The organism is Nocardiopsis gilva YIM 90087 (assembly GCF_002263495.1).
GTDB classification, from domain to species: Bacteria; Actinomycetota; Actinomycetes; order Streptosporangiales; family Streptosporangiaceae; genus Nocardiopsis_C; species Nocardiopsis_C gilva.
In genome coordinates, this window is sequence record NZ_CP022753.1 from 6,004,517 (window position 1) to 6,060,552 (window position 56,036).

General features: G+C 69.7%; 55 protein-coding genes (1 of these 55 cut by a window edge). 28 read left to right on the forward strand and 27 right to left on the reverse strand.

The window, feature by feature from the left end; all coding sequences use genetic code 11:
- Together CDO52_RS26240 and CDO52_RS26245 are read left to right on the forward strand one after the other, a co-directional pair.
- Positions 1-516, forward strand: partial view of an AMP-binding protein gene (locus tag CDO52_RS26240; RefSeq protein ID WP_086003428.1) — the 3' portion only. It extends 585 nt beyond the left edge of the window; 516 of the gene's 1,101 nt are visible here — the last part of the coding sequence; its start codon lies off the left edge, out of view; its stop codon occupies positions 514-516.
- A complete protein-coding gene (locus CDO52_RS26245; protein ID WP_017618446.1) occupies positions 517-1,887 on the forward strand; it encodes an aldehyde dehydrogenase family protein in 1,371 nt (456 codons plus the stop codon).
- On the opposite strand, the gene CDO52_RS26250 is transcribed toward CDO52_RS26245, so the two are convergent.
- The gene (locus CDO52_RS26250) at positions 1,813-3,087 is read right to left on the reverse strand and encodes an MFS transporter (protein WP_017618445.1); all 1,275 of its coding nucleotides are present in this window, start codon (positions 3,085-3,087) and stop codon (positions 1,813-1,815) included. The two genes, CDO52_RS26245 and CDO52_RS26250, sit on opposite strands and share 75 nt — an antisense overlap.
- 165 nt (positions 3,088-3,252) lie before the next feature.
- Between CDO52_RS26250 and CDO52_RS26255 the strand changes: the two genes are divergently transcribed.
- Positions 3,253-3,717 carry a MarR family winged helix-turn-helix transcriptional regulator gene (locus CDO52_RS26255; protein ID WP_017618444.1) on the forward strand — a complete coding sequence of 155 codons (465 nt, stop codon included), beginning with the start codon at positions 3,253-3,255 and terminating at the stop codon, positions 3,715-3,717.
- A gap of 25 nt (positions 3,718-3,742) precedes the next feature.
- Here CDO52_RS26255 and CDO52_RS26260 read toward each other — a convergent pair whose 3' ends face one another.
- Together CDO52_RS26260 and CDO52_RS26265 are read right to left on the reverse strand one after the other, a co-directional pair.
- Complete coding sequence (locus CDO52_RS26260; protein WP_083919835.1) at positions 3,743-4,309, reverse strand: hypothetical protein; 567 nt, start codon at positions 4,307-4,309, stop codon at positions 3,743-3,745.
- A 168-nt stretch (positions 4,310-4,477) separates the two neighbouring features.
- The gene (locus tag CDO52_RS26265) at positions 4,478-5,173 is read right to left on the reverse strand and encodes a TetR/AcrR family transcriptional regulator (RefSeq protein ID WP_083919834.1); all 696 of its coding nucleotides are present in this window, start codon (positions 5,171-5,173) and stop codon (positions 4,478-4,480) included.
- A 98-nt stretch (positions 5,174-5,271) separates the two neighbouring features.
- Between CDO52_RS26265 and CDO52_RS26270 the strand changes: the two genes are divergently transcribed.
- Positions 5,272-6,612, forward strand: coding sequence for a cytochrome P450 (locus CDO52_RS26270; protein WP_017618442.1), 1,341 nt, complete (start codon positions 5,272-5,274; stop codon positions 6,610-6,612).
- Here the strand turns inward: CDO52_RS26270 and CDO52_RS26275 are convergent.
- Complete coding sequence (locus CDO52_RS26275) at positions 6,554-7,717, reverse strand: epoxide hydrolase family protein (RefSeq protein ID WP_017618441.1); 1,164 nt, start codon at positions 7,715-7,717, stop codon at positions 6,554-6,556. The genes CDO52_RS26270 and CDO52_RS26275 overlap by 59 nt on opposite strands.
- Positions 7,718-8,523: 806 nt before the next feature.
- Between CDO52_RS26275 and CDO52_RS26285 the strand changes: the two genes are divergently transcribed.
- The 4 genes from CDO52_RS26285 (at position 8,524) to CDO52_RS26300 (ending at position 13,051) form a co-directional block, all read left to right on the forward strand.
- Entirely contained in the window at positions 8,524-9,504 is a 981-nt protein-coding gene (locus tag CDO52_RS26285) for an OmpA family protein (RefSeq protein WP_157745717.1), read from the forward strand.
- A 284-nt stretch (positions 9,505-9,788) separates the two neighbouring features.
- Positions 9,789-10,256: a hypothetical protein gene (locus CDO52_RS26290; protein WP_152471594.1), complete on the forward strand. Its 468-nt coding sequence runs from the start codon at positions 9,789-9,791 to the stop codon at positions 10,254-10,256.
- A 273-nt stretch (positions 10,257-10,529) separates the two neighbouring features.
- Entirely contained in the window at positions 10,530-11,702 is a 1,173-nt protein-coding gene (locus tag CDO52_RS26295) for a PLP-dependent cysteine synthase family protein (RefSeq protein ID WP_033299965.1), read from the forward strand.
- Positions 11,699-13,051: an MFS transporter gene (locus CDO52_RS26300; protein ID WP_017618437.1), complete on the forward strand. Its 1,353-nt coding sequence runs from the start codon at positions 11,699-11,701 to the stop codon at positions 13,049-13,051. Before CDO52_RS26295 ends, CDO52_RS26300 begins: the two co-directional genes overlap by 4 nt.
- 57 nt (positions 13,052-13,108) lie before the next feature.
- On the opposite strand, the gene CDO52_RS26305 is transcribed toward CDO52_RS26300, so the two are convergent.
- From CDO52_RS26305 to CDO52_RS26320, 4 genes are all read right to left on the reverse strand, one after another.
- A complete protein-coding gene (locus CDO52_RS26305) occupies positions 13,109-13,834 on the reverse strand; it encodes a polyamine aminopropyltransferase (protein ID WP_017618436.1) in 726 nt (241 codons plus the stop codon).
- Between the two features lie 26 nt (positions 13,835-13,860).
- A complete protein-coding gene (locus CDO52_RS26310; RefSeq protein WP_017618435.1) occupies positions 13,861-14,529 on the reverse strand; it encodes a TetR/AcrR family transcriptional regulator in 669 nt (222 codons plus the stop codon).
- A gap of 139 nt (positions 14,530-14,668) precedes the next feature.
- Entirely contained in the window at positions 14,669-14,860 is a 192-nt protein-coding gene (locus CDO52_RS26315) for a ferredoxin (protein ID WP_017618434.1), read from the reverse strand.
- An 84-nt stretch (positions 14,861-14,944) separates the two neighbouring features.
- Complete coding sequence (locus CDO52_RS26320) at positions 14,945-16,201, reverse strand: cytochrome P450 (RefSeq protein WP_017618433.1); 1,257 nt, start codon at positions 16,199-16,201, stop codon at positions 14,945-14,947.
- A 264-nt stretch (positions 16,202-16,465) separates the two neighbouring features.
- On the opposite strand from CDO52_RS26320, the gene CDO52_RS26325 reads away from it, so the two are divergent.
- Entirely contained in the window at positions 16,466-17,536 is a 1,071-nt protein-coding gene (locus CDO52_RS26325) for an alkene reductase (RefSeq protein ID WP_017618432.1), read from the forward strand.
- 175 nt (positions 17,537-17,711) lie between these two features.
- Here the strand turns inward: CDO52_RS26325 and CDO52_RS26330 are convergent, their stop codons facing one another.
- Complete coding sequence (locus tag CDO52_RS26330; protein ID WP_017618431.1) at positions 17,712-18,527, reverse strand: helix-turn-helix domain-containing protein; 816 nt, start codon at positions 18,525-18,527, stop codon at positions 17,712-17,714.
- A gap of 253 nt (positions 18,528-18,780) precedes the next feature.
- Here CDO52_RS26330 and CDO52_RS26335 point away from each other — a divergent pair, with 253 nt between their 5' ends.
- The gene (locus CDO52_RS26335; protein ID WP_017618430.1) at positions 18,781-19,716 is read left to right on the forward strand and encodes a DUF4429 domain-containing protein; all 936 of its coding nucleotides are present in this window, start codon (positions 18,781-18,783) and stop codon (positions 19,714-19,716) included.
- Between the two features lie 66 nt (positions 19,717-19,782).
- On the opposite strand, the gene CDO52_RS26340 is transcribed toward CDO52_RS26335, so the two are convergent.
- From CDO52_RS26340 to CDO52_RS26350, 3 genes are all read right to left on the reverse strand, one after another.
- Positions 19,783-20,265 carry a nitroreductase family deazaflavin-dependent oxidoreductase gene (locus tag CDO52_RS26340; RefSeq protein ID WP_017618429.1) on the reverse strand — a complete coding sequence of 161 codons (483 nt, stop codon included), beginning with the start codon at positions 20,263-20,265 and terminating at the stop codon, positions 19,783-19,785.
- A complete protein-coding gene (locus CDO52_RS26345; RefSeq protein WP_017618428.1) occupies positions 20,262-21,170 on the reverse strand; it encodes a pyridoxamine 5'-phosphate oxidase family protein in 909 nt (302 codons plus the stop codon). The genes CDO52_RS26340 and CDO52_RS26345 overlap by 4 nt, the downstream gene beginning before the upstream one ends.
- Before the next feature lie 62 nt (positions 21,171-21,232).
- Positions 21,233-21,679 (reverse strand): VOC family protein, encoded by a 447-nt coding sequence (locus CDO52_RS26350; protein ID WP_017618427.1) that lies wholly within the window; start codon positions 21,677-21,679, stop codon positions 21,233-21,235.
- Between the two features lie 182 nt (positions 21,680-21,861).
- Here CDO52_RS26350 and CDO52_RS28985 point away from each other — a divergent pair, with 182 nt between their 5' ends.
- The 5 genes from CDO52_RS28985 to CDO52_RS26370 all read left to right on the forward strand — a co-directional run bounded on the left by CDO52_RS28985 (position 21,862) and on the right by CDO52_RS26370 (position 24,773).
- Positions 21,862-22,080: an ABATE domain-containing protein gene (locus CDO52_RS28985; RefSeq protein ID WP_232524335.1), complete on the forward strand. Its 219-nt coding sequence runs from the start codon at positions 21,862-21,864 to the stop codon at positions 22,078-22,080.
- Between the two features lie 162 nt (positions 22,081-22,242).
- Entirely contained in the window at positions 22,243-22,410 is a 168-nt protein-coding gene (locus tag CDO52_RS28990) for a CGNR zinc finger domain-containing protein (RefSeq protein ID WP_232524336.1), read from the forward strand.
- A 179-nt stretch (positions 22,411-22,589) separates the two neighbouring features.
- Entirely contained in the window at positions 22,590-23,186 is a 597-nt protein-coding gene (locus CDO52_RS26360) for a snapalysin family zinc-dependent metalloprotease (protein ID WP_017618425.1), read from the forward strand.
- A 190-nt stretch (positions 23,187-23,376) separates the two neighbouring features.
- Entirely contained in the window at positions 23,377-24,477 is a 1,101-nt protein-coding gene (locus CDO52_RS26365) for a WD40/YVTN/BNR-like repeat-containing protein (RefSeq protein ID WP_017618424.1), read from the forward strand.
- A gap of 5 nt (positions 24,478-24,482) precedes the next feature.
- Positions 24,483-24,773 carry a MoaD/ThiS family protein gene (locus tag CDO52_RS26370; protein WP_017618423.1) on the forward strand — a complete coding sequence of 97 codons (291 nt, stop codon included), beginning with the start codon at positions 24,483-24,485 and terminating at the stop codon, positions 24,771-24,773.
- A gap of 101 nt (positions 24,774-24,874) precedes the next feature.
- Here CDO52_RS26370 and CDO52_RS26375 read toward each other — a convergent pair whose 3' ends face one another.
- Positions 24,875-25,498 carry a TetR family transcriptional regulator gene (locus tag CDO52_RS26375; protein WP_017618422.1) on the reverse strand — a complete coding sequence of 208 codons (624 nt, stop codon included), beginning with the start codon at positions 25,496-25,498 and terminating at the stop codon, positions 24,875-24,877.
- A 170-nt stretch (positions 25,499-25,668) separates the two neighbouring features.
- Between CDO52_RS26375 and CDO52_RS26380 the strand changes: the two genes are divergently transcribed.
- The gene (locus CDO52_RS26380) at positions 25,669-26,541 is read left to right on the forward strand and encodes an aldo/keto reductase (protein ID WP_017618421.1); all 873 of its coding nucleotides are present in this window, start codon (positions 25,669-25,671) and stop codon (positions 26,539-26,541) included.
- A gap of 162 nt (positions 26,542-26,703) precedes the next feature.
- Here the strand turns inward: CDO52_RS26380 and CDO52_RS26385 are convergent, their stop codons facing one another.
- Positions 26,704-27,138: a hypothetical protein gene (locus CDO52_RS26385; protein ID WP_017618420.1), complete on the reverse strand. Its 435-nt coding sequence runs from the start codon at positions 27,136-27,138 to the stop codon at positions 26,704-26,706.
- Positions 27,139-27,386: 248 nt separating this feature from the next.
- Here CDO52_RS26385 and CDO52_RS26390 point away from each other — a divergent pair, with 248 nt between their 5' ends.
- Positions 27,387-28,064 carry a haloacid dehalogenase type II gene (locus CDO52_RS26390; RefSeq protein WP_017618419.1) on the forward strand — a complete coding sequence of 226 codons (678 nt, stop codon included), beginning with the start codon at positions 27,387-27,389 and terminating at the stop codon, positions 28,062-28,064.
- Between the two features lie 31 nt (positions 28,065-28,095).
- On the opposite strand, the gene CDO52_RS26395 is transcribed toward CDO52_RS26390, so the two are convergent.
- From CDO52_RS26395 to CDO52_RS26435, 9 genes are all read right to left on the reverse strand, one after another.
- Positions 28,096-28,398 carry a DUF6221 family protein gene (locus CDO52_RS26395; RefSeq protein WP_017618418.1) on the reverse strand — a complete coding sequence of 101 codons (303 nt, stop codon included), beginning with the start codon at positions 28,396-28,398 and terminating at the stop codon, positions 28,096-28,098.
- Between the two features lie 239 nt (positions 28,399-28,637).
- Positions 28,638-29,528 (reverse strand): glutamate ABC transporter substrate-binding protein, encoded by an 891-nt coding sequence (locus tag CDO52_RS26400; protein ID WP_017618417.1) that lies wholly within the window; start codon positions 29,526-29,528, stop codon positions 28,638-28,640.
- 39 nt (positions 29,529-29,567) lie between these two features.
- Positions 29,568-31,049, reverse strand: coding sequence for a hypothetical protein (locus tag CDO52_RS26405; protein WP_017618416.1), 1,482 nt, complete (start codon positions 31,047-31,049; stop codon positions 29,568-29,570).
- Between the two features lie 6 nt (positions 31,050-31,055).
- Positions 31,056-31,763, reverse strand: a complete 708-nt coding sequence (locus CDO52_RS26410; RefSeq protein WP_026125752.1) for an FHA domain-containing protein — start codon at positions 31,761-31,763, stop codon at positions 31,056-31,058.
- 16 nt (positions 31,764-31,779) lie between these two features.
- Positions 31,780-33,144, reverse strand: coding sequence for a vWA domain-containing protein (locus CDO52_RS26415; protein ID WP_394340798.1), 1,365 nt, complete (start codon positions 33,142-33,144; stop codon positions 31,780-31,782).
- Positions 33,145-33,197: 53 nt separating this feature from the next.
- Complete coding sequence (locus CDO52_RS26420) at positions 33,198-34,385, reverse strand: PP2C family protein-serine/threonine phosphatase (protein ID WP_086003427.1); 1,188 nt, start codon at positions 34,383-34,385, stop codon at positions 33,198-33,200.
- The gene (locus CDO52_RS26425; protein WP_094932772.1) at positions 34,382-37,015 is read right to left on the reverse strand and encodes a serine/threonine-protein kinase; all 2,634 of its coding nucleotides are present in this window, start codon (positions 37,013-37,015) and stop codon (positions 34,382-34,384) included. The genes CDO52_RS26420 and CDO52_RS26425 overlap by 4 nt, the downstream gene beginning before the upstream one ends.
- Positions 37,016-37,614: 599 nt before the next feature.
- Positions 37,615-38,187 (reverse strand): dihydrofolate reductase family protein, encoded by a 573-nt coding sequence (locus CDO52_RS26430; protein ID WP_017618412.1) that lies wholly within the window; start codon positions 38,185-38,187, stop codon positions 37,615-37,617.
- Positions 38,188-38,396: 209 nt separating this feature from the next.
- Positions 38,397-38,795, reverse strand: a complete 399-nt coding sequence (locus CDO52_RS26435; protein ID WP_017618411.1) for a RidA family protein — start codon at positions 38,793-38,795, stop codon at positions 38,397-38,399.
- A gap of 717 nt (positions 38,796-39,512) precedes the next feature.
- Here CDO52_RS26435 and CDO52_RS26440 point away from each other — a divergent pair.
- Positions 39,513-40,427, forward strand: coding sequence for a nitroreductase/quinone reductase family protein (locus CDO52_RS26440; RefSeq protein ID WP_017618410.1), 915 nt, complete (start codon positions 39,513-39,515; stop codon positions 40,425-40,427).
- A gap of 75 nt (positions 40,428-40,502) precedes the next feature.
- Here the strand turns inward: CDO52_RS26440 and CDO52_RS26445 are convergent, their stop codons facing one another.
- Complete coding sequence (locus tag CDO52_RS26445; protein ID WP_017618409.1) at positions 40,503-41,249, reverse strand: pentapeptide repeat-containing protein; 747 nt, start codon at positions 41,247-41,249, stop codon at positions 40,503-40,505.
- Positions 41,250-41,555: 306 nt separating this feature from the next.
- A complete protein-coding gene (merA, locus tag CDO52_RS26450) occupies positions 41,556-42,968 on the reverse strand; it encodes a mercury(II) reductase (RefSeq protein ID WP_017618408.1) in 1,413 nt (470 codons plus the stop codon).
- Between the two features lie 127 nt (positions 42,969-43,095).
- Here merA and CDO52_RS26455 point away from each other — a divergent pair, with 127 nt between their 5' ends.
- The 8 genes from CDO52_RS26455 (at position 43,096) to CDO52_RS26490 (ending at position 51,248) form a co-directional block, all read left to right on the forward strand.
- Positions 43,096-43,482, forward strand: coding sequence for an ArsR/SmtB family transcription factor (locus CDO52_RS26455; RefSeq protein WP_017618407.1), 387 nt, complete (start codon positions 43,096-43,098; stop codon positions 43,480-43,482).
- Positions 43,483-43,499: 17 nt separating this feature from the next.
- Positions 43,500-43,751, forward strand: coding sequence for a hypothetical protein (locus CDO52_RS26460; RefSeq protein WP_017618406.1), 252 nt, complete (start codon positions 43,500-43,502; stop codon positions 43,749-43,751).
- Positions 43,748-44,323: a TlpA family protein disulfide reductase gene (locus tag CDO52_RS26465; RefSeq protein WP_017618405.1), complete on the forward strand. Its 576-nt coding sequence runs from the start codon at positions 43,748-43,750 to the stop codon at positions 44,321-44,323. Before CDO52_RS26460 ends, CDO52_RS26465 begins: the two co-directional genes overlap by 4 nt.
- On the forward strand, positions 44,323-45,168 hold the full coding sequence (locus CDO52_RS26470) for a cytochrome c biogenesis CcdA family protein (protein WP_017618404.1): 846 nt from the start codon (positions 44,323-44,325) through the stop codon (positions 45,166-45,168). Before CDO52_RS26465 ends, CDO52_RS26470 begins: the two co-directional genes overlap by 1 nt.
- A 494-nt stretch (positions 45,169-45,662) precedes the next feature.
- Positions 45,663-46,358, forward strand: coding sequence for a two-component system response regulator CseB (gene cseB / locus CDO52_RS26475; protein ID WP_083919831.1), 696 nt, complete (start codon positions 45,663-45,665; stop codon positions 46,356-46,358).
- Positions 46,359-46,396: 38 nt separating this feature from the next.
- Entirely contained in the window at positions 46,397-47,635 is a 1,239-nt protein-coding gene (locus CDO52_RS26480) for a sensor histidine kinase (RefSeq protein ID WP_017618402.1), read from the forward strand.
- Between the two features lie 153 nt (positions 47,636-47,788).
- Positions 47,789-48,574, forward strand: a complete 786-nt coding sequence (locus CDO52_RS26485) for an ABC transporter ATP-binding protein (protein WP_017618401.1) — start codon at positions 47,789-47,791, stop codon at positions 48,572-48,574.
- A 109-nt stretch (positions 48,575-48,683) separates the two neighbouring features.
- Positions 48,684-51,248 (forward strand): ABC transporter permease, encoded by a 2,565-nt coding sequence (locus CDO52_RS26490; protein WP_017618400.1) that lies wholly within the window; start codon positions 48,684-48,686, stop codon positions 51,246-51,248.
- Positions 51,249-52,003: 755 nt separating this feature from the next.
- Here CDO52_RS26490 and CDO52_RS29625 read toward each other — a convergent pair.
- Positions 52,004-52,243: an AsnC family protein gene (locus CDO52_RS29625; protein WP_394296746.1), complete on the reverse strand. Its 240-nt coding sequence runs from the start codon at positions 52,241-52,243 to the stop codon at positions 52,004-52,006.
- Here CDO52_RS29625 and CDO52_RS29630 point away from each other — a divergent pair.
- Positions 52,242-52,451, forward strand: a complete 210-nt coding sequence (locus CDO52_RS29630) for a hypothetical protein (protein WP_394340771.1) — start codon at positions 52,242-52,244, stop codon at positions 52,449-52,451. The two genes, CDO52_RS29625 and CDO52_RS29630, sit on opposite strands and share 2 nt — an antisense overlap.
- A gap of 218 nt (positions 52,452-52,669) precedes the next feature.
- Positions 52,670-53,689, forward strand: a complete 1,020-nt coding sequence (locus CDO52_RS26510) for an Lrp/AsnC family transcriptional regulator (protein ID WP_051060955.1) — start codon at positions 52,670-52,672, stop codon at positions 53,687-53,689.
- A gap of 74 nt (positions 53,690-53,763) precedes the next feature.
- Here the strand turns inward: CDO52_RS26510 and CDO52_RS26515 are convergent, their stop codons facing one another.
- Complete coding sequence (locus CDO52_RS26515) at positions 53,764-55,218, reverse strand: MFS transporter (protein ID WP_017621913.1); 1,455 nt, start codon at positions 55,216-55,218, stop codon at positions 53,764-53,766.
- Between the last annotated feature and the right edge of the window lie 818 nt (positions 55,219-56,036).

A 56,036-nucleotide genomic window follows, 5' to 3' on the forward strand; every position in this document is an offset into this window, starting at 1 on the left:
GACGTGCTCGAGACCCAGACCATCGGGTACCTCGTCACCACTCCCCCGCTGCTGGAGCGCCTCGTCCGGGACGAGGACACCGCCAAGCGGATCAACGACATGGTCGAGGTGGTCATGTGGGGCGGCGCGCACATGGACGCCGACACCCGGCACCTGCTGCGCACCGAAGTCCTCCCCGACGTCGACCTGTGGGGCAACTACGGGAGCACCATGATCCTCTCCGGCACCGTCGAGCGCGCGGGGCTGGCCGAGGACGCCCTCTGCACCTTCGACACCTTCTCTCCGCACGTCACTTTTTCGGTCATCGACCCCGACACCGGCGAGAGGGTCCCCTACGGCGATCGCGGACAGGTCGTCATGAACCACATCAGCAAAGCCATGCTGCTACCGAACAACCTGGAGCGCGACACCGCCATCCGCGTCGAACCGCCATCCGGACACGCGGGCGACTCGGTCGCCGACGTCGCACCGGTCTCCACGTTCGGCGACAAGCCCGTGATCGAGGGGGTGTACTAAATGAGCGAGCCGATCCAGCTCGACGCCCTCGGGCCCACCGGCCCCTACCGGGCCCGCAGCCGACTCACCGTCACCGACGTCGCCGGACAGCCGATAGCAGAGCTGAGCCAAGTCCCGCGGCTCTACGTGAACCGCACGATCGGTGCCCTGCGCAAGGGCCCCACGCTCTCCGCCGACCAGCGGGCCGCGGCGCTCGCCGAGGCGGGCCGTGCCTTCGCCTCCTCGACCATCGCCGGGATGTCCGTGGAGGAGTACGAGCACTACGTCAGCCGGGTAGCCGGTATGCCGCTCGCAGGCGTCCGGACCGCGACCCAGCGCACAGCGCAGGCGGCGGTCGAGGCCTACCGCTCGACGCGCTTCGCCCGCCCGGAGGGGGCGGTCGAGGACTGGCGCGACCCCATGACCCGCACGGGCCGCGCCGTGTGGACCCGCCGCGGGGACGTCTTCGCGGTGCTCGCGCCCGCCAACCACCCGGGCGTCCACTCCCTGTGGCTGGAGGCTCTGGCCCTGGGATACCGCGTCGTGGTGCGCCCCTCCCGACGCGAGCCGTTCACCCCGTACCGCCTGGTCGCCGCCCTGCGTGAGACGGCGTTCGGCGACGACGCGGTGGCCCTGCTGCCGACCGACTACGCGGGCGCCGACGACATCGTCTCCGCGTCCGACCTGACCATGGTCTACGGCGGTGACGAGGTCGTGGAGAAGTACGCCGCCGACCCGACCGTGCTTCCGCAGGGTCCCGGCCGCTCGAAGATCCTGCTCAGCGGCGACGACTGGCGCTCCCACCTCGACACTGTCGTCGACTCCGTCGCCCTCCACGGGGGAACCGGCTGCATCAACACCACGGCCGTGTTCGTCGACGGCGACCCGGCCCCGGTCGCCGAGGCACTGGCCGAACGGCTGTCCGCCATCCCGTCGCGCCGCCCGGAGGCCGAGGACGCCGCTCTGCCCGTCCAGCCCGCCGACACGGCCGCGACCATCGAGAAGTACCTGTTCGACCGCGCTGAGGGCGCCCGGACGGTGCTCGGCGGCGACGGCGTCGCCGACGACCTCGGCGACGGCAGCGCCGCGCTGCGCCCGGCCGTCTTCCAGGTGGACAGCCCCGACGCCCCGCAGCTGAACGTCGAACTCGGGTTCCCGTGCGTGTGGGTTGCTCCCTGGTCGCCGTCCGACGGTGTCGCGCCGCTGCGCAACACGCTGGTGCTCACGGCCATCGGCGCCGCTGAGGAGCTGGTCGACCGGCTGGTCGAGGAACCGACCATCAGCAACGTCTACCTGGGCGACCACCCGACTCACTGGCTAGAGCCCGGAATCCCGCACGACCGGTATCTCGCTGAGTTCCTGATGCGGACCAAGGCCGTGATCCGGGGCTGAACCAGCGCGGGCCCGCGCCTTGAGGGGGTCGGTGCGGGCCCGCGCTTGGCGGGCGGCGTCGCGGCGGTCGAGCGCGGCGGACAGGACCGCCAAGAGCAGCGCCCCGGCGGGCAGTACGGCACCGGCCCAGTTGGGCGCGGTCAGGCCGAAGCCCTGGGCGATGACGAAGCCACCGAGCCAGGCGCCGATCGCGTTGCCCAGGTTGAAGAACCCGATGTTCATCGCTGAGGCGAGGGTCGGCGCCCCGGCCGCCTTGTCCATGACGCGCTTCTGCAGCGGGGGCACCGTCGCGAAGCCGAACGCGCCGACGAGGAAGACCAGCACCGCGGACGCGATCGCGCTGTGGGCGCCCCACGTGAAGGCGAGGAGCACGACAGACAGGGCCGCCAACGCGGTGTAGAGCATCGGCATGAGGGCCCGGTCGGCGAAGCGCCCGCCCAGGGAGTTCCCCACGACCATGCCGACGCCGAACAGCATGAGCAGCCAGGTGACGCTGGATTCGGCGAACCCGGCGACCTCGACCATCATCGGCGCGATGTAGGTGATGGAGACGAAGACCCCGCCGAACCCCAGGACGGTCATCGCCATCGCGAGCAGCACCTGCGGGTTGGTGAAGGCCGCCAGCTCGGGGCGGATGCGCGCCCCCTTCGGCGTGCTACCGCCCGGAACGAGGGTGAGGATCCCGATCAGCCCGATCACCCCCAGCACCGTGATGACCCCGTACGTGGCGCGCCAGCTGACGGACTGACCCAGCAAGGTCGCGGCGGGCACGCCGACGACGTTGGCAATGGTCAGCCCGGTGAACATAAACGCGATCGCGCTGGCGCGCTTGTTCGGGGCCACCAGGTCGGCGGCGACCACGGCGCCGATGCCGAAGAAGGCGCCGTGCGTGAGCGAGGTGACCACGCGGCCGACCAGGAGCACGCCGAACGTGGGGGCGACGGCGGTGATCAGGTTGCCGACGACGAACAGCACCATCAGCGCGGCCAGCATGCGCTTGCGCTCGATCCGCGTACCGATGGCGGTCGTCAGCGGCGCGCCCACGAACACGCCCATGGCGTAGACCGTGGCGATGTAGCCAGCGGCAGAGATCGAGACGCCGAACTCGTCGGCGATTCCGGGAAGGACGCCGGTCACCACGAACTCCGTGGTGCCGATCCCGAAGGCGCCGATGGCCAGCGCCCAGAGTGCTAACGGCATGGGGATGCCCCTTCAAACTTGTCAACGCTGATAGCCCGCGTCGACAATACATGCGCACGCGGGTTATTTGCGAACGCGCTCTATTTCGCAAGCGACTACCCTGGTGGCGGCGGAAACGCCCGGCACAGGGCGCATCCCACCCCGATCGCGTGCAGGAGGCTCGGCATGGACGACCCGACGGCCAGCGAGCACGCCACTCCCCGGCCTGGCCTCGCCCAGCGGTGGTGCGCGCTGTCGCTGCTCCACGGCACCATCGAGTCCCACATCGAACGGGCCCTGCAGGCGCGCCACGACCTCAGCACGCGCGAGTACTCGGTGCTGCTGGTGCTGAGCACGCACAATGGCGCGCGGATGCGCATGAGCGAGCTGTCCGAGGCCGTGGTCCTGAGCCAGAGCGCCACAACGCGGCTGGTCAACCGCATGGAAGAGCGCGGCCTGCTGATGCGCGTGCTGTGCGCCGATGACCGGCGCGGCATCTACACGGCCATCACCGACGACGGCCAGCGCCTCCTGGCCGCGGCCCGGCCCACCAATGACACGGCCCTCGCCGAAGCCCTCGACCTGGCACGGCACAATCCGGAACTGGCTCCCCTGGTCGATGTGCTGGAGCGCCATCCCGAGAGCGCGTAACCGGCGCACGGGGCGGGAAGCAGCGCTATGCAGCCTGGCGAGCCTTCAGCTTCAGCCACTCAACAACCTCAGGGGTCAGCGGTGCGCTGATGTGGGAGACATCGCCGATACGCAGCCGGTCAGGCGTGCGGATTACGTACTCCTCATGGGCACTGACGACTTTCACCTGGACCAGAGAATCCGGCTGCCAGTAGGTGCGGGAATAAGGGGCTCCGAGATAGTCCGGGATCTCAACAAGAGGAATTCCGCGATTTTCCAGAAGTCGCCGAAGTTTTTCGAATCGCAGCTTGCGATTGAACCTGCCATACTTTTCTCGGAGCACCCTATCGAGGCTCGTGTTCCCACCTCCCGATAGACGGTGAACCTGCAGGGTGAAATGTGTACCGACCCACGGATGTTCGGGCGACTCACGGGCCCAGAAGAACTCTGTGATCCCATAATCACGCCACAGGCTGTGCTTGTCCAAGGAGTTCTCAACGAAATCGGCACCCAGAATCGCTGCGACCTCGCCGGGGGTGTCGGAAGGCTTCGCTCCAAGCACTGACCCAGAGGCCACAACGTCGATGTAGAACGCAAGGGAATACGGGGTCAACTAGGAGCTCCTCAAACACATCACACGGGATTAATGGCACGAATCTGAAAATTTATTCACATTCCGCGCCATGGGTCAATCATGTGGCCCCCTCAACGTTGAGCTCGTCCTTTTCCTGACCGGCAATCCGCGGGGCCATCGGGCCGGCGGGGTGCGCCGCCTGCCCCGTCAGGAGTCGGCGGGGGCGGTCGCCTCGGGGCGCCGGGTACGGAGGTAGGCGTCCAGGCCCTGGATCATCAGGTCGAGGCCGATCGCGAATTCGGCGTCCATGTCGCAGTCGGAGCAGAGCAGCATTGCCGTGCGCACGAGGTTGTCGGGCGCGTCCCGTGGCAGGAGTGCCGCTGTGCGGCGGAAGCGGCTGACGTCGTCGTCCGCGGCGCCCGACTCGGGGAAGGACAGCTCTGCCAAGGCGTGGCCGATGCCGTAGGTGACGGCGCTGCGGAGGAGGGCGACGGCGCACTGCTCGGGTACTCCGTCATCGCGCATGACGCGAAGATGGGCGTCGCATACGCGCAGGGCAGGCTCAGGGAGGGTCTTTCGGCTGGTCAGCAGCGATCCCGCGTGCGGATGGCGACGGACCAGGGCGCGCAGTTCCTCCGCGAGGGCGCGGACGGTCTCACGCCAGTCGCGGGTCCGCGGTTCGACCGGGATTTCGGACCACAGCACGTCGACGACTCCGTCCAGGACGTCGTCCTTGCCGCAGACGTACTTGTAGAGGGACATCGCCCGCACATCGAGCTCGGCTCCCAGGCGGTGCATGCTCAGCGCGTCCAGGCCATGCAGATCAATGAAATCCACCGCGGCACGCAGCACTCGTTCCCGAGTCAGTCGGGGCCGGCTGCGCTGTGTGCTGCCCGTCGTCATGCGATCAGCGTACATCGTCACCCCTTGACGGCTTATAACATAAGGTTACTCTGGGCTTATGGCGTAAGTCACGCTAGCAGCCCGCCTTGGAGGTCGTGATGGCTACCGCCGCCGACATCGAGTCCCGCGCCCCGCACACGCTCACCCAGGAGACCGACCCGGACCTGTACGCGTCCCTCACCGAACAGATCAGCTCACTCGCCGACCCGTATCCCATCTACCGGCGCCTCCAGCGCGACTACCCGGTCGCGGAGTTCGAGGGCCTCGTCTCGGTGTTCCGCTACGACGACGTGGCCGCCCTGCTCCGCCATCCGCGCGTCAGCTCCGACGACCGCACCTCGGCGCTGCACCGCTCCCTGCTGAAGCAGGACCGGCTGAGCACCGCCTACCTCTCGCAGCTGGACGACCAGTCGTTCCTCCACCGCGACCCGCCCGAACACACCCGGCTGCGCCGACTCGTCGCCCAGGCGTTCACCCCGCATCGTGTGAACGCCCTGCGCCCGTTCATCCGCGAACAGGTCGACAGCGCTCTCAACGCCGCCGCGGAGCAGGGCCGCCTGGAACTCGTGGAGGACCTGGCCTACCCCCTGCCCATCGAGGTCATCTCCCACCTGATCGGCATCCCTGAGGACGACCGCCCGTTCGTCGCGAGCTGGCCACGCATGCAGCTGTGCTGCTCCTTCGAACCGGCCGAGCTGGGTGCGGCCGCCAAGTTGGAGCAGGAGGGAGCACCCGCCCAAGCCGAGGCCGACCGACTCCAGGAGCAGCTCACCGACTACTTCGCGCACCTGGTCCGGCGTCGCCGCTCCGAGCCCGGCGACGACCTGGTCTCCGCGCTCATCGCCGCCGAGGAGGACGGCGAGCGGCTGTCGGGCGACGAGATCAACGCGACCCTGCGCCTGCTCTTCGTCGCGGGTTACGAGAACGCGGTCAATCTCGTCGGCCACGGCGCGCTCGCCCTCCTTCGGCACCCGGACCAGTGGGCCGAGCTGCGCGACGATCCGGCTTCCGTGTCCGCTGCGGTCGAGGAAGTCCTCCGCTACGACTCCCCGTTCCAGTTCACCCGACGTGTTGCCTTGGATGACGTGGATGTCGGTGGTTACCGCATCCCGGGCGGGAGCACGATCATCGCCTGGCTCGCCGCCGCCAACCGCGACCCGGCGCGCTTCACCGACCCCGACCGGTTCGACATCCACCGCCGTGACAACCACCACCTCGCCTTCGGCTCCGGCATCCACGCCTGCCTCGGCGGCGCGCTCGCCCGCGCGGAGGCCGAAGCCGTGTTCGCGGAACTGACGCGACGCCTGGTCAACCCCCGCCTGGAGGACGACGAGCCGCGCTACCGCACCGACGTCTTCCGTTCCCTGGAGGCCCTGCCGATCACGTTCGACTCCGCCAAACGCGATAGTCACGGAATGACGCGCGCAGGTCGGCGATGAACAGGTCCGGTTCCTCCATCGCGCCGAAATGGCCGCCCCGGTCGAATTCGGTCCAGCGGACGATGTTGTTGTTCCGTTCGGCGAGGCGGCGGATCGGGAGGTGGATGTCGTGGGGGAACACCGCGACCGCTGTCGGGACCGGTGATTCCGGTTCGAGTTCGCCCCAGGTCTCGACGCCCTCCTTGTAGTAGCGGGCCGATGAGCCCGCGGTGCCGGTGAGCCAGTAGAGCATCACGTTGGTCAGCATCGCGTCCCGGTCCACGGCGTCTTCGGGGACGTCGGTCGCGTCGGTCCAGGCCTTGAATCCGTCCGCGATCCACGCCAGCTGGGCGATGGGGGAATCGGTCAGTCCGTAAGCGATCAGCTGGGGTTTGGTGCCCTGAATCACCGCGTAGCCGCTGAGTTCGTAGTCGTACCGGTAGCCCTTCTCGACGCTGCGCTTTTCCGTCTCGACCGAGAAGTCGGCGTTCTCCGGTGTGGCGCTGGCGGAGACGAGCAGGGTGAGGTGCAGCGCGGCGACGTGCTCGGAGTCGATCAGTCCCAGCTCGCGTGAGACGAGCGCGCCGAAGTCGCCGCCGTGCGCGACGTAGCGTGAGTAGCCCAGGCGGCGCATCAGCTCCGCCCAGGCCCGCGCGACCCGGGCCACCGACCACCCCGTCTCGCGAGTCGGGCCGGACAGAGTGAAGCCCGGGGGTGACGGCGCCACCACGTGGAACGCGTCCGCCGGGTCGCCGCCGTGGGCACGGGGGTCGGCCAACGGGCCGATGACCTCCAGGAACTCCACGATCGATCCGGGCCAGCCGTGCGTGAGGACGAGCGGCAACGCGTCCGGCTCCGGTGAGCGGACGTGCACGAAGTGCACGTCGTGCCCGTCGATCTCCGTGGTGAACTGCGGCAGCGCGTTCAGCTTCTGCTCTTGGGTCCGCCAGTCGTACTGAGTGCGCCAGTACTCCGCCAGTTCCCGCAGGTAGCCGACCGGGATCCCGTGGTCCCAGCCGACACCCGGCGGCTCCTCGGGCCACCGGGTGTTCTCCAGGCGGCGGGCCAGGTCATCGAGGTCGGCCTGCGGAATGTCGATACGGAAAGGCGCGATTGATTTCTCCATGGCGCTGACGCTATGGAGAATCCCGGACACTTTATGTCCGCGATCGGCCACGGTTTCCACTGGACGAAGAAAATCGTTGGCCGGTAGCGTCGCGAGGCTGCGTGGGGGGCGTTCGCCCCCATCGCTGCTTCTTGGATCCCCATTCCCCCGACTTCTGGAGTACGACGACACATGACCCGACACCTCATGCACGGGACACCTCGCGGTCTGGGCAGCGTAATCACAGCCGCCGTTCTGGTGGCGAGCGGCTGCAGTCCGGTGGCGGCGCGGAGCCGGAGTCCGATGAGGAGAGGAAGGACAGCGCGAGATCCGGGCCGGAGTACCCCGAGGGCCGTTCGCGCGGGAGGGACCTTCGGGCAGCACAAGGAGCGCGAGCTCGGGTTCGAGGTCGAGGCCGTCGAGCGGTACGACGACCGCACTGTCCTCCGGTTCATCACGACGGCCGCCGGGAGGAGGACGAGGACACACCCGACGCCTTCTCCGGCGGAATTCTGAGTAGGACCCCGTCAACGTCTGGCTGGTGGACCCGGTGGGGCAACGGCTGTATTACCCGCGCGTGACGACGACGGCGACTTCATCGGCTCTGCGGAACTTCCCTATACCGTCATCGCCGGCGCCGAGTACAAGATGGAGGCGCACTACCCGCGCCTGCCCGACGAGGTCGAGCGCATCACCGTCATCACCCCGGCACCACCGGCCCCTTTACCGGCATCCCGGTCACCGACGCCGACGGTCCTCGCGAGATCCCCACCGAGGAGCCGCCTCACTACAGGCATGTGGACGAAGGCGACACGATCGTCCCGGTAGTGAACGATGGCGAGGTCTCCGACGGCTACGGCTGGAACCTCTACGGCATCACCGAGGGCACCGCCGTCCAGAAGGACTCCTCGGCGGAGGAGGAGAAGATCGCGCTCAACGCCGACGTCCTCTTCGAGTTCGACAAGGCCGACCTGGCCGACGACGCCGAGGATGTGCTGAAGCAGGTCGTGGCCGAGACCCGCGAGCGCGCCGACCCCGACAAGCCGCCGATCACCATCGTCGGGCACACCGACGGCAAGGGCGACGACGAGTACAACCAGCAGCTGTCGGAGGAACGCGCCGAGACCGTTCACCAGTACCTCAAGGCCGAGCTCGGCTCCGCCTACGAGTACAAGACCGAGGGCCGCGGCAGCTCGGAGCCGATCGCGGAGGAGGGCGGCAGCGACGACGAGGAGGCACGTGCCCGCAACCGCCGCGTGGAGATCTCCTACAAGATCAAGGAGACCCGCGTGACCACCGAGCTCACCGAGACCGAGAAGAATTCGGAGGACCAGGCCGATGGGGGCGCGATCGCCCCGCCCGCACCCTTCCGGGAGGAGCAGGGCAAGGTCGTCGCCAGCGGGACCGCGTCCAGCCGCCGGGTCTCCTACAAGCTGGAGGTGCTGCCCTTCTTCCGCGACGGCGCCTACCTGGTGGCGAACCTGCGGATCACCAACACCTCCTCGGACACCGACCTCAACGTCGTGTGGGACGGAGGGTTCAAAAACGACGACTACCACGGCGCGGACTTCGGCGGGTTCAGCGTCATCGACCCGGAGACCGACATCGTCCACCGCGCCGTGCGCATCGGTGAGAAGGGCAAACGGGACGACCGGCACTACCTGGAGGCCGAGGGCTACCCCTGGCTGAAGGGGCCTGGAACCACCAACGACGTGTCCCTCTACCTCCCGGCACCACCGCCCGGCGTGACCTCGGTGACCTTCGACGCCGGAGCGTTCGGAACCTTCGAGGACGTGCCGATCGAATAATCGAGCCCATGCGCGGGCTCGCATGATGGCTGCCCGACGCCGCGTGCGGTCGGGCAGCAGGGGGCGGGGGCATGGCGAGAGGCAGGGATGTCTGAGCGCGGGACTGATCGAGAATTCGTTGAAACGTCCATGCCAGAGCGACCACCTGCGCGAAGACGGGACACGGCGCCACGTTCAATCACAGTTCCGTGACCCCGGCGGTACCGGTTCGTTACGTGCCATGTATGCTCCGTGCCGTGCGCGTAACAGCACCATCACTGAGGCGACACGGCAGGGTGGCCGTGGTGCTGCTGTTCGCCGTGGTGTTCCACATGCTCTGCGCTGCCGGGCACCCGGCGATGGCGGCTGAGAAAATGTCGGTCACCTCGCCGTCGCCGACCGCTGCTGGGGTGTCCTCGACCCCGTCTCCGATTGCGGACCGTGCCCCCGATCAGGCGCATGAGCTGGCCGAGCCGTCGGTATTGATCGCAAAGATGGCCGCCGAGACCGACGTCTCCGGTGTCACGATCCTGGGCGCGCACTCGGCCGGTGAGACGCATGAGTGCACGAGCGCCACGGACGGCGGCACGGACCAGCGCGGCGCGGCACCGAGCCTGCTGTCGCTCCTGCTCGCCGTCGGCTTCGCCGTCCTTGTCGTGCTCTGGGCGTCGTCCCCGCCCCCAGGGCAGTACTGGATCACCAGGCGTGAGCACCGCTCTCGGCGACGCAATGCCGCGCTTCTCCTCCTGACGCTCTGTATTTGGCGGGTCTAGAAGGATCCACAGGCCCTGAGCGTTCGCGAGGCTCCGTCAGCCGACGGTCCGGACGGTCCGTAGCAGGTCCTCGCCCCTCTCCCGTTCTCGGTTCCCCCCTCACGGGGCGAACCACCGGGTCCCAGGACCTCGTTGGTCCCAACCGTGCGCGGAAAGCTTTTCACCCGGCCTCCTCCGCGCACCCCACCCATGCACCGCGTTCCGAAGACGCGCGGCATGGACGTCGACGTGTCCCGTCACCGACACGCTGAGTCGAAAGAGACCCAGAGACGCATGAGTACCCACACCCTTGGCGCAGCCATGCCCGAAACCAGCGCCGGCCGCCTCCTCACCCTCCCTCCAACGATGCCGCAGCACACACCCGCCGGAGTGGTGGGCAATACCCCCATGCTGTGGATCGGCGAACCGTTCTGCGCGCCGCGGCAGGGATTCTGGGCCAAGCTCGAAGGCCACAACCCCGGCGGCATCAAAGACAGGACCGCCATCTACATGGTCGCGCGCGCCACCGAACGCGGGCAGCTCGCGCCCGGCGCGCCCATTGTCGAATCCACCAGCGGCACGCTCGGCCTCGGACTCGCCCTGGCCGGAATCACCTTCGGGCACCCCGTTGCCCTGGTCACCGACCCCGGGATGGAACCGCTGATGGCGCGCCTCCTCGCCGCCTACGGCGCGGTCGTGCACACCGTCACCGAACCGCACCCCACCGGAGGCTGGCAGCAGGCCCGGCGCGACCGCGTGGCCGAACTCCTCGCCGCCGACCCCGCCGCCTACTGCCCCGACCAGTACAACAACCCCGATAACGTCGCCGCCTACGCTCCGCTCGCCCATGAACTGATAGCGCAGGTGGGGCGCATCGACACGCTCGTCGTGGCGGTCGGTACCGGTGGCCACTCCGCTGGAGTCTCCCGCGCCCTGCGCACCTTCTGCCCGCACCTGCGGGTCGTCGGCGTCGACACCATCGGCTCCACCATCTTCGGCCAACCCGCCCGGCCCCGCATCATGCGCGGTCTCGGCAGCAGCATCCACCCGCGCAATGTCGACTACGGGACGTTCGACGAGGTGCACTGGGTCGACCCGGTGCAGGCCGTCCGGACCAGCCGCGTCCTCGCCTCCTCCCACTACGCGAGCGGTGGCTGGAGCGTCGGCGCGGTGGCCACGGTGGCGCGCTGGCTGTCGCGCACCCGCCCAGCGACCGAGCGCATCGTAGCGATCTTCCCCGATGGCCCCCAGCGCTACTTCGACACGGTCTTCAACGACGACTTCTGCGCGGAGAAAGGCCTGCTCGACCGACCCCCACTCGACGTACCCGACGAGATCGCCGACACGAGGGAGCGCACGGTGACGCGCTGGACGCGGTGCACGCGCGTCGTCGATCCGCGCGCCCTCGCTCCCGACGCTGGCGCTGGCGCCGGCTCCGCCGATGTGGTGGGGGAGGCGCGGCGATGATCGAGACCTGGAAGCGATTCCGCGGCTTCGAGGGCAGTGTGCGGCTGTTGATGATCAACCAGCTCACGATCAACACGGCCTTCTACATGCTCATGCCGTACCTGGCCTTCCACCTCACCAACAGCGTGGGCATGGCGGTGTGGGCGGTCGGACTCGTCCTCGGCATGCGCAACCTGGCCCAGCAGGGGATGTTCCTCGTGGGCGGCACCATCGCCGACCGGCTCGGCTATAAGCCCGCGATCTTGGCGGGATGTGCGCTGCGAACCGTCGGCTTCGCCGCGCTCGGGTTCGCCGACTCCCTGCCCGTGCTGCTCCTGGCGTCGGCCGCGACCGGGTTCGCCGGTGCGCTGTTCAACCCGGCCGTACGTGCCTACCTCGCCGCCGATGCGGGGCCGCGGCGGGTGGAGGCCTTCGCCCTGTTCAACGTCTTCTATCAGACCGGCATCCTGGTCGGCCCGCTCATCGGCATGGCACTCATCGCTGTCGACTTCCGGGTGGTGGCGGGCGTCGCCGCCGCGCTGTTCCTCGCGCTGACGGTGCTGCAGGCGCGAGCGCTGCCCGCTCGGCATGCAGCAGCCCCCAGCGGTTCCGGGGTGATCGGTGTGCTGGGCGACTGGCGCGGCGTGCTGGCCAACCGCGGTTTCGTCGTCTTCACGATCGCCATGGCGGGTTCCTATGTGTTGAATTTCCAGATCTACCTGGCGCTTCCGCTGACCGTGCAGGACGCCGTCGCGGCGGCCGACCCGGGCGGCGATCTCGGCAGTGTCGCTGTCGCCTCCTTGTTCGGTGTCTCGGCGCTCGTCGCCATCGCCGGACAGGTCCGTATCACCGACTGGGCCAAGCGCCGATGGGATGCCAGCCAGGCCCTCCCACGTGGGCTGACCGTGATGGCGGTGGCGTTCCTGCCGATGCTCGCTGTCCCGCCCATCGAGGCGGCCGTGCGAGGGGCGGGGTTGGCACCGCTGCCCGCCACGGTGCTCGTCGTGGTGCCCGCGATCCTCACCGCCGCGCTTCTCGGCCTCGGCGGTGTGCTCGTGTATCCGTTCGAAATGGACACCGTCGTCCGGCTGTCCGGGGACCGGCTGGTCGCCACGCACTACGGGCTGTACAACACCGTTTCCGGCCTCGCCATCACCGGCGGCAACCTGGCGGTCGGCGCCATGCTGGAGTTCGACGCCCCGATCGCTGCCACCGTGCCGTGGCTCGCCCTGGCGGCGCTGGGTGCGGTGGGCGCGCTGGGCCTCGTGCTGATCGGGCGGGCGGGAGGTCTTGCCTCGCCGTCCGCGCCGGACCGCGACACTGATGCCGAGCCCGCGGGGAGCGAACCGCGCGGACACGGCGGCGGCTGACCGCCCCGCGTTGGCCCCGGGCGTCGCCGCACGCTCCGGGGCCAACCGAGGCGCGCGCTACCGCGGCTCCGTCGTCGCGATGTAGACCGTGTTGGTCGCCTCGCGCTCTTGCAGCGGATTGGGGAAGCTGACGACCTCGGCCCTCGCCTCTGCGAAGACGTCGGCGAGCACCGCTGTGAAGTCGTCGTCCGGCGGGTCGTTCGACCACAGGGTGAAGACGCCGCCCGGCTGGAGGAGTTCGGTGAGGCGGCGCAGCCCCGCCGGTTCGTAGAACGGGGCGTGGCTGGGGTGCAGTACGTGGCGGGGCGAGTGGTCGATGTCGACGACGATGGCGTGGAAGCGACGGCCCGGCTGTTCCGGGTCGAGGCCTACGGGGTCGGCGACCATCGCGAAGAAGTCGCCGTGGACCAACCGGCACCGGGAGTCCGCGTTCAGCGTGGCGCCCGCCGGGATCAGCTCGCGCTTGTGCCAGTCGATGACCTCGCCCAGCGCGTCGATCACGACCATGGACCGGACGTTCGGGTCCTCCAGCACCGTCTCGGCGGTGAAGCCGAGCCCGAGCCCGCCCACGGCCACGTCGAGGTCGGACTGGCCGGCGAGCTCGGCCAGCGCGATCCGTGCGACCTCGACCTCGGCCACCGTGAACAGGCTGGACATCAGGAAGTCGTCGTCGAGTTTGATCTCGTAGGCGTCCTTGCGGAAGACCGGGTCCCATCGGCGGCGCAGGCTGATGACGCCCATCGGTGTCGGGCGCCAGTCCAGCTCTTCGAAGCGTGCGCTCATCGGATCTTCCGTTCTTCTGTGCTTGGTCATCGTCCGAACGGGCGCAGCGCGAGTTCGGTGGACAGGTCGTCATCGCTGGACGGGGCAAGCAGCAGTCCGGCCACCACGTCGCGCACGAACCGTCCGGTGCCCGCCCAGTCGGGGCGGGTGTGGAGGCCGTCGCCCAGCTCCCGCTCATAGTCAGCGTAGGCGTGGGTGATCAGCAGTTCCGCGAGCACGCCCCGGCGTTCCATGACGGCCGCGTCCACCGAGGCGGCGGTGAGGGAGCGCAACCGCTCCTTTGCCTCGCGCACGTACTGCCCGGAGCCCTCCTCGGCGATGACGAGCTCCCGCAGCACGGGGTCGGTCCTGGCCTGGAGCATGAAGCGGGCGAGCCACGTGGGCGGGCCGGTCCTGGCGAGGTGTTCGGCGAACGGAAGGAAGAGGCAGGAGATGTAGTCGCGTGGGTCCGCGGACCCCGCGACCTCCGCCAGCATCCGCCTGCGGATCTCCTCCATGGCGGCGGCGTGTTCGCGGACGATGGCCAGGACCAGGTCCTCCTTGGACCCGAAGTGGTAGCGCACCGCGGAGTTGTTGGCCGCGCCCGCCTCCTCGGCGACTCTGCGGTTGGAAACCGCCGCGATGCCGTGCTCGGCGAACAGCCGCTCGGCTGTGCTCTGGAGCGCGTCCGGCGTCGATCGCGCGCGTCTACTCATCCCGCCCCTCCCAGCGGGCGGAATCGGGGGATCCGCCGCGCCCCATGCTACGGGCTTCGGGCCCGGCGGAAGGCCCCGCGCACCGCGCGACTCCGCACCGCGCACGGCCGTACGAGTTGGCGGCGGGACGGCCCCGGTTCTATTCGTCGATCTCGATGGCCATGGTCGGGCACACGTCCGCGGCGTCACGAACCGGCCCGTGAAGCTCGGAGGCGGGCGACTGCTGGAGCAGCATCACCACGCCGTCGTCGTCCTGGTCGAATACCTCGGGGGCGAGCGCGACGCACTGGCCCGCACCGCAGCACATGTCCTTCTCGACTCTGATCTTCATGACCGATCGCTCCGCTCTCTCTACTTTCTCGCCGATCTCTCGGCGCTGTCCGCTGTCGTGGTGCTCGCGTACTTCCGGCTGCTGTCACCAGGTCACGGGGAGGCCGACCAGCCCGCCCACCACCAGGCCGGTGCGCCGCTCCAACCGCTCGGGCGGGACGGCGAGCCGCAGGTGGGGCATCCGGTCCGTCAGCACGTCGAGGCTGATCTGGAGTTCGGCGCGGGCCAGCGCCTGGCCGACGCAGGAGTGCGCCCCGACGCCGAACGTGATGTGCCGGTTGGGCGTCCGGTCGAGGTCGAGCCGGTCGGGGTCCGGGAAGACCGACGCGTCGCGGTTGGCCGCGGCCAGGTTGTTCACCACGGTGCTCCCGGCCGGGATCGCCCCGCCCGCCACCTCGGTGTCCTCGGAGACGAAACGCGGCAGGCCGAACCCGGAGTTCGCGTCCATGCGCAGCGTCTCCTCCACCGCCGCGGGGATCCGGCCGCGATCGGCCAGCAGCGCGTCCCACGCCGCGCCGCCGTCATGGGTCAGCAGCAGGGCGACCATCTTGCTGATCATGTTCGCGGTGGTCTCATAGCCCGAGATCAGCAGGCCCATCGCGGTCTGCAGCAGTTCCTCGGAGCTCAGCCGGCCGTCGTCGCTGTCGCTGATGGTCGTCAGCTCGCTGAGCAGGTCGTCCCCGGGCTCGGCCCGCTTGCGCTCGATGTGCGCTCGCATGTAGCCGGTGAAGTCCGCCAGTGCCTCGGCGGTCTCCTCCTGGGTCAGCCGGGTCATGCTCAGCATCGCGTCCGACCACCCGGCGAACCGCTCCCGGTCCTCGTGGGGCGCGCCGAGCAGTTCGCAGATCACCCGCACCGGAAGCGGGAAGGAGAACGCCGAGGCCAGATCGGCGGGCCGGTCCCCGGCCTCCATCCCATCCACCAGCTCGTTGGCGAACTTCTCGATCTGCGGCCGCATCGCGTTGACCCGCTTGGCGGTGAAAGAGCGGCTGAGCAGGCGGCGCCAGCGCGCGTGGTCCTGCCACTGCAGCAGCGCGTTGCCCTCCCGCATCCCGAACACGCCGCCGTCCTCCTGCGCGCTCACCCGTGCCGCCCCCTGGGCCGGGTCGAGTTGGCGGGTCCAGCGCGGGTCGGCGAGCAGGGTCTTCACGTCCTCGTACCGGCTGGCCAGCAGGGCGCTGTCGCCGCTGGGCAGGCGGATGTCGGCGACCGGACACGTCTCGCGCAGCTCCGCCCACTCCGCCGGGGGATCGAGAGGGGCCGGGGCGGTGAACGGGTAGTCGTGCGCGACCGGGCAGGTCCGTCCGGGCTCAGCAGGGGCCATGTCGATCTCCAACTCCACGTCGTCATCGGGATCACCAGCCCAAGTAGGCCATGATCATGATTGTTAAGTCAAGTGCATTAAAAGAAAGTCATATGACTTAATCGAGCCACAGATGCCCCGGAAGACCGAGCACACGAAGCGGGACCTCCGATCCCGCAGGCATTCCGCATCAGCGGCGTGATTCAGATCGCAACCGACAGCGGATGACTATTTCCCAGGACATGGTTGTGAACGCATACATCTCTCCCACTCCAGGCACACCGCGTCTGATTGGACCCCGGAATGACAACCGCATTCGACCCGATTGACCTGGCCGGAACCCGACTCGCCAACCGCATCGCCATGGCGCCGATGACCCGGAACCGCGCCGCGGCGCCGGGCATGGTCCCGACCGACGCCATGGCGGCCTACTACGCGCAGCGCGCCTCCGGCGGGCTCCTGATCAGTGAAGGCATCCAGCCTTCGGCCATCGGCCAGGGGTACGCCTACACCCCGGGACTGCACTCCGCCGACCAGGTGGCCGGATGGCGCAAGGTCACCGACGCCGTGCACGCGGCCGGGGGCCGGATCTTCGCCCAGATCATGCACAGCGGGCGGATCGGCCACCCCAGCCTGCAGGCCGACGGCCAGGTACCGGTCGCGCCGTCGGCGATCGCCGCTCCCGGCCAGACCTTCACCTACGAGGGACCCAAGGACCTGGTCGTCCCCAGGGAGCTGACCGAGGCGGAGATCAACGACACCATCGCCGACTACTCGAGCGCCGCCCGCAACGCCATCGACGCCGGTTTCGACGGTGTGGAGATCCACGGCGCCAACGGCTACCTCATCCACCAGTTCCTGGCGACCGGCAGCAACCAGCGCACCGACGCCTGGGGTGGCTCGGTCGACAACCGCATCCGCTTCGCCGTGGAGGTCGCCACCGCGGTGACCGACGCGATCGGCGCGCACCGCACCGGCCTCCGCGTCTCCCCCACCAACACCTTCAACGGCATCGCCGAGGAGGGCACCGAGGCGACCTACCGCGCGCTGATCGACGCGATCGCCCCGCTGGGCCTGGCCTACCTGCACGTGTGCGAGGCCGGCCCGATCCGCGACATCAGCACCGACCTGCGCAAGCGCTTCGACGGAGCGTTCATCCTCAACCCCTACACCCCGGACCGTCCCACGGGACTCGACGAGCTGTCCCTCATCGAGGACGGCACCGCCGACATCCTCGCCTACGGCATCGCCTTCCTGGCCAACCCCGACCTCCCGGCCCGTCTCGCCGCGGGTGGCCCCTTCAACGAGGCCGACCCGTCCACCTTCTACGGCGGCGACGAGCGCGGGTTCACCGACTACCCCGCCCTCGGCTGACCCGCGGTCGCGCCCCCATCCGCCGCCGCCTGATGCGGTCCCAACGTCGGGCGGCGGCAGTGGCCTCCGCGCAGTCCACCGCTGCCTCCGCCCACCCCCGCGAGAGGGCGCCGGGCGTCGCGAGGTCCCGCCCGACTCGGCTGACGTGCGAACAGCGCCAGCCCGCCCTGTCCCTTCAGGCCTCGTCCGGGGCGCGCTTGAATCCGTCGAGCCGTTGCGGTGTCAGGGGCTGGGAGAGGTCGCCCAAGCGCTCCCACAGCATCTCGAAGTGGCGGAGGTCCTCCTCCTCGGCGACGAGGCGGACACCGGCGATGCTGTAGACGGACGCGAGGCTCGGGCGGTCCGCGAAGTCCATGATGCGGAAGCTTCCGCCAAGGCCGGGGTGGTTCATGGTGTTCATCGGGATGTACCGCATGTCCACGACAGCCGAGTCGACCAGTTCGCCGAGCGTGTCGAGCTGGGCGCCGTGGACGCTGGGGCCGCCCACGGACAGCGACAGCACCGGCTCGTCGATGATCACCTGGAGTTCGGGGCCGTCGGCGCCGGTCAGGGCCTCGCGGGCACGTCTCTGTTCCTCGATCCACTCCTCGATCCGGCCCGGATCGCTGCCGACGCTGAGCGGCGGGCGGTGGGCGCGCGCGTAGCCGGCGGCGCGCAGGTACACGGGGATCGTCAGGACCTCCCACTCCCGGATCCGCGACGCGTGGACCTCCAGGGTGCGCAGGTCGGTGTAGGTGTGGGGGAAGGCCTCGAACTGGAGGGCCGCCGCCCAGGCGCGGCTGAGCCGTCGCCCGGTGCCCAGGGCGGCGTCGATGTCGGCCACGACGGTGCGGGACAGCCGTCGTTGCGCCCGCTCCGCGTCATCGAGGAGCTCCGGGGAGGCACCGGTCGCGGCCGCCAGTCGTTCGATCGAGGAGCCGACGCTGGTGCGGGCCTGCCGCAGTTCCGCCGCGAAGGGGAGCCAGAGGGCGGACGGTCGCGGTGTTCCCATCGGGATCTCCCTTCCGCCCGTTCCGCCCCGCAAGGCGGAGCAGGCCACGTGGACCGCACGCATCCCGGTGCGATCTCGCGGCGGCCACGCACTCCGCTTGTCAGCAGAGTACCGACCGGTCCTGGGACGGAATCCGGCGCGGTAGGAGAAGCGAGCGGCGGAGTGAACAGTGTGCGGCGTCCACATGCGGCCAGGTTTCCCGGCCCGCCCGCGACAGCGGCACGGCGTCGCGGCGCGATTTTAGGATGAGTCAATGGACGAATTGCGGGGCAGGCAGGCCACGTGGCGGTTCGACGGTGAAACGGTCGCCATCCGGTACAACACCGGGTGGCTCGCCCATCCTCTGCTGAAGGACCTCGTCCAGTGCGACGTCCCGGTGGCGGCGATCGCCTCGGTGGAGTTCAGCGCGGCGAGTGGGCGGGGCAAGAAATGGCAGCTGCGCCTGCGGCTGCGGGACCGGGCCGATCCGTTCGCGGCGGTCGGGGCGATGCTGTCCGAGGACGCACAGCCGTTCCGGCTGACGGGCGACGCCGCGACCGCGCTGGTCGCCGAGTACTACGGCGACCAGCTCACCTTCTCCGTCAATGCCGCTCGGGACGCTGATGAGGGCGCCCGGTCCGCGCGGGCTCCCGAGGAGTTCGCGCTCGGCTTCGTCCCGCCGCTGCCCCTGCATATCCAGACGAGCGAGGGAACCGCCTCCTTCGACGGCAGGTCGCTACGCCTGGGGTGGTCGGGCGACGCGAAGTCCTCCAAGAGGAAGGCCCAGCGGCGGGAGTTCGACCTCGGGGACATCCGCCAGGTCGAATGGGTCCCCTCCGACGGGTGGAACGAGGGCTACCTGCGCGTCGTCCCGCGGAACGCGAGCGAGGAACCTCCGACCAAGCCGAGACGCGACCTCTGCTGCCTGATCAGCGAGAGCAAGAAGGAGATCGCCCGATCGCTGCTGATGGCGGCGACCGTGACCGCCCATCTCTGGGCCGCGCGCGGTCCCGACGCGATCAACGGGATCGAGGATCCGAGCGCGGGCGCGGGGCCGGCCCCGGCACCGCCGCTTCGGCTCACCGGCCCGGACGCCGAGGCCCACGCCGTCTACGACCGCATACGTGAACTCGGCCGCCTCCATGCGGAGGGCCTGCTGACCGACGACGAGTTTCAGACCAAGAAGGCCGAGCTGCTCGAACGCCTGTGACGGCCGGCCGCGTGCGGAGCCGAACGGTTCGGGCGTCCGGGTCGCGCGCCGAGGCGACGGCGGCGGCTATGCCCGCGCTGTGAAGCGGACGAAGGGGCGCTCCCGCCCCACCGCGCGGAAGTCGGACTCGCTCCCGTCGACCTCGAACCCCATGACGCGGGCGAGTTTGCGCGCGGCGCGGGGATGGCGCTCCGCGTAGCGGGCCATCGCCTCCGCACCCTCGTCGGCTGAGAGCGGCGTCGCCGTCGCCCGCATGGCGCGGGTGCCGACCTGGACCGTGACCTCCGGCGTCCTCAGCACGTTCTTGTACCAGTCGGCCTTCTCACCAAAGCCAGAGCAGCAGATGATGTGGCCCGACCGCAGGTCATCGTGGTTGACGATCTCGATCACGACCCGGCGCTCGCGCCCGGACACCCGTCCGGTGTGGGTCAGCAGCATGACCCGGGTGCCGAACATCCACCCCAGGCGAGCCCGGAAGAGGTGGATCGGCAGCCGCGCCAGCCACCGGAGGACGCCGGTGGGAGGTGCGGGGCGTTCGATGACCTTCATGACGGGATTCTTGCATCCGGGTTGGCCGGTGAGTAGTCCGGTGGGCCCCAACGGAGCGGAAGTGCGGCGGGGGTTTCGGCGACGTCGGTGACGGTGAAGTCGACGACCCGGTGTGCCCCGGGGAATTCGGCGACGCGCTCGGCGCTCCAGTCGACCGATGCCGTTCCGGACAGCCGCAGTAGCGTGCCCTGGGCCCAGTCGATGAACAGGAGCCCGGCCCGCGGAGCGTTCTCGATGTTTCCCAGGCTCATGTACATCGAGTTCCCGCGGTAGTCCGGCCAGCTGAGTTGCTGGTCGCAGCGGACGCGGACGAACCCCGGGTTTCCACCGCGATGCGAGGCGTCGCAGTCGCCGGGTGTGTCCCGGGTGGCAAGGAAGAATGTGTCCGCCGCGGCGACAAGGAGGCGTTGCGCCGCGGTGAGCCTGGTGCCGCGCGTTGTGGTGTGACGGTCCGAAACGGAGTCCGTGCCCTCGACGATTCGACGCTGGATGTACTTCGGGCAGTTGGCATAGACCTGGTCGATCTGGACGCGCAGGCCGCCGCCGACGCGGAAGGCACGTCCGTTGACTCGCATCCGCCGCCTGCGCTCCTGGTCCAGGGCGATCATGCCGACCCGGGTGGGTGTGGAGAGCACGCTGGCGAGCGGGTCGTCAGGGCGCGGCCCGGCGGTGATTCGGACGGTGGTCGGATCGTCAGCGCGGACGAACCCCTGAGGGCCGGCGAGAGCGGTGCACCAGACACGCTCCTCCGCGTCCGCCGCCCCGACGACGACCATTCGGCGTTCGATGAGGAACCGGGCCGCCACCTCCGGTATCTCGGACTTGATCGATCGTCCCGCGTGCTCGGCCTCCTGGACTTCCCCGGCGCGTTCCTGCACACGGCGTTCACCGGCGTGGTACTCCATGCCGCTTCCTTCCCCCGACCGTCATCGGCGTGCACGACCGCTGTGCCCGCGTGGTCCCTCGCCTAGAAGAACCCGCAGGTGGGGGTGGTGCCCTGGGGCGCCGGAAGCTCCTCCGCTCCGTTCGTGGCGTAGATCTCCAGCCGGATCCCGTCGGGGTCGCTGAAGAAGATGCCGCCGGAACGTCCCCCTTCGCGGTGCGCGACCGCTCCGTCGTGGACCAACTCCACTCCCAGATCGCGCAGCACGGCTTCGGCGGAGCGGACCTGATCCATGTCGTCGACCTGGAAGGAGAGGTGGTGCAGGCCGGGACGGTCGACCGGGAAGGCGCCGGTGCTCTGCTGCCAGAGCGTCAGTACCAGGGTGCCGTCGTTACTGAGGAAGGCCCAGCGGCGGTCCCCGTCGGAGCCCTCGCTCTGCACGGTGTAGCCGAGGAGCTTGACGTAGAAGTCGCGGGAGCGATCGAGGTCGCTGACGTTCAGGCCGACGTGGCCGGTTTGGGGGCTGCCCATGGTGTCGCTCCAAGGTCGATGGGTTAACCACTCACAGGGACTTTAGGGGTTACCCTCCCTGCGGGTCAACCGTCTAACATGTTTTACGGGGGTTAGGTCCGCGCCGCTCTGTCCCGTCGTCCCGGCGCGGCCATTAGGGTGGGGTGCCCCAAACGGCGACGGCGGCCAGGAGGAATGCACGGATGACCGACCCGGGTGGAGTCGACCCGCGTCCACTCGTCGGTGAGCCCCTCGCCCTGGATCTGCTGAACACCCGATGGTTCCGCGGGGGCTCGCACGATCTCCTGGAGCGCCCGGCGGGGCTGCGGATCTGGCTCACGTCGGCCGGGTTCCCGACGCCGACAACGGGGAGGCTGCGTACCGCGCTGTACTCACCGCGCGCGACGCCATCGCCGCGGTGATCGCGACCCCTGACGACCCTGGCGCACACGCCGCCCTCAACTCCGTGCTCGACCACGGCCGCCTGCGCCGGGCGCTGTCCCTGAAGGCCCCGTCACCTCCCCGAGACCGCCGCCCCGGAGTGGGCCGTCGCCTGGGCGGCCTGCGAGAACTACCTCTCTCTCGTGGAGCGTGCGGCCGACCGCATCCGCAGGTGCGAGGGCGATCACTGCGTCCTGTACTTCTTCGACACCTCGCGCAACGGCACTCGGCGCTGGTGCTCCATGGCGGTCTGCGGCAACCGCGCCAAGGCGCAGCGCCACTACCGGAAGGGCAAGCTCCCCCCGAGGTAAGGGACCGGACCGCGGCGCCCTTTCCCCAGGTGGTCCAATACGGACCGACTAGTACGTCGTTGAAGACGAAAAAATCCTCTTTTGGACTTCTTGTCGCGAAAAGTCCTCACACGTACGCTCACCGAGACCCCACAGGGTCGACCGCAGTTGAGGCTCTTTCTCATCCCCCGGAGACACGAATGCTGCGAAGAACCACGGCGGGCGCACTCATCAGTGTCGCTATCGCCGCGTTTTCCCTGGTCGGCGGGGTGTCCAGCGCCACCGCCGCGACCACGTCCCCCACACCGGAGCAGGCACGACAGACCCAGTCGCTGCAGACCACGCTCTACTACGACGACAGCCGGGCCGCGGAGTTCAAGGACGCCGTCGCCAAAGGCGCCCAATCGTGGAACGACAACGTCAACAACGTCACCCTGAAGCGCGCCGCGCCGGGTCAACGCGCCGAGATCACCGTCTACGCCAGCAACGGATGGCCGCGGGCCATCCTCGGCCCGGTCCGCCCCGGCGGGTCCGTCTGGATCGAGATGGGCCGCCAAGCGGTGAACCAGGGCCATGACCCGGTTCGCATCGCGGCGCACGAGTTCGGCCACAGCCTCGGGCTCCCCGATATGAAGCCCGGCCCCTGCTCATCGCTGATGTCCGGCTCGACCGGCGGCGTGAACTGCAAGAACGCAACCCCCAACGCCGCCGAGCGCGCCCGCGCCGAGCGGAACTACGGCGTTGCCGAAGCCGGTCGCGCACCCGCCGCCGGTGTCACCGTCGTGGACGCGCCCTAGGCGCCGCGACGACCCCGATCAAGGGTCGACGGCCTTCGGGCCGAACGCTCCGAATCCTGACATCCCCCACAGGGTTCGGAGGGGGCGGACGCCGGCCATCGGCGTCCGCCACACGTCACCTCGTTCAAGCTGAGAAAATGTCAGTGTCGTGTGTCACAGTGAGCTCTAACGACTGATTTGGGGGCTCGCCATGGCATATCTCCTGGTCATAGGTACACGCAAAGGCCTGTTCACCGCCCGCAGCGACGATCGGAAGCGCTGGGAGGTCGACGGCCCGCACCGCCTCGACCCCGTCGACTTCGCGAACATGATGGGGTCCTACGCCGTCGGCATCGACCCGCACACGCGGCGCATCCTGGTCGGATCCGAAAGCTCGCACTTCGGACCCAGTGTGTGGTTCAGCGACGACCTCGGGGCCACCTGGCAGGAGCCGAAGGAACAGCCGATCGCCTTCCCTCCCGATACCGACACCTCATTCACCCGCGTGTGGCAGTTCGCCTTCACCGACAAACCCGGCGTCGTGTACGCGGGCGTCGAACCGCACGGCCTGTTCCGTTCCACCGACGGCGGGGAGAGCTACGAGATCGTGCGGGCCCTGTACGACCACCCGCACCGCCCCGAGTGGATGCCCGGCGCCGGAGGCGCGGCCATCCATACCATCCTCCCCGGTCGGGTGACCGCCAACGGCACCGACCCGCACGCCATGACCGTCGCCATGTCCACCGGGGGCGTCTACCGGACGGTCGACGACGGTGCGTCCTGGACACCCGTCAACAAGGGCATCCGCGCCGGATTCCAGCCCGATGAGTACCCCGAGTTCAACCAGTGCGTGCACAAGGTGGCCGTCGCCTCCGACGGTGTCTTCTTCCTGCAGAACCACCACGGCGTCTACCGCACCGAGGACCCCGCCGCCGGGTGGACGTCCATCGCCGACGGCCTGCCCTCCGACTTCGGGTTCGCCATGGTCGCCCACCCGCATGTCCCGGGGACGGTGCTCAACTTCCCCGTCATCAGCCAGGAGGTCCACCTGCCGGCCGACCACAAGCTGCGGGCGTTCCGCACCGACGACGGCGGCGGCAGCTGGCGGTCGGTGAGCGCCGGCCTGCCCACCGATCCCTACTACGGCATCGTGCTGCGCGACGCCGCCTGCACCGACGGAGCCGACGTGCCCGGTTTCTACTTCGGCACCCGCTCGGGCGACGTTTTCGCCACCACCGACGAGAGCGCGGAGTGGCAGCAGGTCGTGGGGCACCTTCCCGACGTGCTGTGCGTGCGCGCGGTGGAGGTGTAGACACGATGGGCGCGACCGTGTTCCTTCCGCAGGCGCTCCAGGCCGACTCCGGCGGGGTGGCCAAGGTCGACATCCCGCTGGGCGACGGTGGCACCCTGCCGCTGAGCGGCGTCCTCGACGAACTGGCCTCGCGCCATCCGCGCCTGAACCAGCGGATCCGCGATGAGCAGGGCCGTCTGCGGCGCTTCGTCAATGTCTACGTCGACTCCGACGAGTGCCGCGCGCTGTCCGGTCTCGACACGCCCGTCACCAACGGCAGCGAGGTACGGGTGATGCCGTCCGTTGCCGGGGGCTGACCTGGCCGGCCATCGCGCTCCCGTGTCCCACCGCCGCGATCGTATCCGGGGGTCCCGCGCGCGACGCGCGGCGGTCGGGACACGCCGCCGAGGCCTGCCGGTCAGGTCACCGCAGCGCCCTGACCGTCGTGTCGCGATGCGGGCGGTGCGGTGCCGACCAGGCGCCGCGCCGCCTCCACCACGGCCGCCCTCCGCTGCTCCAAGCCCTGGTCGGGGGCGCTCTGGGCGGCGAGCGTGCGCAGGTCGTGCGGCGCCATCAGCCAGGCCGAGGCGAGCGCTATCAGCATCGAGAGCAGGTCGTAGGGGTCCCACACCGGATCAACGCGACCGGCCTCCTGTGCCCGGCGCACCGTGGCGACCTTGGCCCGGTAGATGTCCAGCCGAGGGTGTCCCTCAGGCAGCTGCTCGCGCGATCCCTCCAGCCAGGCCCACGCCAGCACCCGCTGCCGTCGCGGGTCGGCGTTGAGGTAGTCGAACAGCCGACCCACATAGTCGGGCAGGTCCTCGCTGATGGGCACCGCCTCGACGACCTGCTCCACTTCGGCCGAGATCACCTCGCTGAACAGCTCCTCCTTGGTGCCGAAGTAGGCGTAGAGGCGTTCCTTGCTGGCCTTCGCGGTGTCGGCGATGCGGTTGATGCGGGCGCCGGCCACGCCGTGCACGGTGAACTCCTCGGCCGCGGCGGCGAGGATGCGCGCGCGTGTCGCCTCTCCCTGTGCTCGCATGAGACCAGTATCGCAAACCAAATGGTTTGACCGGCTCGATCGAGCAGGCATAGTGTCCAATTGGCGAACCAACTGGTTCGACAGCTGAGCGCCGCGCGCCGCTCCTGCCCCGTGCGGCACTCCTGCGATCCAGCGAGGAGCATCACGCAGCACACGATCAAGGAGCAAGCGTGACCATCGACAACTCCGCCCGCACCGCCACCGCCTCCGGCACGTTCAGCATCGGCGGCGACCTCCCCGTCACCCGGCTCGGCTATGGCGCCATGCAGCTGACCGGCGAGGGCGTCTGGGGCGAACCGAAGGACCGCGGCGAGGCCGTCCGCGTGCTGCGCCGCGCGGTCGAGCTCGGTGTCACCTTCATCGACACCGCTGACTCCTACGGCCCGGCGGTCAGTGAGCAGATCATCCGTGAGGCGCTGCACCCGTACGCCGACGACCTCGTCATCGCCACCAAGGGCGGCCTGACCCGCGCCGGCCCCGGCGACTGGCGGCCGGTCGGCCGCCCCGAGTACCTGCGCCAGCAGTGCGAGCTGAGCCTGCGCAACCTCGGCGTGGAGCGGATCGACCTCCACCAGCTGCACCGCATCGACCCCCAGGTCCCGCTCGCCGACCAGGTCGGGGAGCTGGCTCTGCTCAAGCAAGAGGGCAAGATCCGGCACATCGGCCTCTCCGAGGTGTCGGTGGCCGAGCTGGAGGAGGCACGGAAGATCACCGAGATCGCCTCGGTGCAGAACCTGTACAACCTGGCCGAGCGCCAGTCCGAGGAGCTCCTCGACCACGCGGAGCGCGAGGGTATCGCGTTCATCCCGTGGTTCCCGATCGCCACGGGGGAACTCGCCAAGCCCGGCGGCCCGCTGGACGTCCTGGCCAAGGAAGTCGGCGCGGCCCCGGCCCAGCTGGCGCTGGCCTGGCTGCTACGCCGGTCGCCGGTGATGCTGCCCATCCCGGGCACATCGAAGGTCGCTCACGTCGAGGAGAACATCGCCGCCGCCGGCGTCGAGCTGACCGATGAGCAGTTCGCGGCGCTGGCCACCGCGGTCTGAACATGTTGCGGCGTCGATATGCGATGACACGCATCGAGCCGAACCGCCGGGGTAGGGCGTAGGGCGGCGCTGAACGCCACACAAGGTTGCGCCCCGCCGCCCCACTTCCCCAGGGGCGGCGGGGTACCTTCACGAGTGAGCGGTGTCGGACTCAGAGGTCGGCTAGGCATCACCCTTGCTGAGGGCGAACATCGTTCCGGCCAGCACGATGCCGAAGAGCAGGTGGCCGGCGAGGCTCATCCACGCCATCTCGTTGAACATGAACATCTCCATGCCGAGCCAGGCAGGCATGATCATGAGTCCACCGACGACCCACAGGATCAGGCCCCAGACGACGCCCGCACCGAGAAGGCTCCACACCTTGTCAGAGTAGGCCCCCATGGCCAGCCCGAACAGGAGCCCGAAGAAGGCGGAGATGATCAGGTGGACCACGCCGCCGACGACGGCGTTGTCGCTGCCCACCAGCATGGCGACGGACTCCAGCATCCCCGTCATCGCCATCAGGATGCCGAAGATGATGCCGCCGCCGATTCCTGCCAGCACGCCCCTCCAGGCGTGCGTGACCGCGTGCGAGCGGGCGTGAGCGATCGTGGACATTCCATCCACCTCCAAATCACGGCCCCCTCGGGCCGTAGAGGGAGCTTGCGAATTTAGCTTCGGCGCTATCTCGGCTGCATTCTGTGACCACGGTCACATAACAGCCGATGACTCCCTGTCGTTATGCGAGCGTGCCGTAGGCGAGACCGCACCTCCGGTGACTCGCGGGGTATGGACACCCACGTAGGAGTATTCCCGGCAGAGCGGCAGACATAGCGTGGCCGGGCGGATCGGAACGGGAGTGTGCCGTGACCACAGCCAGGCGTCCACACGTCGTCGCGTTCGACGTCATGGAGACCCTGTTCCCGCTCACGCCACTGGAGTGGCGGTTCCGCGAGGCGGGGGTCCCCCGGGTGCTGATGCACCGCTGGTTCGCCCACGTGCTCCGCGACGCGTTCGCACTGACCGCGGCGGGCGACTACCGGCCCTTCGGTGACCTGGCGCGCGGCGCACTGCAGGACATCACCGGCCACCAGGTCTCGGCGGCGGCCGTGGAATCGATCGTGCAGGCGCTCGCCTCGCTGGACGTCCGGCCGGACGCCGACGCCGCGGTGCGGCGGATCCGTGATGCCGAGGTGCGCGTGGTCGCGCTGACCAACTCGTCGGAGGAGAACGCCCGCTCCCTGCTCGACCGGGCCGGGCTCGCCGTCCACATGGAGCACGTGCTCTCGGCCGGCAAGCTGCGCCGGTTCAAACCCGCCCCCGAGCCCTACCACTACGCCGCGGAGGTGTGCGAGGTCGAGCCCGACCGCATGGCCATGGTGACGTGCCACGCCTGGGACGTGCACGGCGCCCACCGGGCCGGACTCGTCACCGGGTGGTCCGACCACCTGGAGGGCCGCTTCCCCAGCGTCTTCGCGGCGCCCGACGTGACGGGCCGGGGACTGGTCCCGGTGGCCACCGACCTGCTGGAGCTGCCCGACTGACCCCGTCCGACGAACCAGCAGCCTGACCGCGCTAGGTGGCGCCCACCTTCCACGACGGGTCGTAGTCGGGGTGGTCGTCGTAGATGGCGGCGAGGCATTCCACCGCCCGGCGCCAGGTGTGGAGTGCGGACCACGCGCCGTTGGACTCCGCGCGGCCGCAGTGCTCCAACGTGTGCACGCAGCTGCGGTAGGCGTGGTTGTAGCCGTGGAGGATGCGCCGTTTGGCCTCCACGTCGGCGAGCGCGCGCGGTGGTCCGCCGGTGGCGGGGGATGCTTCGTACGCCGCCTGTTCGGCCTCAGCCAGGCGGGCACTCAGGAACTCGACGATGGTCACCGTGCTGGACTCCCTTCGGCCGTGACCGTTGTGACGTGGTGTACCCCGAATCGGTTCCGGCCGGATGGCCTCTCGCGGCCGTCTCCGGCCGCATTTTCCCATCCGTCTCGTCACCACCACGGGTATCTTCGGCCACCGGCCACCGCGGCGTTCCGTGCCGCGCCGACCATGGCCGAATCAGGTCAGGGACCCGGCGCGACCGTGCGCCGCGGCCCCGGCACGCCCCGGCGTCACCGGGGTCACTCACACCCCTCGAACTGGGGGACGCTCTCGGTGACCTGAAGGCCGGTCGCGCCGAACCACTTGGCCAGCAGCTTGCGTCCGGTCCCGTCCTGGTACATCTGGGTGATCGCGGTGTTCACGGCCTCGCACCCGGTCAGGTCGTCCTTGGACACCCCGACCCCGTACCGCTCGTCGGTGAAGGGCGCGTTCACCAGCCGGAACTTCCCCGGGGCCCGCTGCATGTACCCGGCCAGGATGAGGTCGTCGGTGGAGACCGCGTCCACATCGCCGTTGGCGAGCTGGTCGGCGCAGCCGCCGTAGGTGGCCGCCTCCACGACCTCCTTCACCTCGATGCCGCGCTCCTTGGTGATCCTGTTGGCGGAGTTCGAGCCCTTCTCCTGGCAGAGGACCTTGCCCTTCAGGTCGTGCACGTCGTCGACCGAGTCGTCGCCGGCCGCCACCAGGATGTCCTGGTGGGCCACGTAGTAGGGGCCGCCGAAGGCGATCCGGGTCTTGCGCTCGGGGGTGATCGAGTAGCTCGCCACGACCAGGTCGACCCGCTTCTTCTCGTCGGCGGCCAGCAGCACGTCCTCGCGCTGGTTGGAGGACACCGCCGAGAGCTTCACGTCGTCCTTCGTGTACCCGAGGCTCCGGGCGATGTAGTGGGCGACGTCCACGTCGAACCCCTCGAACTCACCCTCACCGGTGGTCGAACTGATGCCGGGCTGGTCGGGCTTGACCGCGATCTTCAGCTCGCCCTCCCCGTTGACGATCGAATCGGTCTCCCTTACCCCCAGGCCGCAGGCGGTCACTGCCAGCACCGCACCGAGCGCGATGACAGACCCGCACACCCTCATGATCCGGCTCCTCTGGTCGTCGATGGCTTCCGTGCCGTCCGTGTCATCCACGCCGTCCGCCTCCGGTGCGTCCGCAACGGGCCGCCGGTACTACCGGTACTCGGCCAGACGCGGGTAGATCCCCGCTACCACCAGCAGCGCGATGAACAGGGTCACCACGGGCAGCAGGACGCTCCACCCGCCCTGGCCCCGCTCCCCGACCTCGACGGCCTCCCCGAAGGCCCGCTTGTGCAGGCCGATGAGGTTCGCCAGGGCCGCATCGTAGGGTTCGAAGGCCTGCTCGACCTTGCCCATCCGCAGCGCGACCGCCTTCTCGTCCTCTCCCTCCGCCGCGAGGTCGCGCATTTCCTGGTCGGCGCGCTGGAACACGGCGTACTCCCGTATCACCCGTTCCAGAGCGGCCTGCTGTCCGGGCACGCTGTCGTCCCCCATCGACTTGCCGAGGAAGCCGTAGGCGTCGCCCGGGTAGTTCGCGTAGGTGCCGGCCAGCGCGTCGACCTCCTCGGTGTAGGTCCCGAGGTTGCCGGGGACATTCCCGTCCTCCGGGCTCAGGTACAGCACCCGTTGCGCCTCCTCCAGGTAGAGCTGCTCATAGTTGAGCCGCAACCGCGGATCGAGCAGGAACCGGCTCTGGTCCCCCTGCATGTTGGTGCTGGCCAGGCGTGCCCGGGACAGGTCGAGCACCCGGTCGATCCCGTCCTCCTTGGCCGCCCGCAGGTACTCCGTCTGGGTGCCGAGCATCGCCATGGCCATCACCGTCACGACCAGCGTCCCGGCGGTGGCCAGCGCGATGGCGAGGTTGATCCGGCGGCGGAACTTCACCGCGATGTAGCGGTGGAGCGCCGCCATCACCCCCACGGTCAGCAGCCCCACAGCGGCCACCCACGTCAGGCCGACCAGCGCGGCGGTGCGCTTCTCCTCATAGGTCTGGCGGATCTCCGCCCGACCGCTGAGGGTGAGGTTGTGCGCCTTGGGCAGCAGCTCGTAGCGCATCACCCAGGTCGCCGTCCGGTAGCGGTCGAGCACCTCGTCCGACGCCGGGCCGTCGGAGTCGTCGATCCGGCTCAGCAGTCGGGCCTCGGCCACGAGCTGCTCGTAGCGGCCGAGCCCGTCGAGGATGTCCCGAAGGTTGCGCTCCTGGGTCGTGTTCCCCTCGACGAGCTGGATCGCGCCCAGCATCGCCTCGTCAGCGGAGCGGCGGCGCTTGTCGAACGTGCGCTTCGCCGCGCCGACCGCCGCCTCCTTCCCCTCGCCGCGCAGCAGGATCATGTTGGCGACCTGGGCGTCCATGTCGCTGAGGGCGTAGTAGAGGTCGGATGTGGCCATCACCTTCGGCCCGGCTTCCCGGCCGATGATCCGCATGCCGTCGCGCGCCTGCCCGATCGCCAGGCCGATGATGAGGAAGAGCACCAGAAGCATGCCCAGGGAGGCCAGCGCCAGCGCGCGGATCCGCGCCGGTGTCGTCTGCGGCCAGAACGCCTCCGACATCTGGCCCTCGCTGCGCACCCGCTCGATCGCCTCGTGGGCGAGGTTGTCGGCGATGGAGGGGTCGCCCGAGGTTCCTTTCAGCACGCCCGCTCATCCCCTCTGGACCGTGATGACCGTCCAGGCACCCACGTAGATTCGGTCGCCGTCATGCAGCGGTACCTCCCGGTCGCGTTCGATGGGGTCGTCGGTGCCGTTGATGGTCGTCCCGTTGGTGGAGCCGACGTCCACCACCACCCACGTGCCTCCCGGGCGGGCCAGCAGTACGGCGTGCAGATGGGAGACGGCGGGGTCTTCGGGCGGCCCGGCGAGGTCGATCTCGGGCAGGACCCGGCGCGAGGTGCTGCGCCGCCCGATGTAGACCTCCGGCTTGTTGAGGGGGACGCGGCGGCGCCGCGGGGTGGCCGGGAACCGGATGACGTCGGGGTCGAGCAGCCCCCGATCGGCCATGACCTGGTAGTAGGCGGGGTCGGCCATGATCACCGCGTGCCACAGGCCGCCCTCCGGCTTGATCACGGGCGAGATGGCCCGCGGCGGTTCGGCGAGGTGGTTCGACGACGGCTCGCTCGGGGGCGTGATGGGGAGCGAGGAGGCCACGGTCTGGTCGGCGAGCGAGAAGTCGTGACCGCACTCCTCGCAGAAGCGCCCGGCGCGCGGGGTGCCGCACTCGGGGCAGTTCTCGGCCCGCTGGGCCTGAGCGACCTCGGTCCGCCGGGCATACGGAGGTGTCGGGATGCCGATCCCGCAGAAATCACAAAAGTCTCCCGCGGCCGAGGCGTGCCCGGCCGGACAGGTCGGCATGGCGTGGTTCCTCTCTCTATCCTGCCCCCGGGGAGTCGTCACCGGCGCGCGTGCGCACGGTCCTGGTCGAATGGGTGTCGAGCGTCATCTCGTCGACCCTGTCCACCACCGGCCGCAGCCGTACCGTCCCCGTCTTCGGATCGATGACCTCGACCACCTTGCGCAGCAGGGCGGCGGTGGCCTGGTCGCCGGATTGGCGTGCCAGGACGACGGCCCTGCCGAGGCGCTGCGTCGCGGTGGCCTCATCGCCCTCGCGCCGCGCTCGCAGCCCCTCCTGGATCGCGCGGGCGAGTTCCACCTGACCGGTGTAGTGCGCCACGCGCGGATCGATCTCTGTCGCCTTCGCCTCGTCGTCGGTCCACTCGGCGAGGATGTTGCCCGAGGCCAGCGGCGCGTCCTCGGCGGAGTGCGGGCCCAGCAGGCGCACCCATCCGGCGCGCAGTCGGCGGCCGGGCGCACCCATGGGCACGACCACGCCGATGTGGTAGGCACGGCTCTCGGTGCCCCACGACCCGGTGGGGTAGTCACCCGTGCGCGGCCCGCGGTCGACCCGCCGGGCGGTCAGGTCCTCGACGGTCGGCGCCACCTGCCGGACGAACCGGATCTGGGCCGCGTCGGGCGTCCACAGCCGCAGGCGCACGTCGGCGATGCCCTTGGCCATCGCCCGCTCGGTCATGGAGCGGAAGTCGTCCTCCAGGTCGGCCGGGTCGGCGACGATGTCGACGCCGCCGAGGAGGAACGAGGCGATCCAGCGCAGGTCGGCGACGTTCCAGTCGGTGCCCACACCCCGGCAGTCGCAGACGAACAGGCCGGCGCACATGTCCAGGGCGGTCTCGAAGACGTCGGGCTGCTCGTTGTTCTGGCCGTCGGTGAGCAGGATGGCGTGTCGGAGAGTGCCGCCGGTGTCGAAGGGGGCGAAGAGGTCGGCGGCCAGACGCAGCCACGCGCCCATGCGGGTGCCGCCGTCGGCCACGAGCCCGTCGACGGCCTCCTTGGCGGCCTGCCGGGTCTCGGCGGTCGCGGGGACGAGCCGCGCCTCGTCGGGGTAGACCATGGTCGCCGCACCCGCCCCGGAGACGATGGCGAAGTGCGCGCCGTCGCGCAGCGCGTCCACGGCGGCCCGCGCGGCGCGCTTGGCCGCGCCGATCTTCTCGCCGTACATCGACGCCGAGGTGTCGACGATGACGACCTCGGCGGCCTGCGGCGCGGCGTCGGCGGTGGTCTCGGAGGCCGTGTCGGACCGGCCGGGCCCGGGTGTGCTCGCCGCGGCGGACACCGTGACGATGGCCTGCACCTCGGTTCCGCCGAGGGGAAGGTAGGGGTTCTGCGCGACATGGAGCCGGAACTCGGGTGACGTGGGCACGCCCGTCATGCGTCCCACGTCCCCGTGTCCCGGCTCGCCGCCCATGCGCGTCGACCCATGGTCGTCCCTCGTCACCCGCCGTTCCCCCCACTCCCCCGAACCTGGCCGCCGGTCGGTCCGCCGCCCTGATCGCCGCCCAGCGCGGCGTTCGGCTCGGTGTCGTGCGCCTCGGGAGCCCCCGGAGAGCCGTCGGCGCCTCCTCCGTCCGCTCGTTCCGACTCCGGAACCGCGATCACCACCACCGTGATGTTGTCCCGCCCACCGGCGTCGAGGGCACGGCGTACGCACGCCTGCGCCGCGCCCAGCGGGTCCTCGCCCGCGTCGGGTACCAGGTCGGACAGTGCGGCGGGGTCCGGGAAGTAGTTCCACAGTCCGTCGCTGCACAGCACCAGCGCCCCCGGACCGTCGGGCGTGACCGTGGTGGTGTGGCCGGCGCACGCGGTGTTGTCAGCGCCCAGCCAGGCGGTGAGCGCGTGCGCGTACGCGGAGGCGCGCGCCTCGCGCGGGGTCATCACCTTCAACGCGACCATCGCCTCGCTCCAGGAGTCGTCCCGTGTCAGCAGGGTCGATGCGGTGGCCGCGGGGGACCCGGCCAGCCAGTAGGCGCGGCTGTCCCCGACCCAGCCGATCGTGATACCGCCCCCGCGCGCCGGGACGACGGCCGACACGTAGGTGCAGGCGGGGGCGGACTCCTCGGTCTCGGCCAGCTCGGCGACGGCGGAGGCGGCCTCCGTCAGGGCCGCCTCGGTGGCTTTCTGGGCCCCGCTGCCCGCGGCGAGCTGGTCCGCGAGGACGGCGGCCCCCGTCTCGGCGGCGACGTGCGCGGCCTGCTCGGGGTGGGGTGAGGTGGACACGCCGTCGCACACCACCGCCACCACGGCCGGTTCCGGGCCGTCTGGCGTGAGCACCGCCATCGCGTCCTCGTTGCGATGGTGGCGCAGGCCCCGGTCGCTCACCCCGGCCACGGTCCCGGCCCGGATCTCGACGTGGTCGCGGTCGCCGGGCTGGCACATGCCGCACTCGGCGCAGTACCCGGCGGTCACGCCCGCGCCGCACCAGGTGCACGGTTCGAAGGTCGGCATCGGCCCGGTGTGGACGTCGGTTCCGTCGGCGTCGCCGTTCGATCCGCCCGCACCCGGCGCGCCGTCGGTTCCGGGCGCGGCGGGAGGGGAGGTGATGCGGTGGCCGCACCGCTCGCAGTACACATCGGCGTGGGAAACGCGTTCCTCGCAGACGGGACACGTTCGCGCCATCGTCATAGCCACGTCCTCGGCCGCAGGCAGTTGGCCCGATCCACGAGGTGGTGGCGGTCGGCCCGCCCGGTGGAGAGCCGGGCCAGGCCGCGGTACATCCGCTCCAGGTTGCAGCGCAGCCCCTCTTCGTCCAGCGGCCCGTCGAGCAGCCAGGCGGGGCGGGCGGGCCTGCGGCCGGAGTCGATCCATGCGAGGGCCGCCTCCAGTACGCGCACCGCCAGCCGGTCCGTCGCCTCCCCGTAGAGGCCGTTCCAGCGCAGTCGGTTCAGCCGCGATCCGGCGTCCACGAGCACCTGCTCGTCGAGGTCGGCCACGTCGCGGTCGCTGACCAGCACCGTGACGGCGGCCATCTGGGCGCTGGGGAAGAAGGTGGACAGCTCCGGGACGGTGTCGAGGACGTCGACCGCGGCGGTCCGGTCGCCCTGGGCGAGCCGGATCCGGGCCAGTCCGAACGCGGCGCTGACGTAGGAGCGGTCGGTCCGCCACGCCGTCTCGAAGTGGCGGGCGGCGGCGTCGACGGCTCCGCTCCCCTCACAGGCGAGCGCCAGCCCGAGCTTGGGGGCGGCTTCGCCGGGAAGGTGGTCGTAGAGCTCCTCGAAGCGCGCCCGCGCGTCCTCGTACCTGCCGAGGCTCAGGTCCATCACGGCCAGGTACCAGTAGGTCCGCCAGTCTCCGGGGGCGCGGGCGCCGAACGCCTCCAGCGGTTCCACGGCGTCCCCCTGGCGGCCGAGCGCGATGAGGGTGCGCGCCAGCATGAGCCGCGTCTCGGGGCTGGGAGCCTTGGCCGCCTCCAAGGTCGCGACGATCTCCTCGGGACGCACGGCCGAGAGCCCGGCGAGGATGCCGGCGGCGGCATCGGCGGGATCCACCTGCGGGGTGGGGAGGGCGGCCGCGGCGTCGGCGGGGCGGGGGCGGGTGAGCAGCCGCTTGGGGCTGGTGCCTCCGGAGGCCGCGTCGACGAAGTGCTCGGGTTCGAACAGGGTGGAGGTGGCCGGGTGGGGGCGCCCCTGGATGTCGGACAGCACCTCGCGGAGCACGCCGGTGAGCTGCTCGGCCATTTCGGCGGCGTCGTGGAAGCGCAGGTCGGGCTGGATGTTGGTGGCGCGGCGCAGGAAGCGGTCGTAGGACTCGTAGCGGGCGAGGACGGGCACGGACTCGCGTGGCGGGAGGCTGTGCAGGTGCTCGCGCATGAAGCCGAACCGGAAGCTCAGGACGGCGAGGGTGCGGCCCACGGAGTAGAGGTCGGAACAGACCGAGGGGCCCGGGTTGCGCAGCTCGGACTCGGGGACGCGGTAACCGGGGGTGGTGTAGACGGGGTTGACCATGTCGTCGATCCGGCGGACGCCGCCCAGGTCGATGAGTTTGATCTGCTCTTCGCTCTGGATGATGTTGTCGGGCTTGAAGTCGCAGTAGAGCAGGCCCTTGCTGTGCAGGTAGCCGATGGCGCGCAGGGCCTCCAGCCCGTAGGCGATGACCTGGTCGACGGGCAGACCGGAGGTGTCGGCGCCGTGCGCGCGGCGTTCGACGATGAGGTCGCGCAGCGACTTGCCGCCGACGTACTCCATGACGATGTGCCCGGCCGGGACACCGGTCTTGGGGTCGGGGTGGTGGGCGAAGTTGTAGATCTTGACGATGTTGGGGTGCTCGACCTCGGCGAGGAAGTTGCGTTCGGCGGTGGCGGTCTTGTGGGCCTCGGCGTCGCCGCTGTTGAGTAGCCCTTTGAGCACCACCCACCGGTCGCTGACGTGGTGGTCGCGGGCGAGGTAGATCCAGCCGAGTCCGCCGTGGGCGAGGCAGCCGAGCACCTCGTACTGGTCTTCGACCCAGTCCCCTTTCTTGAGTTTGGGGGTGAAGGAGAACTCCGTCCCGCAGGCGGGGCAGAAGCCTTCGGTACGGCCGGGGCGGTTGTCGCGGCGGCGCCCTACGGCCTCGCCGCAGCTGCCGCAGAAGCGGTTCTTCTCGGCGACGACGGGGTTGGACATGATCGCCGTGGCCGGGTCGCGGTAGGGCACCGGCGGGACCTGCACGAGGCCGAGGCCGAGCATGCCGCGTGAGGAGGACGAGGTGCGGCGGCTGTTGCGGCCGGAGGGGGAGCTGGTCGGCCCGGACGTCGACGATCCGGAGCCGCTGCCGTCGCGCGAGAAGGCGGAGAAGAAGGGGCGTCGGGGCGGATCCGAGCGGGGGGAGATGCGGGAGATGTCGGATGCGGAGGAGTCGGTGAACCGGACGTCGGAGTCCGCGGAAGAACGAGGTACAGAGGCGTCGCTGTCACCCGTGTCCTTCAGCCCACCTGGCGCACCTGTCTCATCGGACCCGTCGGTCCCATCGGGACCGGCGGGGCTGTCATCCCCCTCCACCACCCCAAGCGGCGGATCCGGTGCTCCGGCCAATGGGGCCGGAAGGGCGTCACTCGGTCCGGAGAACAGGGGGACCAGAGCGGGGTCGGCCAGCGAACCGGGGCTGGGGGGACGGGAAGGATGGTCGGGGCGTCCCGGGTCTTCGGGGAACGCATGACCCGAGGCCGACGCTCCGGGCGCCGGGGCGATCGGCTCCGAGCCGCGCGGTTCCAGGCCGCAGACATCGCAGAAGCCATCCCTGACCACACCTGTGCAGCCCTGCTCGGTGCAGTCGCTCATCGCCCCGCCCCGCTCTCACCGAGTCGGCTTGCAGGGGTCCACGCCCCCACCGAGTCATCCGGGCCACTCGGGTCCGGTGCGGTGCCGTTCCTCCCTTCACCCACGCCTGTGACAGCGTGATCGCCGACGTCCCGAGCCTCGCCTGCCCATTCGTCCCGGGAGCATTCACCACTGGCCGCATCACTCCTCGATGTGCCGCCGCGTGACCGACGGCTCGGAAGGGGCCACTACGCCTGTGTAAGTCCTAAGAAAAGTGTTATTGGGTCAGGGGGAGCCCCACAAGGGGTCAAGAGACCAACGGCCGTGTCCGGCCAGTAAGAGGATTGTTACCGCGTGCTGCACGAAATGCAGCTTTCGGCCCTCGGGTCCGGTTCTGTACCTTGGCCGATACCTCCGCCCACACCCTGATCCTCGACGCGACTCCCGGCACACCTTGACGGTTCAACAAACTCCCACCGACAAGACGAAATTCGCCGCCCTATTACAGGCGCGAAGGTGGAACGGTGGGTTGTTCGCTCCGCGCCTGCATGGTTCGGCACTCGCGTCGGAATTCCAGAATTCCTCGCTCAGCGCGTACCACCGGACCGACCGAGGGACCTTCACTTCCTCCTGTAGGCCGCGACCGCTGTTCCGTTGTCGAAGAGGCGGTGGTCGGTGAGCGTGAACTCCGCGGGGTTGAACGTCGCGCCGACGAACATCGGGGTCCCCGAACCGGCGAGCACCGGGTAGCGCTTGACGACCAGTTCATCGATCTCGTCGATCAGCACGCCCGCGAGCTTCGCGCCACCGATGAGATAGATGCCCAGATCCCCGTCCTCCCTCTTCAGCTCGCGGACCGTCGCGACCGGGTCGGCGACGACCTCCACTGCGGGATCCGGGCTCTCGGACATGGTCGTGGAGGCTACGTACTGCCGCATGTGCGCGTAGGGGCTGGTGATGCCTTCTCGCAGCGCGATCTCGTAGCTCGTCCGGCCCTGGATCACGGTGTCGAAGTGCTTGTTCGGCGCATCGATGCCGAACTGCTCACGCACGTGCGTCGGGATGCAGTCGGCGTACTCGGACGTCATGTACGCCACGAAATCCTCGCCGAGGGGGTAGAAGTCGGTCTCGTGGTTCGGACCCTCGATGAAGCCGTCGATCGACACGGCGATGTAGTAGGTCAGCTTTCGCATGCGCGCCCCTGGCGATGGTCCGGTTCGGGAAGTCAAACACTCCAGTCCTAGAACTTCACCTGTAGTGGTTGCAAGCGAATTCCCTTCGGCCCCGCCGAGCACCGGCGGACGATCGGCCCGGACACACGAAAGCGCGGTCGGCGCCAAGCCACCGACCGCGCGAATGCCCTGCTCATCAGGGGCTTCATCAGAAGATCAGAGCAACGACGTCACGCCCGTACCGCGATCGCGTCGACCTCGAAGAGCATGCCCGGCAAAGCGAGCGAGGCGACACCGAGGAGCGTCTGGGTGGGTGGCTGCTCACCCCAGATCCGCTGCACGTTCTCGACGAGGACCGCGAGCTTGTCCGCGTCGTGGTCGACGATGAATGTCCGGAGCTGGACCACGCTGCTGAAGTCCACGCCTGCGGCATCGAGCGCGGTCCGCATGTTCGCGAACGACCGATCGACCTGCGCCGCGAAGTCGGCCTCGGCGACCTGCCCGCTCGTGTCGGAGCCGTACTGCCCCGCGACGAACACCAGCCTTCCGGCGGGAGCACTGACGACGTGGCTGTAGCCGAACGGTGTCGGGTCGTGCAGGGCGGAGGGGTTGACGACGGTGTGGGCCATGGAAAGTCTCCTAGGTCATCAGTGGAAGTCGCGGTCGGTCAGCCCGCCGTCACCTGACGAGCGGGCGCACCCAACGCCTCCGCCAACCGTCACTCCCTGGGGCCCATTCCGGGCGCACACGCCCCAACCCACATCGGGAATAAAACCGGACCAACCCTCGATGCGTGCCCCTGGGGATGGTCTGGCTCGTGAAGTCAAACACTCCAGTCCTAGAACTTCACCTGTAGTGGTTGCAAGCGAATTCCCTTCGGCCTGCGCCAAGCACCGGCGGACGATCGGCCGGGCGCACGAAAACGCGTTGACAAGCGGAACTCGGACGGCTGTAATGAGGCGCGTGTCGCGTGCCGCCGACTACAGATCCGTGGGTAGGAGAGACCAGTTGGCCGGTCGGCAGGTGGGCGGCACCTGACCGAGGGACGATGCCATGATGACTTCCTCCGCATAACTGCGTCTGACGTAACGACGTCCGCACGTCGTCCCTTGTCCTGCGCGGTGCCAGGCACCGCCAGGTGGCTTCCCTTCGCGCTTTTCCTGTCTCCCTGACGGCTGCCGTGTTCGCTGACGTCGGGTGCCGCGCGTTCTCGACCGATGTCCATCTCCAGGCAAGGGGCCACGTGCGTTCACCGCGCTGCGCGCCCTGCGCGCATCGCCACCCTTCACCAACACCGCGGTCGCGGTGGTTGCCGCGGCCCCACACGCACTGGAGATTCGTTCCGCATGTCCACAGACGTCAACCAACCGGTCATCGAGGAGTTCCGAACCAACGGAGGAAAGGTCGGTGGCCCGTTCGAAGGCGGTGACCTCCTCCTTCTCACCACCACCGGCGCGAAGTCGGGGAGCGAGCACACCGTTCCGCTCGGCTTCATCCGCGACGGCGACCAGCTGCTGGTCGTCGCCTCCGCGGCAGGCGCGCCACAGCATCCCGTCTGGTACCACAACCTCCTCGCCAACCCCCTCGTGCAGGTGGAGATCGGCACGGAGCAGTTCGAAGCCATCGCGGTCCCGGCCGAAGGCGAGCGACGCGACCGCCTGTTCGCGCACGTCGTGCGGGAACAGCCCGGCTATGGCGACTACCAGGCCCGAACCGACCGCATTCTGCCGGTCGTGGTGCTGGAGCGGGGCGACCCGCAGGACGGGGAAGCACCTGCCGAGGTCACCAACCTCGCCGACAAGATGCTGGAGGTGCACACCTGGCTGCGCTCTCAGCTGCGGCACGTACGCGCCGAAGTCGACGCCCACTTCGCGGCGCTAGCGGCTCACCAGGGACCGGGGCGACCCCCGGCGCCGGGACTCGGGCTGCAGATCCGGCAGCACTGCCTGGCGTTCTGCCAGTTCCTGGAGTTTCACCACAAGGGCGAGGACGAGCACCTGTTCCCCAACGTCCGCAACTACCACCCGCACCTCGGCAGCACCTTGGACCGGCTCCACGAGGAACACCAGACGGTCGCTCGGCTCCAGGGCGAACTCGTCACCCTCCTGGCTGACATCAGCAGCGCCGACCCTGAACGGCTCCGATTCGAACTGGACCGTCTGGCAGAGGAGCTGCGGGCCCACCTCGACTACGAGGAGGAATCCATTTTCCCGGTCCTGCGGGATGTCCCGTGGCCACCGCCCCAGGTGGCTGAGGCCTAGCTAGCCGTGGGGAGGTCGGTCACGGTCCCGAGACCAGACCCGCCACCGACCTCCCCACCCCTCGGCCAAGAACGGCTACCAGTGGGACGGTCGAGCCAGGTCCGGGGGCAACCGGGTAGCGGCGTCGCCCTTGGCCGCGTTGACCTGGGGCTGGGTCAGGTAGATGCTGCCGGTGAGGTCGGCCCCGCGCAGGTCGGCGTCACGAAAGTCCACGCCGATGAGGTCAGCGGACCGCAGATCGGCCGTGCGGAGGTCGGCCGCGATGAGAAGGGCTCCGCGCAGGTCCGCTCCCCGCAGGTTGGCGCCCTTGAGCTTGGCGCCCATGAGGTCGGCGCCCCGGTGGTTCTTCTTCTTGCCCGGGATCTCCGCCCTGACCAGCTCACTGGTGCGCAGCAGCAGCTCATTGACCTCCTGGCGGTGCCGCTCCACGTCCACCGCCAGGATCTCTTCGGCGCTGCCGTGGGTGAGGCGCTCGGTGTCGTCGAGTGCGCAGCGCAGGTCGTCGTGGATGGGACGGGCCTGCGGCAGTTCGAGCGCCGCGGTCAGGTACCACAGCAGCTCGTGCAGCAGCCGCATTGCCGGAAACACCTCGAACATCTGCCGAGCGGTCTCCGGCGCCTTCCGCCAGTCCTGCCCGCCATAGGTGACCTGCGAGACCTTCTGCCCAGCCCCGAAGCAGTCAAAGACCGTGCAGCCGGAGAAGCCCTTCTCCCGCAGGTTCGCGTGGATGCCGCATCGGAAATCCGTCTGCAGGTTCGAACACGGCTGTCCGGCGGCCTTGTCGACCGCGAAATCGGCCGAAGCGGTAAAGGGCAGTGCCACACAGCACAGCCCGAAGCAGTTCGCACAGTCAGCCCGCAGGCTGCGACGGTCGGTACCTACGTGACTCTGAGACAACGCGCGCGAACTCCCGCTAAAAAACGAGCGCCGCTCCCCCGCCGCGCTCTGGACACCACGTCATTGTCTCGCACCGATGGGAGTCCCGGCCAATGCATTAAAACCGGTGACCAGGGCGCGAAGAGAGAAGCCCGCGTACGGAAGGCGACGCGGTGTCGAGGATGCGTGCGCGGCGGGCGGTCAGGGGGCCAATGTCGGCGGTCGTGAGTGCGGATCCGAGGATCGGTGGGCTCACGAGGCGCAGCAGGACAGCTTGGCCACATCGCGGGTGAACGTCTGGGCGGCCAGCTTGAACCCCTCGGCCATGGTCAGGTACGGGCACCAGGTCCGGGCCACCTGGTCGACCGTCATCCCCTCCTGGACGGCGTAGACCGCCGTGGCGATCACGTCCCCGGCGCCCTCGGCCACCACCGTGACCCCGAGGACACGGCCGCTGTCGCGCTCAGCGACGATCTTGATCAGGCCACGGGTGTCGCGGTTGACGATCGCCCGCGGAACGTTCTCCAAGCCGAGGACGCGGCATTCGCAGTCCACACCCTGTCGCCCGGCCTGGGCGTCGGTCAGTCCGACGGCGGCGATGGCAGGGCTGGTGAAGGTGACCCGCGGCAGGGGGGAGTAGTCCAGGGTGCGTTCCGCACCGTCCAGGGCGTTGTCGGCCACCATGGCCCCCTGGGCTCCGGCGACGTAGACGAACTGCGCCTGACCGGCCACGTCACCGGCGGCCCAGACGCGGGGGTTGGCGGTGCGCAGGTGTGCGTCGACCACGACCTCGCCGCGCTCGCCGGTCGCAACTCCGACGGCCTCCAGGTTCAGCCCGTCGGTGACCGGACGACGTCCGGTGGCCACCAGTACCTCGTCGAAGCGCAGCTCCTCGCCGTCGACGGTGGCCACGACGTGGCCGTCCGCACGCCGGATCTCGGTCACGGTGGCGGCGGTGCGCGCCTCGATCCCCTCGTCGGCGAAGACGTCGGCGATGGCCGCACCGGCCTCGGGCTCCTCATTGGGGGCCAGGTGGTCCATCATCTCCACCACAGTGACGCGCACGCCGAGGCGGGCGAAGAGCTGGGCCTGCTCCAAACCGATGTAGTTGCCGCCCACCACCAGCAGCGATCCCGGCAGTTCCGTCAGCTCCATGGCGGTGGTGGAGGTCAGGTATCCGGCGTCGGCGAGGCCGTCGATGGGTGGTGCCCACGGTGCCGAGCCAGTGGCGATGAGGTAGTGGGCGGCCTCGACGCGCCGCGCTCCGCCCTCGGTGAGCTCCACGTCCAGCACAGGCCCGCCACCGACCTCGTCGGCGAAGCGCGCTTGGCCGGCCACGATGTCGAAGCCGTACTCCTTGGCCAGGTCGACGTACTTGCCGGAGCGCATGTCGTCCACCAGGGCGTTCTTGCCCCCGATCAGCTCGGCGAAGTCCACGTCCTCGGCGTCGGCCCGGATGCCGGGGAACCGGCCCGCCTCCATGGCGACATGTCGGGCCTCGGCAGCGGCCAGCAGCGCCTTGGACGGCACGCATCCGGTGTTCACGCACGTGCCGCCGACCGTGGAGCGCTCCACCATCACCACCGACCGGTCCTTTCGCCGCGCGGCGATCGCGGCGGCGAACGCCGCTCCGCCCGAACCGATGACCGCGAGATCGAACATCATGGCCCTGCCCTCTTCCTGCGCGTCGGCATCCTCGCCAACCTCGTATTATTCGCTTTGACGAATGTATGCTGCCAGCATAGTATCCGGGAAGGCAAATACGTTGGATGAGTGGAGGGACGTGCCCCCTGTGAACGAGACCACGACCAGAGCCCAGGCTCCGATCTCGCCTCAGGAGCTCTTCCCCGACCAGCAGGCCGGGGCGGAGACGGTCGCGAAGTTCTTCCGCGCCCTGGGTGATCCCACCCGGCTGCGGCTGCTGGAGTTCCTCCTGCACGCCGAACACACCGTCACCGAGTGCGTCGAGCATGTCGGCCTGTCCCAGGGCCGGGTCTCCACCCACCTGGCGTGCCTTGCCGACTGCGGATACGTCGCCGCGCGCCGCGAGGGCCGCCGCGCCTACTACAGAGTCGCCGACCCGCGCGTGGCCGACCTCGTCGTGCTCGCCCACGCCCTGGCGGCCGACAACCGTGCCGCCCTGGCCTGCTGCGACCGCATCGACGCCCATCACCACTGAGAACGGAGGGACCGCCCATGCGCTCCTCCCTGGGAGTCATCGGGTTCGCCGCGGCCATGGCGCTGTGCTGCGCCGCCCCCGTTCTGATCGCCGCCGGGGGGCTCGGCCTGATCGGCGCCCTCCTGGCCGACCCCTACCTCATCGGCGGCGCCCTGCTCGCGCTCGCCGCCACGATCTGGCTCATCTGGGCGCGGCGCCGCACCGGCGGTGACGCCGACTGCTGCCCGCCCCGCCCCACTCCGCCCCGTGAGGACCTCCGCGAAGAATGACATCCCTACCCCCCAGCAGCGGCCCACACCGCCTGGCGCGCCGCGCCGCCGTCGCCGTGCTGCTGCCCGCTGTCCTGACCGGAGCCGCCGCCTGTGGGTCGCCGGGAACCGTCGGACTCTCGGAAGCCGACAGCCCCTCGGCCATCGGTGATCACAGCGCGGCGCCGTCCCCGCAGGAGCCCGTCACCCTGGCCACCCTGGACGGCGACGAGGTCACGGTCCCCGGCGACAAACCCGCCGTGATGTTCTTCTTCACGGCGGGCTGCGGAAGCTGCGCCAAGGGGGCCGAGGCTTTGGGCAAGGCGCACGCCCAAGCCGCTGACAGGGCCGATTTCCTGGCCGTGGACATCGACCCGAACGAAACGGCCGAGCAGATCACCGGCCTGATGGACTACGTCGGCGCCGAGGACGTTCCGGCCGCCAGCGACACCGACGGTGCGTTGTCCAGCGCCTACCGGATCAATGCGCTGGGCACACTGCTCATCACCACTCCCGAGGGGGAGGTCACCTACCGTCAGACCAACCCGTCGGCCGACGAGATCCTCGCCGCGCTCGACGAGGCGGATGTCTGATGGGCGGGCTGCTCGCACTGGCCTTCGGCGCGGGGATGATCGCTCCGCTCAACCCTTGCGGGATCGCGCTGCTGCCCGCCTACCTGACCTACCACCTCGACATGGCCTCCCGGGCAGGTCACACCGCCCGCCCGATGGCCGGGCTGACGGCCGGGGCCGCGCTCACCGTCGGCTTCGCCGGGACCCTGGCGATCCTGGCCGGGGCTGTCAGCCTGGGGGCGCGCTTCCTGATCACCCTCGCCCCGTGGGCGGGACTGGCCACCGGCGCAGCTCTGGCGGTGCTCGGCGCCCTGATGCTGATTGGTGTCAAGGTGTCGCTGCGTGTGCCAGGCGTCGCCGCCAGAGCGGGGGCCGCCCCCGCCGGTGCTGGACGCTTGATGGTCTTCGGCGCCGCCTATGCGGCCGCGTCGATGGCCTGCACCTTCGGCGTGCTGCTGGCCGTCATCGCCCAGGCCACCGCCGCCTCCAGCGTCGTCGGGCTGCTGGGGGTGCTGGCCGCCTACGTGACGGGATCGGCCGTGCTGCTGATGCTGCTGGCGGTGTCGGTGTCCTCGGCCGGAAGCGCGCTCACCCGCCGTATCACCGGCCTGGCGCGCTACACCGGCCGCGTCAGTGGCGCCGTCCTGCTGGCCAGCGGCCTCTACCTGGCCTACTACTGGCTTCCGGCCGCCACCGGACGGCCGAGCAGCACCGCGCTTGGGGCCGAACGGCTGGCCGCTGAGCTGTCCGGCTGGGTCCAGGCACACCAGACCGCCGTCATCGTCGTCGCGGTGGCGGCTGTCGTCGCCACGGCGGCTTTCTCGTTGTCGGCGCGTCTCCGTGCTCGAAACCGGACCAGAGTGTGACGGGCTGGGCTTCTCCGGTACGGCGTATTGCGCACCGCGGCCATCGTGGGTCCCTGGGTCTGTCAGGGGGTCAGCGCGGGTGCTGCGTTCCTCCCACTCGCGCCTGACCGATGCGGTCGATCTCGGAGCGGCGCGCTGCCTTGGGCGGGTTTTGTATCGGGCGGGTATCAGGGAGCGCTTGGTTGCCCATCGAATCCGTGCGCCGGGCCATGGCGAAGGGGCCACAGGGAGCTGGAGTGCCGGGGACCCGGGGGCTACCCGAGGCGTGCCACCCCGTCTGACCTGGTCATTCACGGATGGAAGGTACTGTGACGGGCGCAGCGCGTGTCCGATGCGCGACGCAGTCGCCACGCCCGATGTCTGTCGTATCGTTCCGTTCAGGTCCCGTCTGCGCGTAAGCGCACACGGGACCTGTGCCTCACGACCGTCCGAACAGGAGCCATCTTCCCGTGTCCTCATCCGCCCCGGCTCCGGCCTCGCCGCGGCCTGTTCGCGTGTTGCTGGTGGAGGACGACGATCTGATGCGCCGGTCCTTCGCCGTCGCCCTGGAGCGCTACGGCTACCAGGTGCAGGCCGCCGCCGACGGGCTGGCGGGGCTGGAGCTCTTCCGTGACGAAAGCTTCGACCTGCTGATTCTGGATGTGATGCTGCCCGGTCTGGACGGGATCGGCCTGTGCCGCAGAGTCCGGGAGGCCAGCCTGGTGCCGGTCTTGATGATGTCCGCGCGCGGCGACGGGCTCGACGTTGTCGCCGGTCTGGAGGCCGGGGCGGACGACTACGTCGTCAAACCCGTGGACACCTTTGTGCTCGTTGCACGCATCCGTTCGCTGCTGCGGCGGGCGACCTACGCGCCCGCCCCTGGACCCGAGCCGGCCACCGGCGACGGGCCACCACCGTCCGAGGGAGAGGTGCTGGTCTTCGGGGACCTGACCATCGACACCGGCGGCCTGGAGGTGTCCGTCGCCGGAAGCCCCGTGGCGCTGACCCCGACCGAACTGAAGCTGCTACTGGAGTTCGCCGCTCACCCGGGCATTGTGCTGGAGCGGCACACCCTGCTGCGGGACGTGTGGGACTACGGCTGGGACGGCGACAGCCGGGTCGTGGACCTGTGTGTGCAGCGGCTGCGCAGGAAGCTGGGCCGGGATCGGATCGAGACGGTCCGCGGCTTCGGCTACAAGTTCAGGCGCTGAGGCCGATGCGCCCGTTCCATCGGCCGCGGTTGGCCCCCATGTCCCTGCGCTGGAAGATCGCCGCGCTGGCCGCGGCCACGGCGTGCCTGGTCGTGGCGACGGTGGGCGTGCTGGTGCACGTGTGGACCGCACAGGACATCCGGACCCGCGCCGAAGCACAGGCCTTCAACACCTTGTATTCGGCCATGGACACCTACCGGCGCACCGGAACGCTGGCGGACGGTGCCGAGCTCGATCCGGCCGAGCTGCCCGCCGTACTGCACGATCCGGCCGATGGCGACCGGCACACGGCCTACGACGGGCGCGTTGACGGCAATATGGGGCCGAGCTTCTGGGCCGCACAGCGCGTCGGCGGCCCGGACAGCCCTGTGCTCGCCGTCCGGGTCAACATGAGTTCGGAGCTCTACGGGCTCCGCCGACTCGACGTGGTCATGGCGGTGGCCTCGCTGGTCACACTCGCGGCGGCCACGCCCCTGGCGGTCTACGGGGCCGGGCTGCTCGCCCGCCGACTGCGGCGGGTCTCCGAGACCGCGGGCCGGATCTCCGACGGGGACCTGGATGCCCGGACCGGACCTACCAGGGGCAGCGACGAGGTGGCCGACATCGCCGCCACCGTCGACCTCATGGCCGACAGTCTCGCCCAACGGCTGCGCACCGAGCGCCAGTTCACCGCGGACGTGGCCCACGAGCTGCGCACCCCCGTCGGCGGTCTGCTGGCCGCCGCCGACCTGCTGCCGCCCGGTGAGACGGAGGATCTACTCCGGGCCCGGGTGCGCGACCTGCGCGGCCTGGTCGAGGACCTGCTGGAGATCTCCCGACTGGACGCCGGCGCCGAACAGGCGGTCCGCGCCCATGTCCCACTCGACGCGGTCGTCTCCGAGGCCGTGGCGCGCACCGGCTTCGACAGCGAGATCACCGTCGCCGACGCGACGCAAGCAGAGGCCGGCACGACCGCGCCGACCGTGGAGACCGACCCGCGCCGCCTCGAACGGATCGTCAGCAACCTCGTCATCAACGCCCACCGGCACGGCGACATCCCGGTGCGGGTCACCGTCGAGGGCAGTACCGTCGTCGTGCGCGACCACGGCCCCGGCTTCCCGCCGGACCTGCTGCGCGACGGACCCAGCCGCTTCCGCACGGGCGCGACGGAGCGCGGCTCAGGCCACGGCCTGGGCCTGACCATCGCCCAGGGCCAGGCCCGCCTCCTCGGCGCCGAACTGCGCCTCGACAACGCCCCGGACGGCGGCGGCGTCGCCACCCTGCGCCTGCCGAACTGACCGCCCGGCCCTACCCAGGACCGCCCAGCCCGGCCGCCCCTACAGAACTGCTACGAAGCGGCGCGGACGCCGATACACGGCAGCCCAGGCCCCGATACGTTCTTCGGACACTCTTCGAGGTGCACCGTTGCACACTCGAAGAGGAGTTCCCCTGTGACCGCCGGACCCCTTGCCCCGCACGCGTCGCGCCCGTCGACCGGGATCGCGGCCGACACCACCGACCTGTCGAAGGTCTACGGCAGCGGAGACACCCGTGTCGTCGCCCTCGACCAGGTCAGCATCTCCTTCCGGGCGGGCGAGTTCACCGCCATCATGGGCCCCTCCGGCTCCGGCAAGTCCACCCTGATGCATTGCGCCGCCGGGCTCGACTCGCCCAGCTCCGGCTCCGTGCGCGTCGGCACCACCGAACTGAGCAGGCTCAACGACCGGCAGCTCACCGCGCTGCGCCGCGACCGGATCGGGTTCATCTTCCAGGCGTTCAACCTGCTGCCGACCCTGACCGCGCTGGAGAACATCACGCTGCCGCTGACCATCGCCGGACGCAAGCCCGATCAGCAGTGGTTGGACCGCGTGGTCTCCATGGTCGGCCTCTCCGGACGCCTCGACCACCGGCCCGCACAGCTGTCCGGCGGGCAGCAGCAGCGCGTCGCCGTGGCCCGCGCCCTGGCCTCCCAGCCCGGGATCATCTTCGGCGACGAGCCCACCGGCAACCTCGACTCCCGCTCCGGGGCCGAGGTCCTCGGCTTTCTGCGCGACTCGGTGCGCGAACTCGGCCAGACCGTGGTCATGGTCACCCACGACCCCGTCGCCGCAGGCTACGCCGACCGTGTGGTCTTCCTCGCCGACGGCCGTCTGGTCGACGAGATGGCACACCCCACCCCGGACCGGGTCCTCGACCTAATGAAGGCCTTCGACACCCGCCACCCGCGCACCAGCTGAGCCGCACCGCACCGGACCGGCTCCCCGCTCGCATCCGTCGGGCCCGGCTCCCAGACGCCGCGCACCCGCGCCGCACTTTCCTGTACCTCCACCTCTCCGAAAGCCACCCATGCTGAGAACAGCCCTGCGCAACGTCCTCGCGCACAAGGCCCGTCTGGTCATGACCTTCCTCGCGGTCTGCCTGGGTGTCGCGTTCGTCTGCGGCACCCTTGTCTTCGCGGACTCCTCCGCCGCGGCCTACCGCGCCGCCGCGTCACAGACCTTCGCGGACGTCGCGGTCACCGTGACCCCGAAGGCGCCCCAACCGGGGGCCGCCGCGGACCAATCCACCACCGTGCTCAACGACGCACTCGTAGAGAAGCTGGCCGACGTACCCGGTGTCGCCGCCGTGCACCCGTCGGTCGACGGCTCGGCCGTCCTGAACGCGGCGGACGGCACTCCGCTCCGGGCCGAGAAGGCGTGGGGGAATCTGGCCGCCGCCTACGTACCGGGCAAGGACGACAAGGACACCCGCTATCCGCTGGTCGAGGGCCGCGCACCGCAGAACGGCGGTGAACTCGCCGTGGACAGCGGTACCGCCGCCGCAGGCGACTTCAGCATCGGCGACACGATCACGCTGGCCACCGACGGCCCGGTCATGACCAAGCGGCTCGTCGGCATCGTCACCACGAAGGACACCCGGGTGACCGCCGGCGGCACCCTCGCCCTGTTCGACAAGGCGACCGCCCAGCGGCTGTTCGCGTCACCGGGCAACTACACCGGGATCGACCTGTCCGCCGCGTCCGGCACCAGCGAGTCCGAGCTCTCCGAGCGGGTCACCAATGTGCTCCCGGCCGACGGGGCCGAGGCCACGACCGGCACCGCCCAGGCCGCCCAGCAGGCCACCTACGTCGACACCCTGACCCGGGGCTACACCAAGCTGCCGCTGGTCTTCTCCGGGGTCGCGCTCTTCATCGGCTCGTTCCTCATCATCAACACCTTCACCATGCTCGTGACGCGGCGCACCCGCGAGATCGCCCTGCTGCGGGCGATCGGCAGCTCCCGCCGCCAGGTGGTCCTTTCCGTCCTCCTGGAGGCCCTCCTGCTCGGCCTCGCCGCATCAGGCGCCGGTTTCCTACTCGGCCTCGGTATCGCCTGGGTGCTGCCCGACGTCCTGAGCACCACCGGGGACACGCTGCCCAACGGCCCCCTGGTGATCGGCCCGCGCCCCATCGTGGCGGCACTCGGTGTGGGCGTGGGTGTCACCGTGCTCGCCGCGTGGCTGCCGTCCCGCAAGGCGGCGAAGGTCGCGCCCATCGAGGCGATGCGCTCGGCCGAGCAGCCGCCCTCCACCACCCGATCCCGCGTTCGTGCCGCGGTGGGTGTTGTCCTCCTCGTCCTCGGCGCCGGTGTGCTGGTGGCGCTCAGGGGGGCGGAGGACGCCTCAGAGGAGAACCTGCAGAACGCGATGTTCGGCTGCGCCATCCTCGTCGCCGCCATGATCGCGCTGGCGCCGCTTCTCGCCGCCCCCGTGATCCGGCTGGCCGGACGCCTGACCGGCCGTTTCGGAATCACCGGCCATCTTGCGCGGGAGAACGCGCTGCGCGACCCACGGCGCACCGCGGCCACCGCCGCCACCCTGATGATCAGCACAGCACTGGTCGCTGGGCTCGCCGTCATCGGAAACTCCGCTGGGCAGGCTCTCGACCACCAAGCCGCAGCCGGCCTCGACGCCGACTACGTGATCAGCACCCGCACCCCCACGACCGGCATCGACCCGGCCGCCGTAGAGCGGGTGTCCGACACCTCCGGGGTGCGGACCGCTACTGCCGTCACGGACTCCACCCTGTTCATCGGCGGCCATGTGCGGCAGATCTCGGGCGTCGACCCCGACTCCGTGGACGCCGCCATGAAGCTCGATTTCACCAGCGGCTCCCTCGACGACCTCGGGCCGGGCCGGATCGCTGTCTCCAGCACCATCGCCCGGGAACACGGCGTGAGCGCGGGCGGCAAGATCAACGCCAGCATGGGCAGCGGCCAGGACCTCACGCAGTACACCGTCGTCGGCGTCTACGAGGACAACCCCGTCGCCAACGACGCGCTCGGCGCCCGCAGTGAGGTACAGGAGAACAGTTTCAAGCCCGGCTCCGTCCAGCGGATCCTCGTCCGCACCGACAACGGCTCGATCTCGAAGTCCACCGAGGACCGGCTGCGCACCGCCGTGGGCAACAACCCGCTGCTGAAGGTGCAGGACCGGGGGGAACTCGTCCATGAGGCCGCCGGCGCGATGAGCAACCTGCTGACCCTGATGTACGGGCTGCTCGCCATCGGCGTCGTGATCAGCTCACTCGGCATCGTGAACACCCTGGCCATGTCGGTCTCGGAACGCACCCGCGAGATCGGCGTACTGCGCGCCATCGGCATGGGCCGTGCCGGCATCCGGCGGATGATCCTCCTGGAGGCCGTGACCGTCGCCGCCTTCGGCACACTCCTGGGCCTGGCAGGCGGACTGTTCGGCGCCTGGGCTGTCGGCCCGCTGGCCGGCGGCGCAATCCCGCAGTACTCCCTGGCGCTGCCCTGGGGCACGCTGCTCCTCGTATGCCTGGTGTCCCTTGCGATCGGCGCGGTCGCGGCCGCCGTCCCGGCCCGCCGAGCAGCCACCCTGAGACCGCTGGAAGCCGTCGCCGAGACGTGACGCACGGCCCGCGGCCGACCCCGCCACTACCTCGCCCAAAGGAACGCCCCCGATGTCCCTCCATGACTGCCTGATGCGCGGGACATCGGGGGCGCCCGCAGACAAGCCTCCGGCCAGAGGATGAGTTCGGGACGCCTGCGCGCAGCTCACCCGTTGGTGTTCAGGGGCATCCTGCATGTATGAGGTTGGCGGGATCGTCAAGCCACACCCGCTGGCCGTCCGCAGTGATGGTGATACCGAACCGCGTGCACTCCGGCCGCCCGGAGGATTCCCACGGCTCCTGCGTCTTGGCTGCGTCGGCGGGAATGACTCGCTGACCATCCATCGGCATGAAGGGTGCGGGCGCGACACAACGCCCCTGTGCGGTGCCGTCCTCGCGAACGGTGAGTACGACTAGTGGCGCGTCAGGGTGGAAGGTGGGGTGTGGGGCGGGCGCAGCTCAGCCCCACACCTGCATGGTCAACGATCGAGTCGGCCGGTCCTGATGGCCCGGAGGACGACGGACCACTCGGCATCCGCGAAGGTCCGGTGGCCGAGGGTGGGGTACTTCGAATCGCGTCCTGGTAAACCAGTGTCCAGGCCCGCGACCGTACGGCGCCCCACACCACACGACTCCAGATACTCTGCGGAAGACCTGCCACGCGCTGTGGCCACATTCGGCATCAGAATGCCAGCCGCATGCTTGATTTCGGTGTGGACGAAGCGGTCACCCTCGTCAGTCACGCCGCGCTCATCGCCGCTGGATACACCGTGGACTACCTGGCACAAAAGTCGGGCGAGGCGGCGATCTGACTGAAGGATGCGCGGCCATCAATGTGCAGCACGTGGACCAGGGCACGGTCCAGGTCGTCGAGCGTGCACGCATCCTTCAGTGAGGGGCTGCTCTGTGGAACAAAGTTGGAGATTACTCGGAACACGCTATCGTCGCAGCCGAAGGTGACCGCGGATATTGCCGCCAACGAGGATCTGAGTCTGGATGCTGCGAAGGGACGCATGCTGGACTTTCAGAATGGCCTGAGGTTGGCGCATCTGCTGTACGTTGTGGCCGAGTTGGGCGCGGTCGATCAACTCCTCGGAGGTCCGCTGCCGGTAGAGGAGATCGCCAAGCGCGTTGACGCGCATCCGCCTTCCTTGAAATCCTCCAGCAGACGAGGGCAATTCTATACAAAGAGGCGAGTATTCTCCGGTGAACCCGACGCCTGAAACGCCCATTGAAATGTCTTGATATCTGCTAGATGGATCCTGAAAGGAAGCGAAGGGAGCGCGCACCCGCCCGCTAAATGTACCAAGTATGCACAATCTTTCCTGCTCGAGCGGTGAACTGATGGAATTCTGCGGACCCCTGCGGCTGCGATGGTAGCGTGTCTTCCGCTATTTTCAACTTTATTCCACTGAGCAGGCCTCCAATGAAGGATGTGTGCATGCTCGACACCCTCGACCGTGCCCTAATTCACGCGCTGCACATAGACGGCCGCGCACCGTTTAGCCAGATCGCCGCCGCCCTCGACGTTTCTCCCCAGACCATCGCCCGCCGCTACCGACGGCTGCGTGACGAGGCATCGCTGCGCGTCGTCGGGCTCGCGGACCCCCACCGAGCCGGTCAGACCCAGTGGCTCGTCAGACTCACCGCCGCGGCGAGTTCCGCGCAGGACCTCGCGCACGCCCTGGCGCGTCGCCCGGACACGTCGTGGGTCAAACTCACCTCCGGCGGCACCGAAATCGTGGCGATCATCCACACCCCCACCGACGACGACGCCGGCAACTCCCTGCTGCTGCGCGACATCCCGCGCACGAACAACATCACCGCTGTGTCCGCCCACTGCCTGCTGCACATGTACCTCGGAGGCCCCACCAGCTGGCGCCGAAGAGCCGACACCCTCAACGAGGAGCAGCAGCGCATCCTGAGATCACACAAGGCAGCCGACACCGCGTATGTCCCGGCGCCCCGCCAACTGAGCGACACAGACGCGGATTTGCTGGTTGCACTGCAGAAGGACGGGCGCGCCAGCCATGCGGATCTCGCCCAGGCGACCGGCTGGTCCCCCGTCACCGTCGCGCGCCGCCTGGCCGACCTGCAGGCGGGCGGAGCCATCTTCTTCGATGTCGAGGTCGACACCGGGCATTTCGGCGCCAACACCAGGGCATTGCTGTGGATGTCGGTGAGCCCCGCGCATCTGGAACACGTGGCGACGACCCTGGCGGGCCACGACGAACTCGCCTTCGTCGCCGCGACCACCGGCCCCACCAACCTCGTGGCCCAGGCGCTGTGCAGTGACCCCGCCGACCTGCACCATTACCTCGCACGTCGGCTCGGCTCCCTCGACGCGATCCACGCCCTCGAGACCAGCCCGGTTCTGCAGAACGTCAAGGCGGCGAGCCCGATGATCACGCATCTCGCCCGTAGTCGACGGCCTGCTCCGCCCATGCGCGTACGACCGTGAACGCCCGCGTTCCCTTACATGCCAATGCGGCGTCCGCGAGGCCGCCGCATGGACCGCTCAGGTATGTGGCTCGATCAGTGCTGCGCCCCGGCCCTGTCCGAAGCGCCCTTCTCGATCATCAGCATGCTGCTGACGAAGCTCATCACCACGAGCGCGACGGCAACCCAGAAGGCGACCTGGACTGCATGCAGAGCGGCCGAAGGACCGCCGGACGCTGCGCTGTTGAGGTAGACGCTTCCCAGGATGGCGACCCCAAGCGTGGCTCCCAGCTGCTGGACGCCGTTCAGCAGCCCGGCGGCCGACCCGATCTCACGAGGCTGCAGCGGCTTCAGGGCGATGGTGAAGAATGCGGGGCTGAAGAGGCCGACTCCCAGGCCGACGACGCCCAGTGCGATCAGCAGCGGCTTGGGGTAGACCGTGGGGTCCGCCGCGTGGTACACGGCGATGGCGGCCAGAGCTCCCACCAGGAGCACGGCGAGGCCGAGGAACATCATGTGGTGCCCGAACCGCCGGACCAGGTGGGCGCCGGACACCCACGACGCGATGGCCAGGCCGACCGACCACGGAGCGAGCGTCAGCCCTGCGTTGAGCACATCGATGCCGAGCCCGAGCTGAAGCTGCAGCACGATGACCATCATCAGACCGTTCGTCACCGCGAAGAACAATGTCGACGTCACCAAGGCGGCCGGGAAGCTCCGATGCGCGAACAGGCTCGGCTCCACCAACGGGCTACGGCCGCCCCCGGCCACACCGCGCTGGTGCAGCCCGAACGCGACCATCACAGTCAGACCGGCCACGATGGCCCCCCAGCTCCACCCGGACATCGCGGCGATGTCGGCACCGATGAGGGGGTAGACGATGAGCCCGATACCGATCATGGCCAGAAGCGTGCCGGTCATGTCGAGCGTGGGCCGCTCCGGGGCGCGGTTCTCCAGCAGTTTTGGGGCGATGACCAGCACGACCACAGACAGAGGGACGTTGACCAGGAATGCCGCGCGCCACGACGAGCCGAACAGGTCGGCATGGGTCAGGACGCCGCCGAGCACCGGGCCGCAGACGGCGGCCAGGCCCATCACAGGGCCGATGCTGCCCAGGGCCTTGGACATCTCATCGCCGGAGAACATGGTCTTGATCAGGCCGATGGTCTGGGGGATGATCACGGCCGCCGCTGCTCCCTGCACCACGCGGAAGGCGATCAGCAGACCCACCGTGGGCGCCAGGGCGCAGGCGGAGGAGGCGATCATGAAGCCCGTGACGCCAATGACGAACAGCCGTCGCCGACCGGAGATGTCGCCCAGCCGACCGCCGGTGATCAGCAGCACCGCGAACGGGAGGGTGTAGGCCGTCGTGAACCACTGGATGTCGGACGCCGCCCCTCCCAGATCGGCGTGGATCGCGGGTGCGGCGACCTGCACGATGGTCGCGTCCAACAGGATCATGGCCTCACCGAGCAGCAGGGCGGTGAGCGCCAGCCACCGCCATCGGTACGCCGCTATGGGAGTCGGCGCGAGCACACGCTCAGCAGTCATCGGAGTTCCTCTCCACCGTTCTCGACACGCCGACTCGACCCCCTGGGATCAGGACATCGAGCTCGACCACGAGTCAGCGTGGAGGGACGGACAAGAGGACCTCCAGCCAGAGCGCCGAGATGGAAGATTTCTTCCGTCGAGGGGATCTGCGGTTGCGAATTCCCACACGACGATCCGATGCACGCACGCGGGCGTCGACGCCGCAGAGGTGGTGATCAGGTCGACGTGCGGTGTGAGCTTCCTTCAGTCAGCCGCCTGGGATGGAAGAAATGTTCCAGTACAGCGTCGCGGCTGGAGTCGGAGGGTGTGATCGCTCCACGCTGGGCTTCCTTGGTCACCCCGCGTGCACCAAGACGCCACATCCGTAGGTTCTTCCAGTTCAGGAGCGTGAATGGCAGCCCTGCCCGCTACCCAACGAGAAGTCCGCCTCGTTACCAAGCCCGATGGGCTACGCGGCTGGAGCACCTCCGTGTCGTCGAGACACCCCTGGCCCCGCCGGAGGAAGGCGAGGTGCCGGTCCGCAATCGGTTCTTCCATGTCTTCGCCACGCGGCGCATACCCATCGCGGGTGCAACGAAGGACACGCCGTTCCCCCGTGCTCAACGCCGGCGACACTCTGGTCGGGGCGGCGATCGGCGAAGTTGTCTGTGCCCTGGAGGGCAGCTCGCTGCAGCCAGGCGATCTTGGTGTCGCACTGGTTAGGCTGGCGCGAGTACGCCGTCGTGCCCACGGGCGAGTGCGCACGGCTGGACGACGAGGCGCTTCCCGAGCCAATCACCCATCTTCAGCAGGGCTGGACAGCCTCCGCGGCGCTGACG

Excerpts from the sequence above, each read along its gene's own strand:
- CDO52_RS26245 (WP_017618446.1), top strand. The coding sequence starts at position 517 with ATGAGCGAGCCGATCCAGCTCGACGCCCTCGGGCCCACCGGCCCCTAC.
- CDO52_RS26250 (WP_017618445.1), bottom strand. The coding sequence starts at position 3,087 with ATGCCGTTAGCACTCTGGGCGCTGGCCATCGGCGCCTTCGGGATCGGC.
- CDO52_RS26255 (WP_017618444.1), top strand. The coding sequence starts at position 3,253 with ATGGACGACCCGACGGCCAGCGAGCACGCCACTCCCCGGCCTGGCCTC.
- CDO52_RS26265 (WP_083919834.1), bottom strand. The coding sequence starts at position 5,173 with ATGACGACGGGCAGCACACAGCGCAGCCGGCCCCGACTGACTCGGGAA.
- CDO52_RS26270 (WP_017618442.1), top strand. The coding sequence starts at position 5,272 with ATGGCTACCGCCGCCGACATCGAGTCCCGCGCCCCGCACACGCTCACC.
- CDO52_RS26275 (WP_017618441.1), bottom strand. The coding sequence starts at position 7,717 with ATGGAGAAATCAATCGCGCCTTTCCGTATCGACATTCCGCAGGCCGAC.
- CDO52_RS26295 (WP_033299965.1), top strand. The coding sequence starts at position 10,530 with ATGAGTACCCACACCCTTGGCGCAGCCATGCCCGAAACCAGCGCCGGC.
- CDO52_RS26300 (WP_017618437.1), top strand. The coding sequence starts at position 11,699 with ATGATCGAGACCTGGAAGCGATTCCGCGGCTTCGAGGGCAGTGTGCGG.
- CDO52_RS26305 (WP_017618436.1), bottom strand. The coding sequence starts at position 13,834 with ATGAGCGCACGCTTCGAAGAGCTGGACTGGCGCCCGACACCGATGGGC.
- CDO52_RS26310 (WP_017618435.1), bottom strand. The coding sequence starts at position 14,529 with ATGAGTAGACGCGCGCGATCGACGCCGGACGCGCTCCAGAGCACAGCC.
- CDO52_RS26315 (WP_017618434.1), bottom strand. The coding sequence starts at position 14,860 with ATGAAGATCAGAGTCGAGAAGGACATGTGCTGCGGTGCGGGCCAGTGC.
- CDO52_RS26325 (WP_017618432.1), top strand. The coding sequence starts at position 16,466 with ATGACAACCGCATTCGACCCGATTGACCTGGCCGGAACCCGACTCGCC.
- CDO52_RS26330 (WP_017618431.1), bottom strand. The coding sequence starts at position 18,527 with ATGGGAACACCGCGACCGTCCGCCCTCTGGCTCCCCTTCGCGGCGGAA.
- CDO52_RS26335 (WP_017618430.1), top strand. The coding sequence starts at position 18,781 with ATGGACGAATTGCGGGGCAGGCAGGCCACGTGGCGGTTCGACGGTGAA.
- CDO52_RS26340 (WP_017618429.1), bottom strand. The coding sequence starts at position 20,265 with ATGAAGGTCATCGAACGCCCCGCACCTCCCACCGGCGTCCTCCGGTGG.
- CDO52_RS26345 (WP_017618428.1), bottom strand. The coding sequence starts at position 21,170 with ATGGAGTACCACGCCGGTGAACGCCGTGTGCAGGAACGCGCCGGGGAA.
- CDO52_RS26350 (WP_017618427.1), bottom strand. The coding sequence starts at position 21,679 with ATGGGCAGCCCCCAAACCGGCCACGTCGGCCTGAACGTCAGCGACCTC.
- CDO52_RS28985 (WP_232524335.1), top strand. The coding sequence starts at position 21,862 with ATGACCGACCCGGGTGGAGTCGACCCGCGTCCACTCGTCGGTGAGCCC.
- CDO52_RS26360 (WP_017618425.1), top strand. The coding sequence starts at position 22,590 with ATGCTGCGAAGAACCACGGCGGGCGCACTCATCAGTGTCGCTATCGCC.
- CDO52_RS26365 (WP_017618424.1), top strand. The coding sequence starts at position 23,377 with ATGGCATATCTCCTGGTCATAGGTACACGCAAAGGCCTGTTCACCGCC.
- CDO52_RS26370 (WP_017618423.1), top strand. The coding sequence starts at position 24,483 with ATGGGCGCGACCGTGTTCCTTCCGCAGGCGCTCCAGGCCGACTCCGGC.
- CDO52_RS26375 (WP_017618422.1), bottom strand. The coding sequence starts at position 25,498 with ATGCGAGCACAGGGAGAGGCGACACGCGCGCGCATCCTCGCCGCCGCG.
- CDO52_RS26385 (WP_017618420.1), bottom strand. The coding sequence starts at position 27,138 with ATGTCCACGATCGCTCACGCCCGCTCGCACGCGGTCACGCACGCCTGG.
- CDO52_RS26410 (WP_026125752.1), bottom strand. The coding sequence starts at position 31,763 with ATGCCGACCTGTCCGGCCGGGCACGCCTCGGCCGCGGGAGACTTTTGT.
- CDO52_RS26420 (WP_086003427.1), bottom strand. The coding sequence starts at position 34,385 with ATGACGATGGCGCGAACGTGTCCCGTCTGCGAGGAACGCGTTTCCCAC.
- CDO52_RS26425 (WP_094932772.1), bottom strand. The coding sequence starts at position 37,015 with ATGAGCGACTGCACCGAGCAGGGCTGCACAGGTGTGGTCAGGGATGGC.
- CDO52_RS26430 (WP_017618412.1), bottom strand. The coding sequence starts at position 38,187 with ATGCGAAAGCTGACCTACTACATCGCCGTGTCGATCGACGGCTTCATC.
- CDO52_RS26435 (WP_017618411.1), bottom strand. The coding sequence starts at position 38,795 with ATGGCCCACACCGTCGTCAACCCCTCCGCCCTGCACGACCCGACACCG.
- CDO52_RS26440 (WP_017618410.1), top strand. The coding sequence starts at position 39,513 with ATGTCCACAGACGTCAACCAACCGGTCATCGAGGAGTTCCGAACCAAC.
- merA (WP_017618408.1), bottom strand. The coding sequence starts at position 42,968 with ATGATGTTCGATCTCGCGGTCATCGGTTCGGGCGGAGCGGCGTTCGCC.
- CDO52_RS26460 (WP_017618406.1), top strand. The coding sequence starts at position 43,500 with ATGCGCTCCTCCCTGGGAGTCATCGGGTTCGCCGCGGCCATGGCGCTG.
- CDO52_RS26465 (WP_017618405.1), top strand. The coding sequence starts at position 43,748 with ATGACATCCCTACCCCCCAGCAGCGGCCCACACCGCCTGGCGCGCCGC.
- CDO52_RS26470 (WP_017618404.1), top strand. The coding sequence starts at position 44,323 with ATGGGCGGGCTGCTCGCACTGGCCTTCGGCGCGGGGATGATCGCTCCG.
- CDO52_RS26480 (WP_017618402.1), top strand. The coding sequence starts at position 46,397 with ATGTCCCTGCGCTGGAAGATCGCCGCGCTGGCCGCGGCCACGGCGTGC.
- CDO52_RS26490 (WP_017618400.1), top strand. The coding sequence starts at position 48,684 with ATGCTGAGAACAGCCCTGCGCAACGTCCTCGCGCACAAGGCCCGTCTG.
- CDO52_RS29630 (WP_394340771.1), top strand. The coding sequence starts at position 52,242 with ATGCTGGACTTTCAGAATGGCCTGAGGTTGGCGCATCTGCTGTACGTT.
- CDO52_RS29625 (WP_394296746.1), bottom strand. The coding sequence starts at position 52,243 with ATGCGTCCCTTCGCAGCATCCAGACTCAGATCCTCGTTGGCGGCAATA.
- CDO52_RS26510 (WP_051060955.1), top strand. The coding sequence starts at position 52,670 with ATGCTCGACACCCTCGACCGTGCCCTAATTCACGCGCTGCACATAGAC.
- CDO52_RS26515 (WP_017621913.1), bottom strand. The coding sequence starts at position 55,218 with ATGACTGCTGAGCGTGTGCTCGCGCCGACTCCCATAGCGGCGTACCGA.